Source organism: Psychroserpens sp., assembly GCF_034670085.1.
GTDB lineage: Bacteria > Bacteroidota > Bacteroidia > Flavobacteriales > Flavobacteriaceae > Psychroserpens.
Window position 1 is genome coordinate 1 of sequence record NZ_JAXMOD010000007.1, and the last position, 57,671, is coordinate 57,671.

A 57,671-nucleotide genomic window follows, 5' to 3' on the forward strand; every position below is an offset into this window, starting at 1 on the left:
CTCTTACCATTCCGAACAGAGAAGTTAAGCCCATTTGCGCCGATGGTACTGCATTTGTGGGAGAGTAGGTCGTCGCCTTTTTTAAAGCCCTTCATTTTTTAATGAAGGGCTTTTTTTATGTTTTTACTATTAAGTTAATCTTTTAGATAAAAAATAATATCGAAAATTTTCTAAAGTGATTAGTGTTTTTTATATTTAAAACAACTCAGAAATGAATTGAATGGATAGTAATGTTGAATTAGATTTAGCTTGGCGTTTTGTTAATAATACCAACAGAAATATATTTTTAACGGGTAAGGCAGGAACTGGTAAGACTACATTTTTGCATAACTTAAAAAGAAGTTCTTTAAAACGCATGATTGTGGTTGCGCCTACTGGTGTTGCAGCTATTAATGCAAAAGGAATTACAATTCATTCTTTTTTTCAACTGCCATTCCGACCAATTATACCTAACCAATTTCAAATAGGAAGTAACTTTAATAAAAAGTTCTCTAAAACTAAGATTAATATTATTAAATCGCTTGATTTATTAATTATTGATGAGATTAGTATGGTTAGAGCCGATTTGTTAGATGGAATAGATGAAGTTTTAAGACGTTATAGGAATAAAAATCTAGTTTTTGGAGGAGTACAGTTATTAATGATTGGTGATTTACAACAATTATCCCCAGTGATAAAACAAAGTGATTGGGTATTACTAAAACCATTTTATAATAATGCTTTTTTTTTTAGCAGTAAAGCTTACAATGTTTGTAATCCAATTTCTATTGAGTTGCAAAAAATTTATCGACAAGACAATCCAAGGTTTATAAATATTTTAAATGAGATTAGGTCAAATACTTTATCAAAATCTTCCATAGATGAATTGAATAACCGTTTTCTGCCTGATTTTGTGCCAGAATCTGATGAAGGTTATATTTCTTTAACCACACATAATATAAGAGCAGAGCGAGTTAATAGTTTAGAACTTGAGAAATTGGAAGGAACACCTCAAGTGTATTTGGCAAAAGTTGAGGGAAGATTTCCTGAGTATTCTTACCCCAATAAACAAGAGTTAGTTTTAAAAGTTGGAGCACAAGTTATGTTTGTTAAGAACGATACCTCTCTTGAAAAACGATACTTTAATGGAAAAATTGGTACCGTTGTTCTTTTAAATAAAGATGAAGTTGTGGTAAAATGTCCTGATGACGATTTTAGTATAGCAACTACTCCTGAATCTTGGGAGAATATAAATTATTCGGTTGATAGTACTACTAAAGCCATCTCTGAAAATAAAATAGGTTCATATTCCCAAATACCTCTCCGATTAGCTTGGTCAATTACAATTCATAAAAGTCAAGGCTTAACTTTTGAAAAGGCAATAATAGATTCCCAAGGTGCATTTGCTCATGGACAGACCTATGTAGCACTTAGTAGGTGTAAGAGTTTGGAAGGGTTAATACTCAAAAGTAAGATTGATTCTAGTCAAATTATTAGTGATTCAAACGTAAAGAATTTCACGAATAAAGCTGAAGATAGTCAACCAAATGAGGCTATCTTACAACAATCAAAAAATGATTTTCAACTGCATTTGATTTCTGAAATATTCGATTTTTACAAATTCTTATTTCCTATTAATCGTATTATAGATATCTTTTATAAAAATCGTAATGCTATAGAGGGTAATTTAGAAACACCTTTAATTATGATTAAAGATTCTATTACAAGTTTACTTAAAGTAGCCAATGGTTTTAATTATCAGATCAAAGAACTGTGCAATAATCAAATAGAACCTGAAAAAAACGAATTACTACAAAAGCGAATTATTAAAGCAATAGCCTATTTTAATTTACAAACAAAGACTTGTATTCTAGAGCCTTATAATACTTTCACATTTTCAACGGATAACAAGGCTTTAGAAAAGGACATTTGTAAACAGCTAGATGTTTTTGAAGAATTATTGTCAGCCAAACAACTTTTTTTTCAAGGACTGACCCAAGGATTCAACACAACAAATTATTTAGAATTAAGAGCGAAATCAGTCTTTTTAGCTAAAGAAAAACCAAAAAAACTAAGAAAGACAGTTATCAATGGTACTACTAATGTAGAACTTTTTGAATTGCTCCGCGAACTTAGAAATACGATAGCTCAAAGGGAAGACCTTGTTCATTATCAAATTTTTACTCAAAAAGCCTTGTATGCTATGTGTGAATCCCTTCCAACTAATAAAGTTGAATTAAAACAAATTCATGGTATGGGCAAAACTCGAATTGAAAAGTATGGTTCTGAAATTTTAGATGTTATAATTACATATTGTACAGATAATGAAATAGAAACATCTTCAAGTCCTGAAATTTTTGAAAACCCAAAACCTAATCGAAAAAAAGGAGATACGAAGAAAACGTCTTTAGCACTATTTCAATCTGGAAAATCTATTGATGATATTGCAATTGAACGCGAGTTAAACATCAATACCATTTTCGGACATTTGGCAAGTTTTATCGATTCAGGAGAAATTAAAATCACAGATATAATTTCAGAAGATACATATTCAGAATTGAAGAAAATCATTCCAACGAAAACCTTTGAAAATCTGTCAGACCTAAAACACCAATTGGATGAAAAGTATTCATTTGCTGAAATTAGGCTTGTACTAGACGAATTTTCAAAATAGAAAAGGCTTCAAAACTTAATTTTGAAGCCTTTTCCATAATGTATTATTCCAAATATCAACCTTTAATTACACCTCTAGAAATTACAATTTTTTGAATTTCCGAAGTACCTTCATAGATCTGAGTGATTTTCGCATCACGCATTAAACGTTCAACGTGATATTCTTTTACAAATCCGTTTCCTCCATGAATTTGAACCGCTTCAACCGTTTGTTCCATAGCCACCTTACTTGCATATAATTTTGCCATTGCACTAGACATGTCATAGTTGTTGCCTTGGTCTTTGTCCCAAGCAGCTTTCATTACTAACATACGAGCGGCTTCAATTTCAGTATACATATCAGCCAATTTAAAAGCTATAGCCTGATGATTACAAATTTCCGTACCAAATGCTTTGCGTTCTTTAGAATATTTCAAGGCTAATTCATAAGCTCCAGCAGCAATCCCTAAGGCTTGAGCTGCAATACCAATTCTTCCACCTGAAAGTGTTTTCATGGCAAATTTAAAACCAAATCCGTCTTCACCTATTCTATTTTCTTTAGGAACTTTAACATCATTAAATTGTAACGTATGTGTGTCACTTCCTCTAATTCCTAATTTATCTTCTTTCGGACCAATATCAAATCCTTCCTGTCCTTTTTCAACTATAAAAGCATTTATACCTCTATGGCCTTTTTCTCTGTCAGTTTGAGCAATTACTAAGTACACATCACTTCGTCCACCATTGGTAATCCAGTTTTTAGTTCCGTTTAATACATAGTGATCTCCTTTGTCAATTGCAGTTGTAGCTTGTGAAGTTGCATCACTTCCTGCCTCTGGCTCACTCAAACAAAACGCACCCAAATACTCACCAGTAGCTAATTTTGTTAAGTACTTTTGTTTTTGATCTTCACTACCATATGCCTCAAGACCATAACAAACTAGGGAATTATTTACCGATACCATAACTGAAGCAGAGGCATCAATTTTTGAAAGTTCTTCCATAATTAGAACGTACGAAATAGCGTCCATTCCGCTTCCACCATATTTTGGATCAACCATTATGCCCAAGAATCCAAGTTCACCCATTTTACGAACAAGTTCTTGAGGAAAAGTCTGTGCATTATCACGTTCTATAACGCCTGGAAGTAATTCGGTTTGAGCAAAATCGCGAGCTGCATCGCGAATCATAATATGTTCTTCGGTTAAACTAAAATCCATAGTAAAGTTTGATTATTGAATTGATAAAAAATGATGTCAAAGATAACTCTTTATTAGCATATTTTCAATGAGTATTGTTATTTTTACTTAATATGATAAAAACAAAGTATAATGTTATAGGTGTGATGTCTGGCACATCTCTCGATGGAATTGATCTGGCTCATGTCACTTTTGAATTAGATTCGATATGGACTTTTAAAATCCACAATGCTGAAACCATTTCATATACAGAAGATTGGAAGGAAATATTATCGAACCTTGTTAATTATAAATGGGAATCATTACAACATATTGATGACGATTATACCGTTTATTTATCTGGAGTTATTAACGATTTCATTCATAAATATCAACTAAATACTATTGATGCTATTTGTTCTCATGGCCACACTGCATTGCATCAGCCAGAGAATAATCTAACGTATCAAATTGGAAACCGAAAGCAAATTGCAGAATTAACCAAACAAAATGTAGTTTGTGATTTTAGAATTCAGGATGTTGAATTTGGCGGACAAGGAGCTCCATTGGTGCCAATAGGAGACCAGATTTTATTTGCAGAGTACGACTTTTGCCTTAACCTTGGAGGTTTTGCTAATATTTCATTTGAAAAAAATAACAATCGTATGGCTTTTGATATTTGTCCTGTAAATATTGTTTTAAATCATTACAGTAAAAAAATAGGATTAGAGTATGATGCTAATGGAGGTAGTGCTTCTGAAGGTGAAGTCAATCAATTACTTTTAAAGGCGTTAAATGAAATGGAGTTTTATCAATTAAAATTCCCTAAATCATTAGGTCTAGAATGGGTCAATTCAAATGTTATACCAATAATTGATGATTATAAATTGAAGGTTAAAGATGTTTTAAGAACGGTTGTTGAACATATTGCAATTCAAATTAATAACGTCCTAAAATTACAATCTAATGCTTCAGTTTTAGCCACAGGAGGTGGTGTTTACAATACCTTTTTAATGAATCGATTGAAAGATTTAAGTGAACATAAAATCGTACTACCTTCCGAAGATATTATTGAATATAAAGAAGCTCTTATTTTTGGACTACTGGGTGTGCTTAAATTGCGAAATGAAACAAATTGTTTGGCTAGTGTAACAGGTGCGATTCGCAATCATTCTTCAGGCATAATTCACACATTTTAACATTTTTACATGAAGTAATTAAGTACATTTGCGGACTTTGGCTTAAGTTTTGAGTAAGCAAGTTATGAATTATAAAATAGATTATAAATGAAACATTTAGTATTAGTATTGGCAGTTTTAGTATCTGGTTTGGGTTTTTCTCAAATTGATGACAATTGGGAAGATGTATCGGAAAAATTACCAGGTTACGTGATTACAAATAACGGCGAAAAAATTGAAGGATATTTGAAGCGATTCCTTAAAATTAAGAGTCAGCGTAAAGTGAAATTTTTCAATACTTTAGACGACAAGCCAATTGTATATGATCCAAAAGATTTAAAAGCATACAAAATCGAAAATGATTATTATGAAACGCATCCTTATGAAGGTTTAAATGGGAAAACAAAAGTTTTTTTACTTAGAACTGTTGAAGGAAAGATTAATCTTTTTGATTACTACATAAGGGTAGAAGATGATAAAGGAAGAGAATTAACACTGTCTAAAGAAGGGAATAAAGAAATTTCTTTAGATTTTGATGGCACAAAAATACAAACCGAAATTCTTGCAGTTAAAGACGGCAAAGAGTATTTAAAATTTACGTCTCCAAAATTAATGTTTAGCTTTAAAGGTGTAATGAGTAAATACGTTTCTGATTATCCTGAACTAGCCAAAAAAATTAAGAATAAAGAAAAAGGTTATAGAATTTTAGGGATCCTTAAAATTGTAAACGAGTATAACGAACACTTCATTCATTAATATGAAATCTACATTTTTAAGTCTATGTGCATTTGTGTTTGCAATAACGAGTCAAGCTCAAGAATTAGCAAATTTCGAATGGTCCGAATTAACAAATAGCACAGTTGTAGGATCACAAAATCCTAAGTTGATATTTCCTTCAGAAGTTGGTTTTACAGTGTATAGTGTAGAAGAAATTGGATCTCAATTCTATGCTCCGAAAATAATATACATTACTAAATTTGATGCATCTGGTAAATCATTATCTACTATAGAATTCAAATTACCAATACGTTCACAAAAGGATGCAACGCTTTTAAAGATTATTGAAGGCAATAATAAATTGTATGTTTTTTCTCATGTTGCCGTTAAAAAGGATGGGAAGAATACGTTGTATGCTCAAATTTATGATAACGAAACTCATAAGGTTTCAGATATCATTGAATTGTATACACTTCCTATTGAGAAAGTAAATAACTCGGGCTTTTTTGAAATTGCAATGTCTTCAAATAAAGAGACATTTGCTGTTCTCGTAAATAAACAATTTGTTAAGAAAACTACGGAAGCTATTGAAGTGCTTACTTTTGATGCATACTTAAAGAACCGTTCAGAGGCATCTCATACCTTATCATTTGATAGTGCTCGTGCTTATAACGAAACACTATTTGTTGAAAATGATGGGACTGTAAACATTATTAAGAAAACAGAAACTGGAAAAAAACATCCTATTACGACAATCATTACAGTTAACGGAAACGATATTAAAGAGCAGCAAGCCTCGGCCGAAGGGTTTTATATTTCCGACAATAAAGTGATTACATTAAATGATTCGCAATATTTAATTGGTTTTGCAACAGATAATGCTAAGCCGGTAGTTTCGATGGGTGGAGCAAAAGATAATAGTTTTTTTATCTATAATATTTCCGAAAGTAAACTTGTCAAAAATCAAGAATGGTCTAAAGAAACTATTAAACGTGTTTTGGGTAAAGGTTATATTGATTTAAAAGTCAAAGATATTTTAATCGATAACGAAACCATGTATCTAATAGGCGATTGTTATTCGAAAGATAGTAATGCCATTGAAGGTAAGAATTTCGAATACAATTATACGCATAATTTCGGACCAGGAATTGTAATTAAACTTGATATTAATGGAAATGTGACCTATGATGTGCCTCTTAATTATGGAGAAGATTATTTGAATAGAATGGAAGTTTTAGGTTCATTTTATCCGTTTCTAAGTAACGGTGAACTTTTTATTTTGGCAAACGAAAAGGAATCCATATTAAAGGATAAGAAAATCGTAATGGGTTATGACAAAATCAATGCAAAAGCCATAGTTTTAAAGTCTTTTGATGCTGAAGGTAATATTAAAACAACACCATTTTGGAATAGTAAAACAGGTGGTGAGAAAATGTATACAACCTTTGCTCCAACTCAAACTTTAATGCTTGCAGACAAGGTTTTTTATGTGTATGCTATTGGAAAAGAGATGCATAAATATGGAAAAATGATCTTAAAATAAAATTTGATAGTTTTTCTAATAATATAATGGCTTTACGTTTTAAAGCCATTTTTTGTTTTTTATATTTGTTGAAATTTAACTAACTATGCTCTTAATGAAAGATTTGCTTCAAGCTTACGAAGACAAAGAACCCGAAATCGTATTTAATTGGAAAGATCCTGAAACCGAAGCCGAAGGATGGACTGTTATAAACTCTCTAAGAGGTGGAGCAGCAGGTGGAGGAACTAGGATGAGAAAAGGCTTAGACATGAATGAAGTTTTGTCGCTTGCCAAAACTATGGAAGTTAAATTTACAGTATCAGGTCCTTCAATTGGAGGTGCAAAATCTGGTATTAATTTTGACCCTCTAGACTCAAGAAAAAAAGGCGTTTTAGAGCGTTGGTATAAAGCGGTTTCTCCATTGTTGAAGAGTTATTATGGAACAGGAGGAGATTTAAACGTTGACGAAATTCATGAAGTTATTCCTATAACAGAAGAAAGTGGTGTCTGGCATCCTCAAGAAGGTGTTTTTGAAGGCCATTTCAAACCAACACAAGCCGATAAAATTAATCGAATTGGTCAATTGCGTCATGGTGTGATTAAAGTTATAGAAAACCCAAAATATTCACCAAACCTATCTAGAAAATATACAGTTGCAGATATGATTACTGGTTATGGTGTTGCTGAAGCCGCTCGACATTTTTATGATATTCATAATGATTCTGTGGTTGGTAAACGCGCTATAGTTCAAGGATTTGGTAATGTTGGTGCAGCAGCAGCGTTTTACTTATCTCAAATGGGAGCAAAAGTTGTTGGAATTATTGATAGAGTTGGAGGTCTTATAAAAGAAGAAGGTTTCAGTTTTGAAGAAATTACCCAGTTGTATTCCAATAAAGATGGTAATACCTTAATTAGTGATCTTTTAATACCTTTTGATGAATTGAATGATAAAATCTGGTCTTTAGAAACAGAAATTTTTGCACCATGTGCTGCATCTAGATTAATAACTCAAAATCAAATCGATGCTATGATTGCAACAGGCTTGGAGGTTATTTCTTGTGGTGCAAATGTTCCTTTTGCCGATAAAGAAATATTTTTCGGTCCTATTATGGAACATACAGATAATAAAGTAACGCTTATACCAGATTTTATTTCAAACTGTGGTATGGCTAGAGTCTTTGCTTATTTTATGGAACGTAAAGTTCAGATGACAGATGAAGCTATTTTTAGTGATACATCAAACACAATTAAAAAAGCAATACAAAAAGTTTACGATAAAAATCAATCAAAAACAGGTGTGAGTGCTACAGCATTTGAAATCGCATTAACCCAACTTATTTAAAAGAAATCAATGGAAACAATTATTATTTTAGTTTTTGTATTAGGCTATTTAGCCATAACAGTTGAGCATAGTATTAAAATTGATAAGTTAATTCCGGCTTTAGTAATGATGGCAATTAGTTGGGCTCTTATTTCTTTGGGAATTGATTCCTTTTCTCAATGGTTTGATTCTGCTAATCATGGTTTAGTTGATGGATTCTCTTCTTTAGGTCATGAAAGTAAGATGCATATTATGGAAGAAACCTTATTGCATCATTTGGGTAAAACTGCTGAAATTTTAGTGTTTTTATTAGGCGCAATGACTATAGTTGAAATCATTGATTATTTTGATGGATTTTCAACTATTAAAAGTTTTATAAAAACTAAAAGTAAACGTAGAGTGTTATGGATATTTGCTATTCTAGCATTTATTTTATCTGCAATTATTGATAATCTAACGGCAACCATTGTTTTGATTTCTATCCTTCAAAAAATTGTTAAAGATAGAGATGTTAGAATTTGGTATGCTGGATTAATAATTATTGCTGCCAATGCTGGTGGTGCATGGTCTCCAATTGGAGACGTGACAACAACTATGTTATGGATTGGTAAAAAAGTAACAACAGGTCATTTGTTTGCATATCTATTTATTCCATCTTTATTATGTATGCTTGTTCCAACGTTTATAGCGTCTTTCTTGCCTGCTTTTAAGGGTGATTTAGAGAAAGTTGAAGAAGATTTAGATAAGCCAAAAAGTAAGTTTAGCTCTACAATGTTGTACCTTGGACTTGGTGGTATTGTATCAGTGCCAATTTTTAAAACAGTTACACATTTACCACCTTATGTTGGTATGATGCTAGCTTTAGGTATCGTAGCTATTTTTGCTGAAATATATAGTAATTCTAAATTTGCAATTTCGGGAATTTCATCAGATGAACACAGTGAACATGCAAATCATAGTCCTGTTCATCATTCGTTATCGAAGATTGAATTACCTAGTATTTTATTTTTCTTAGGAATTCTTATGGCTGTAGCAGCTTTAGAATCATTGGGAATATTATTTGGTTTTGCTGGTACATTACAAGATGTAATGCCCATGCTAGGAACAGAAATGCATGGTGAAGGTGTTTCTGATTTAGTCGTACTTCTTTTAGGAGTTGGTTCTGCTGTCATAGATAATGTGCCTTTAGTAGCGGCTAGTTTAGGAATGTTTACGGAGCCAATTGATAACGAATTGTGGCACTTTATTGCATATTCAGCTGGAACTGGTGGTAGTATGCTAATTATAGGTTCTGCTGCTGGTGTTGTTGCTATGGGAATGGAGAAAATTGACTTTTTCTGGTATATTAAAAAGATATCTTGGCTAGCTTTTGTTGGTTTTGTTGTAGGAGCAATTGCATTTATGTTTACAAGAACATTATTTTAGTTCATATACTTTTGAATCAAAATAGACGTTATTACACTAATAAATTAATTTCAATACTATAGTCATATGATATTACTAAGTAATATTCAAGATGGAGCTGAATTAGTTACTGATTCAGAATCTGCCGAAAAAACGTTATCCATTATAGAACTTATTAGTAGTGGTGGATTTGCAGGACAAGTTATAATTGCCATATTATTCGTTTTGTTGATAGCAGTAATTTATATTTATTTTGAACGATTATTCGCCATTAAAGCAGCTTCTAATGTCGATTCTAATTTTATGAATCAAATAAAAGATCATGTAAGCAATGGCAAAATTGATTCGGCTCAAATGCTTTGTGCTCAAGTTAATACTCCCGTTTCTAGACTCATAAATAAAGGAATTACGCGAATAGGAAAACCACTTGAAGATATTAATACAGCTATTGAAAATGCTGGTAGATTAGAACTTTATGGTTTAGAAAAAAATGTGAGTGTTTTAGCAACCATATCTAGTATTGCGCCAATGATTGGGTTTCTAGGAACTGTTATTGGAATGATTTTATCTATTTTCGAAATAGCCAATTCTGGTGGTCAAATTGATATCAAACAATTATCGGATGGATTATATACAGCCATGACAACCACAGTAGCTGGTTTAATAGTTGGTATTGTTGCTTATACGGCTTATAATCATTTAGTGGTTAGAACGGATAAAGTAGTATACCAAATGGAATCAAATTCATTAGAATTTTTAGATCATTTAAACGAGCCAATTTAATGAACATTAGAGGTAGAAATAAAGTTAAACCAGAATTCAATATGTCTTCTATGACAGATATTGTCTTCTTGTTATTGATATTTTTTATGCTCGCATCTACATTGGTAACCACCAATGCTATTGATATATTGTTACCTCAAGCTAGTGGAAAAACAGAAAACAAACAAACTGTTGCTGTAAGCATTACCAAAGATCTCAACTATTACATTGATCAAAAATTAGTTGGCGGAAGTGTTCTTGAAACAGAATTGATAGCAATGCTTTCAAGTCAAGACCAACCCACAATTGTCTTACGTGCAGAAAAATCAGTTCCAGTTGAGAATGTAGTTAAAGTAATGGATATCGCTAATCGAAATAAGTTTAAGGTTATACTGGCAGTTAAGCCAAATAATTAAATTTATTTTTTCGGAACGAAGATTGCATTTGCAATACTATGAAGTACCTAAAAACAAAACACGAACGTAATTCAGCAAAGATAACAGCTCTAATAGTTGTTATAATTGTATTGCTATTATTTGTGGTTGGACCTCCTTATATGGATCCTCCAGAAGAATATGGTGTTGCTGTTAATTTTGGTAATTCACCTGTTGGTTCTGGTAATATTCAACCTACAGAACCTATAAAATCTACACCTACCGAAGACCTTGTAAAAGAAGAAACGAAAACAGATAAGGCTCAGCCGGAGGAAACAACTGAAGCCAATAGCCCATCAGAAAATGTGTTAACAAATGAATCTGCAGAAGCTATAGCGATTAAAAAGGCTAAAGAAGCTGCGGCTAAAGCAAAGGCTGAAGCAGAACGAATTGAACAACAAAAAAGAGATGAAGCAATTCGTAAGGCTAAAGAAGAACAGGATAAAAAAGATAAACTCGATGCACTTATAGGAGGTGTTAAGAATTCTGATGGACCAACTAAAGATGGAGAAGGTCCTGGCGATGGTCCTGGAGATAAAGGTGAATTAGATGGAAGTCCGTATGCACCTTACAAAGGCACACCTGGTTCTGGTAATGGAGGCGTAGGTTATGGTTTAAATGGAAGAGGGTCGCCTAAATATACCCTTTTTGACGGTTGTGAAAATGAATATGGATTAATAGTAGTTGATATTGTTGTTAATCGAAGTGGACAAGTTATAGAGGCTACTCCTGGAGTTAGAGGAAGTAGTAATGCAACGTCTTGTCTAAAAGCTCAAGCAAAAAAAATAGCCTTGTCTTATAAATGGCCAGCAGATTCTAAAGCACCTGCTCGACAATATGGTAAAGTAAGTGTAAACTTTACACCTACAAATTGATGAACTATCAAGAGACTGTTAATTGGATGTTCAAGCAGTTGCCTATGTATCAAAATCAAGGTAAATCTGCTTACAAAGTTGACTTATCTAATACAATTCTTTTAGCTAAACATTTAAATCATCCAGAACAGCATTTTAAAAGTATTCATGTAGCTGGAACTAATGGTAAAGGTTCTACAAGTCATATGTTAGCTTCAGTACTTCAGGAAGCAGGATACAAGGTTGGATTATATACCTCACCGCATTTAAAAGATTTTAGAGAACGCATTAAAATTAATGGTAAAGAGGTTAGTAAAAAATTCGTTATTGGGTTTATAAAACGAAATCTTTCTTTTTTAGAAGAGAATCAACTATCCTTTTTTGAGATGACCGTTGGCATGGCTTTCCATTGTTTTAAAAAGCAAAATGTTGATATCGCTATAATTGAAGTTGGATTAGGTGGTCGATTAGATTCCACAAATATTATTACCCCTGAAATTTCAGTGATTACTAATATCGGTTTTGATCACATGCAATTTCTTGGCAGGACATATCAGGCAATAGCAAAAGAAAAAGCAGGTATAATTAAACAACAAGTACCTGTGGTTGTTGGAGAAACTCAAAAACAAACTAAAGATGTTTTTATAGAGATGGCGCAGAATAAAGGATCTGAAATTTATTTTGCTGACCAACTCGTATCACGAAATTTTGAAAGTGATTTAAAAGGAAATTATCAAAAGCATAATATTAAAACAGTTGTGCAAACAATTAATGTACTCAATAGCCAGAACAATTTTCACGTATCTGATCTCCAATTAAAAAAGGGACTTAATAATGTGGTTGATAATACAGGTTTAAAAGGTCGTTGGCAAATATTACAAGAAAATCCTAGAGTTATTTGTGATACAGCCCATAATAAAGAAGGCTTGGTTTATGTTATTGAGCAATTGAAAAATGAAAAGTACAATAAACTGCACATGGTTTTTGGGGTTGTGAATGATAAAGATTTAGATTCAATACTAACGCTATTGCCAAAGGATGCAACGTATTATTTTTGTAAACCTGATATTCCTAGAGGTATGGACGTGCATCAACTCAAAACTCAATTTTTATTAAATGGATGTTTTGGTGATAGTTATCACACAGTAAATGAAGCTTTTAATTCTGCCTTGCAAAAGGCAAATTCAGAAGATCTTATATATGTTGGAGGCAGTACATTTGTGGTTGCTGAAATAATTTAATTTTTTTTATAAAAAGCTTTTGCTAATTAAAAATCTAGACTATATTTGCAGTCCAATATTTAGGGCGCGTAGCTCAGTTGGTTCAGAGCACTTGGTTTACACCCAAGGGGTCAGGGGTTCGAATCCCTTCGCGCCCACAACTATTAAAAAGTTCGCATATAATGCGAACTTTTTTAGTTTTAATACTTGGGTCATTAACTCAGTTGGTTCAGAGTGTTACCTTGACAGGGTAGAAGTCACTGGTTCGAATCCAGTATGACCCACTTCAATTTGAAAATCTATATGTAAAGTATAGATTTTTTCATTTGTAAGGTGACTTTAGCAATAAGAGCTGTCTAATTTTGGTTGAAAGTTTATTGAGGTTGTTCGAAAGTATTATATTAAATCTAATACCCTTTCTAAAGCCATTCCTCTTGAACCTTTAATAAGGAAATATTTGTTTTTTAAAGGTGAGTTAACTAATTCGTTTTTTAAGTCATCAAAAGATTCAAAACGGGATATCTTATTTGACTTATTCACTGTTTTGAAAAAGTTTCTGCCTACTAAATAAATATGGTCAATATTGAGTTGTTGAGAATAATCTGAAATAGATTGATGCTCTATATCGGCTGTTTTTCCCAATTCAAACATGTCTCCTAGTATTGCTATTTTATCAAAACCTTTAATAGCTCCAAAATTATCTAAAGCAGCAATCATACTTGTTGGGTTGGCATTGTAAGCATCAAGAATGATTTTATTAGAATCTTTTTCAATAATCTGAGAACGATTATTTGATGGAATATAGTTAGCAATAGCTTCGGAAATTGAGTCGTCATCAACTTTGAAATATAACCCAATAGCTATAGCAACTGCAATATTATTGTAGTTGTAAGTACCAGTTAAATGCGTCTGAACTTCAGTGTTATTAAATTTAAGTTTAATGAAAGGTTGGGCACTTAGCATAGACATATTTGAACCGAAAACAATAGTCTTTTCATAGTCGCCAATTTGTTCAATTTGCGTTTTGTCATTTATGTTAACAAAAACAACTTTGTCATGAGACCTAAGATGATTGTATAATTCTGATTTTCCTTTTATAACACCTTCAATACTTCCAAAACCTTCTAAATGCGCTTTTCCAAAATTAGTAATCAATCCATAATCTGGTAATGCTATATTTGATAAAAATTCTATTTCTTTTTGATGATTTGCTCCCATTTCGACTATACCAATTTCTGTGTCATTTGTAAACTCAAGTAGTGTTAATGGAACTCCAATATGGTTATTTAAATTTCCCTTGGTGGCACTTGTGTTGTAAGTTTTAGATAAAACGGCATTAATTAATTCTTTGGTTGTTGTTTTACCATTACTTCCAGTTAAAGCAATTATAGGAATGTTTAAGGTTTTTCTGTGAAAGGTTGCTAAATTTTGTAAAGTTTCTAATACGTTATCAACTAAAATACAATGGTCATGTTTTGCATATTCTTTTTCATCTATAACAACATATTGTGCACCTTTTTTTAAGGCTTCTAAAGCAAATTTATTGCCATTAAAGTTATCGCCTTTAAGAGCAAAAAATAAGCAACCCGATTTAATTTTTCGGGTGTCAGTAGAAATGGTATTGCACTTTAAAAATATCTGGTAGAGTCTTTCTATTGTCATGAAATAAATTTAAATAAAAAAGTCCTAACGTTTATAGTTAGGACTTTTATTTTATTGAAAATAAATTCTAGTTTCTTTTTTTACCACCTTGAGATTTAGAACCTACTCTAGACATTGCACATCTGAAACCAATATAATCAGTTGCCATATCTTGTGGGAAATATCTACGTTGAGCTGGATCAATCCAATAAGCTCGATCTCTCCAAGAACCACCTTTGTAAACTCTTACTTCATCATTAATCATTGAAGTTCTTTGGTTTGAAGTATCATATTCTTTTAATACTTTACCAGTAGAGTCTCTTTCTATATTATGTTTAGGCGAGTTATACATTTTTCTGGTCATAGCTGCTTCAGCATCGTCACCTTCTTCTTCGTCAAAGTCAGTAGCATAACTTCTAGATGATCTTGTATCACCATCTCTAAAGTTTCTGTTATCACTTCTATCAAAGTTAGTTCTTAAATACGTTTCATCTTCATCAATTGCAACCTGTAATATTTCACCAGGTAAATTTCTTGCTACAACTTGACCATTACTTAATGTGTCATATACAATATCATCTGGAGTTACAACTTTAACAGTTCCATCTTCATTAATTGCATTTTTGGTATATACATTTCCTCTATAGTAGTTGAAGTCACTAAATTCGTCATCTACAATTGGACGATAAACATCAGCTACCCATTCGGCAACATTACCTGCCATATCATACAAACCATAATCATTAGGCTCATAACTCATAACTTGTGCAGTAATATCAGCTCCATCATCAGACCAACCTGCAATTCCACCGTAATCACCTTTTCCTTGTTTAAAGTTTGCTAGCTGATCACCTTTAGTTTTTCTTTTTCCAGAACGTGTGTATTGTCCGTCCCATGGATATTTCTTACGACCTCTATAAACATTAAAGCTTCTTAATTCACTCATTCCTAGAGCTGCATATTCCCATTCTGCTTCAGTTGGAAGTCTATAATCTGGAGAAATAATACCAGATTCTCTTCTTGCATAATTGTTAATGGTATCACCTGCAGCAGTAACTTGAACTCTTTTTCTTGATTTTGCTGGGTTTATAATACTATCGTTTCCACCATAGGTTAAGGTTGGAGCGTTGATATAAGTATCAGTGCTAAAATTACTATCGGCAGAAGATGTCAAATGTGAATCTCTTTCTAAGTAACCAGCATTTTGAAGATCCATTTCAGCAACTCTATCAGTTCTCCAATTTGCAAATTCTACAGCTTGAATCCAACTAACACCTACTACTGGATATTCTCCATAACCAGGATGACGTAAATAGTTTTCAGTCATCATTTCGGCATAACCTAATCGGTTTCTCCAAACTAAGGTGTCTGGTAAAGCGCCTTTGTAAATTAATCTGTAGTTTTCTTCTTCAGGTGGATATGTTCTTTTAATCCAATCAAGATATTCAGTATACATTTTGTTCGTAACTTCACTTTCATCCATATAAAATGACTGAATGTGTTGTTGATTAGGATTGTTATTCCAATCATGCATAACATCATCTTGAACTTTACCCATGGTAAATGTTCCACCTTCAACAAACACTAAACCAGGGCTTGTTTCTTGTTCTTGAAATTTGTCATTGTATTGGAAACCACCGTTTTTGTCGTTAATTTTCCATCCCGTGGCTCTAGAACTGTTCTTGTCTGAAGAGTTTCTGCTACAACCAACAATTGTTAAAGATATCATTAGGGCTAATAGTATCCTTAGGTTTAAGACGTTTTTCATATCCATACTTTTAAGTAAGCTAATTAAATTTTAGACACGCAATATAGCAATTAAAGGTAAATTAACAACATTTTTTGGCAAATAGATTGAAAAAAAAATGCATTTCATCCTGTTTTTCATGCAATATAACGGACTTTTACACAGTTAATCGGTGTATTTTGACTTTAATAACGGTTGCTTAAATCAAATATTGTTGTAATTTTGAATAAAAAATTGAAACGCTATAATAACATAACCTTATAGACGTTATTTGTACTATGAAAAAACTGTTATTCATATCTTTTATTATATGTACTGTTTTTGCTTTTGCTCAACAAAAGCAATTTACAATTCAATGGGATGGTACAACTATTTTAGAAACTTCAACATATCAAATTGAGTTACCATCATTTAATAAAGAAAATTTTAGCTATAGTGATTCAGAAGGTTTATACTTTATTTCTCAATGGGAAATAAATTCTTTATTGAATGAAAAATCACTTGTATTGTCTAATGTGTCTTATGCAGCTATTTCAAGTAGTGAACTTAAAGCATTGTCTAAGCGTTTAATCCCTAATGCTCCTAAAGTTGAATTGACAAATTCTATTGATAGAAATAAAAATTATGCCTTTTTGAAGATAAGTCCAATTATAAATGATAATGGAGTTTATAAAAAAATCACATCGTTTAGTATTAACTATTCCTCAGGTTCGTCTACGGCAAATAGAAATGGCCAGGATACTCAGGAGATTGTAAGCTCTGTTTTGAGCTCTGGGAGTTGGAGACGTTTTTATGTTGAAAATTCAGGAGTATTTAAAATTACCAAAAGTTTTTTAAATGATATAGGAGTAAATACTGACGTAGATCCTAGAACTATAAAAATATATGGTAATGGAGGAGCAATGCTTCCGATGCCTAATAATGAATTTTATCCAATTGACCTTACTGAGAATGCTATTGAATTTGTTGGAGAAAGTGATGGTGTATTTAATGATGGAGATTATATCTTATTTTACGCCGAAGGTCCTCACGGTAATGTAGAAGATGGAAATATAAATACCAATATTAATCCTTATACCAATATTTCTAATTACTATGTTAACTTCGGTGGATCTTTTGGTAAGCGCATTGAAACGGCAACCCAACCTGAAGGAAGTCCGGATTTAATTATAGACACTTTTCAAGATTATAAATTTCATGAATTAGATGAATTTAACATCGTTAAATTGGGAAGGCGTTGGTTTGGAGATCGTTTCGATATAGAAAATGAAAAGACATTTACGTTTAGTTTTCCAAATGTAGTACCAACAGAGCCAGCAAAGCTCAGAATTTATGGAGCAGCAATTTCTGAATCGGAAGGACAAACTTCGATGGCTATAAAAATTAATAGCGTTGATATTGGAAGTTTTGGTTTCGGCCAATTATCTGATGGTGTTTTAGCGACAGGAGGATTATATCAAGGTGATATTACCTTAAATTCGTCAGAGGTAAATGTTAATTTAGAGTATAATAACAACGGGATTCCTTCTTCTTTAGCGTATTTAGATTATGTGTCGATTGAAGCTACTAGAGAGTTAACGTACACAGGTGGTCAACTACCTTTTAAAAATGATATTGTTCAGACTTCAGATGGTATCGTTGAGTACTCAATATCTAATGCTACCAGTGTAAGAGAAGTTTGGGATATAACTGATAAATATAATGTAACCCGTATTCAGAATTCCGACCAAGATTCAAATTTCAGTTTTAAAGCAGTTTCTGGAAGTCAGAAAAATTACATAGCAATTAACAATCAAAATTTCTTTTCCCCTTCAAGGGATGGGAATTCATTTGTTAGTAATCAAAATATTAAAGGCACTATATTTAATAATGATCAAGGAGAATTTCAGGATATAGACTATATAATAGTAACTCCAAGTCAAATGTTGTCTCAGGCTGAACGGTTAGCTGAAATTAATAGACAACAGTACAACTTAAATGTTAAAGTAATAACTCTTGAACAAATCTATTTGGAATTTAGTTCAGGGAATCAAGACATTGGTGCTATAAGAAATATGGTTAGATATGTTTACCATAACGCTAGTTCACCTGAAAATAGATTAAAATACTTATGCATGTTTGGAGATGCTTCTTTTGATCCAAAAAACAGGATACCTAATAATACAAACATTGTACCTACTTGGTTTTCATATAATAGCTTTAGTCTTACAAGTTCTTTTGTGTCTGATGATTTTTATGCAATGATGGATGAGAATGAAGGCAATATGAGTGTTTCAAATAGAGCTGATATTGCAGTGGGAAGAATTTTAGCAAATACCCCTCAACAAGCAAAACAATTGGTTGATAAAATTGATGAGTATTATTCTGAATTGTCTTTTGGAAGTTGGAGAAATAATATTTTAATGATTTCTGATGATGTTGATGATGGAAATTTTGAAGGGGAATTGCAACAAACAACAGATGATATTGCGAATACAATTACACAAGAAAAACCTTTTTTAAACGCAATTAAGATCCATTCTGATGCATTTCTTCAAGAATCATCTTCCGCAGGTCAACGTTATCCTCAGGTCAATAAGGAAATTAGAGATGCTATAGATGTAGGTGCTCTTGTGGTTAATTATTTCGGACATGGAGGTGAAGATGGTTTGGCATCCGAACGTATTTTTGATAAGAATGATTCTCAAGAAGTCGCTAATGCTTGTAAGTACAACCTATTCATTACAGTTACTTGTGAGTATACTAAGTTTGATGACCCTTTAAGACAAACAGCTGGAGAGTTTACCTATTGGAATACTAGAGGAGGAGCAATTGGTTTAATTACAACAACAAGGCAGATTTTCGTTTCACTGGGAGAAGCCTTTAATTTAATTATTGAACCTTATTTATTTGCATTTGGCTCAAATGAATATCCATCGATGGCAGAAGCCTTACGCCAATCAAAAAATGATCCAGGAATTAGTGGTAATGCTCAAAAACCATTGGTTTGGTATATTGGTGATCCTGCTATGAAATTAGCTTTCGCTAAACCAGATGTGAGATTAACTAAAATTAATGACGTTCCAATTGGAGGAGAAACAGATATGTTACAAGCTTTAGGGAAGGTAAAACTTTCAGGTGAAGTTGTGAACGAATCTGGAAACCTATTATCAGATTATAATGGCGTATTAACTGCAACGGTATACGATAAGGAAATTGACAGACAAACACTTGATAATGACAATCAAAATGTTGTAATGGATTTTAAAACTTTAGGTGAGGTGATTTTTAAGGGTCAAGCAACGGTTGCAAACGGACAATTTGATTTTGAATTTGTAGTACCTAGAGATATAGGTATTCCTGTAGGTCCTGGTAAAGTCAGCTTCTATACTATGAGAACACTTCCTTTAGAAAATAGAGCAGGTTCGAGTTTTGATATTCAAGTTGGTGGTATTAATGAAAATGCTGCTGAAGATAATATAGGACCAGTTATAAACCTATTCATGAATGATGAAAACTTTGTTTCTGGTGGTATCACTAATGAGCAACCAACACTTGTAGCTAAGCTTCAAGATGAAAATGGAATAAATACGGCTAGTGGAATAGGACACGATATTGTCGCAATAATAGATGGAGATGAAACAAACCCCTTTGTGCTAAATGATTATTATCAAGCCGATATAGATGATTACCAAAATGGAAAAGTGAGTTATCCTTTTAGAGATTTAGATCCTGGTTTACATACGTTAACGCTTAAAGCTTGGGATGTTTACAATAATTCATCAACATCAGAAATACAATTTGTTGTATTTGATAAGGATCAAGAATTGGTGATTGATAATGTGTTAAATTATCCTAATCCGTTTATTGATTATACAGAATTTTGGTTCAATCACAATAGTCCTGATGCTTTAGACGTTTCAGTACAGATTTTCACAGTTTCTGGTAAACTGGTAAGAACTTTAAACGGACAAACCAATTCAGGAAGTAAAGTGACAAGCTCATTGTCAAAAGACATTGTATGGGACGGTAGAGATGACTTTGGTGATAAAATAGGTAAAGGTGTCTACATTTATAAACTAAAAGTAAGATCTAATCGTTTAAATAAACAAGTTGAAAAAATTGAAAAACTTGTAATACTATAATAAAGATTTATATTTGCCTAAGTATTAGGCGACTTAAAATTGCTTAAAAAGATAACAAATTACAGATGAAAAAATACATTTTAGCCCTAATTACAGTTTCATTATTTAATATGACTAATGCGCAAGAAACTGTTGTCATTCCAAATAGTGCAGATACTAGAGTAATTACAACAGGAGTTCCATTCTTGTTAATTGCTTCAGATGCTCGTGCAGCAGGAATGGGTGATGTTGGTGTGGCTACATCAGCAGATGCGAATTCTCAACAATGGAATCCAGCAAAGTACGCATTCTCCTTATCCAAATCTGGTATTGGTGTAAACTATACGCCATATTTAAGTAGATTGGTTAATGATATATTTCTGGGAAATTTCACGTATTTCAACAGGCTAAATGAACGTAGCGCATTTGGCGTTAGTTTTAAATACTTTAGTCTTGGAGAAATAGAAATTGTTCAAGACGAGTTTTCAGAAGCTTTAATCGAACAACCAAACGAACTTACATTTGATGCTTCATATTCACTGCGTTTAGCAGATCAATTCTCTATGGCTGTGGCCTTACGTTATTTACGTTCAGATTTAAGAATCCAAGCTGTTGATGCTAATGCTGCTGCTGCAAGTTCTATTGGTGTAGATATTGCAGGTTACTACCAAAGTGAAGAGGAAGCTTATGATAGTTTCAACGGACGTTGGAGAGGTGGATTTGCCATTCAAAATTTAGGACCTAAAATCAAATATGATGATGGAGGTAGAGAAAATTTCTTACCTACAACTTTAAGATTAGGTGGTGGTTTTGATTTTATCTTTGATGATTATAATAAACTAGCTGTAACTGCTGAAGTTACTAAACTTTTAGTTCCATCTCCTCCAGAATTAGGCACTCGTATAGAGTATAATGAAAGCGGAGAAACTCCAGGATTTCAAGAAGATGAAGATGAAGTTTTGACTGAAGAAGAAAATTATATTATTGCAGGACAAGATAACAATGTTGGTTTTGGAAAAGGAATATTTCAATCTTTTGGTGATGCACCAGGAGGTTTTAGTGAAGAGTTAAGAGAGTTTACCTGGTCTTTAGGAGCAGAATATACATACCAAGATTCATTTGCCTTTAGAGCAGGTTACTTTAATGAGAGTGAAGATAAAGGCGCACGTAAGTTTTTTGCTTTAGGAGCAGGATTTAAATACACCACAATAAATATAGATTTGTCATACTTATTTTCTGCATCGAAAGTGCAAAGTCCTTTAGAGAATACATTACGTTTTTCTCTGGTATTTAATTTTGGAGATAATGAATATGATGAATACTAAAACACAGTATTAATTTCAAATAAAAAAAACTATTGTTTCATTAAAGCAATAGTTTTTTTGTCTAATACAACATCAAATGAAGGATATTAAAATAGAGTCAACACTTACCGTTTACGAGAACTTTAGCGAGTTACCTTCAGATATTGCATCCTTAATGGAAAAAGCTATTGAAGCTCGTAAAAATGCATATGCACCTTATTCAAACTTTAGTGTAGGCGCTGCAATTTTATTAGATAACAACCAAATTGTAACTGGTAATAATCAAGAAAATGCGTCCTATCCTTCGGGTTTATGTGCAGAGCGAACAGCCATTTATTATGCAGGATCACAATATCCTGATTCTAAAATTGTAAAAATGGCTTTAACAGCTGGTTCAAGAATTAACCAAACAATTACACCTATTCCTCCATGTGGTGCATGTAGACAGGCTATTGCTGAGTACGAAGTAAAACAAGAAACTCCCATTGAAATCTATTTTATGGGCGAAACAGGGAAAGTTGTAAAATCTAATTCATTGGCAAATTTATTGCCACTTGGATTCGATAGGAGTTTTCTATAACGATTTCGTAAAAAAATTACGTTTTTCGGTTTTTTCATTACTATCTAATGTGTTACTTTTGTTATTCGCTTGTCCTATTTTTATATTAGGAATTCATAACGGAAGCTTGAGATAATTAATCTGAAGTATTAATTTTTATACCAATACAGAATTAAATGCAAAAAGTAACAAAAGAAGTTTACCTTAAATGGTATGAAGACATGTTGTTCTGGAGAAAGTTCGAAGATAAGCTAGCTGCTGTATATATTCAACAAAAAGTAAGAGGGTTTCTTCATTTATACAATGGTCAAGAAGCTGTTTTAGCTGGAGCACTTCACGCAATGGATCTTACAAAGGACAAAATGATTACTGCCTATAGAAATCATGTACAGCCAATTGGAATGGGAGTTGATCCTAAACGTGTCATGGCAGAATTATATGGAAAAGCAACTGGTACTTCTCAAGGTCTTGGTGGTTCAATGCATATCTTTTCAAAGGAACATCGCTTTTATGGTGGTCATGGTATTGTTGGAGGTCAGATTCCTTTAGGTGCTGGAATTGCATTTGGTGATAAATACCATGGAAGTGATGCTGTTACTTTGTGCTGTTTTGGTGATGGTGCTGCTCGTCAAGGTTCGCTTCATGAAACATTTAACTTAGCGATGCTATGGAAATTACCTGTTGTTTTCGTTTGTGAAAATAATGGTTATGCAATGGGTACCTCAGTAGAACGTACTGCAAATCATACAGATATTTGGAAGCTAGGTAGAGGCTATGAAATGCCTTCAGGACCAGTTGATGGGATGAATCCAATTAAAGTTGCTGAAGCTTTTGATGAAGCAATACAACGTGCACGACGTGGTGATGGACCAACTTTTCTTGAAGTGAAAACATATCGTTACAGAGGACACTCAATGAGTGATGCACAACACTATAGAACTAAAGATGAGGTAGAAGAGTATAAAAAACTTGATCCTATTACGCAAGTGAAAGATATTCTTTTAGATAAGAAATATGCGACCGAAAATGAGATTAAAGCAATAGATAAACGTGTTAAGGCTTTAGTTTCAGAATGTGAAAAATTTGCTGAAGAATCACCATATCCAGAATTGAATGTGATGTACGACGCAGTATACGAACAAGAAGATTATCCTTTTATACAACACAAAATATAAGCTATGGCAGAAGTAATTAACATGCCGCGATTAAGCGATACAATGGAAGAAGGTACTGTCGCTGCTTGGTTGAAAAAAGTAGGAGACAAAATTGAAGAAGGTGATATTCTAGCTGAAATAGAAACAGATAAGGCAACAATGGAGTTTGAATCCTTTAATGAAGGAACATTACTTCATATTGGTATTCAGGAAGGAGAAACTGCAAAAGTTGATACCTTATTAGCTATTATTGGAGATAAAGGCGAAGATATTTCAGGATTATTAAATGGAAATAGTAGCCTTGAAAAATCAGATACTATTCCTGAAAGTGAAGAAACAAACGTTGATATTTCAGATGTTGATTTCGAATCGGATGCAACAGAAGAATTACCAGAAGGTGTAATCGTAGTAACAATGCCTCGTTTAAGTGATACTATGGAGGAAGGAACTGTGGCAACATGGTTGAAAAATGTTGGTGATACGGTTGAAGAAGGTGATATTCTTGCAGAAATTGAAACCGATAAAGCGACAATGGAGTTTGAATCCTTCCAATCAGGTACGTTATTACATATTGGATTACAAGAAGGTGAATCTGCAAAAGTTGATGCGCTTCTTGCTATTATTGGTCCAAAAGGAACTGATGTGGCAGGTATTGCTAAAAACTTTAAAGCAACTAATTCAGTTTCCGAAGCAAAACAAGAAACAAAATCTGTTGAAGCACCTAAAAAAGAAGCAGCTGTCACTTCAAGCGCAGTCGAGAAGTCTCAACCTTCACCTATAAATTCAAGTGGAAGAGTATTTGTATCACCATTAGCTAAAAAAATGGCTGATGAAAAAGGAATTAACTTATCTCAAGTCAGTGGTTCTGGTGAAAATGGAAGAATTGTAAAACGTGATATCGAGAACTTTACACCTGCAGCTCAATCGGCATCAGTAGGAAAATTTGTGCCTACTGGTCAAGAAGATTTTGATGAAGTGCCAAATTCTAATATGCGTAAAGCTATTGCAAAAAACTTAGCTAAATCTAAGTTTACAGCACCACATTATTATTTGAATGTGGAGTTTGACATGGAAAATGCTATGGCTTTTAGAACACAATATAATTCGTTACCAGACACCAAAATTTCGTACAATGATATGATTGTTAAAGCATGTGCTTTAGCTTTAAAACAACATCCACAAGTAAATTCACAGTGGTTTGATGACAGAATGCGATTGAATAATCATGTTCACATTGGAGTTGCTGTGGCAGTACCTGACGGATTGTTAGTTCCTGTGGTACGTTTTGCAAATGAGCAAAGTTTACCTCAAATTGGAGCTGCTGTAAAGGAATATGCTGGTAAAGCAAGAAATAAAAAACTGTCTTTAGATGAAATGGAAGGGAGTACCTTTACCATCTCTAACTTAGGTATGTTTGGAATTGAAAGTTTTACGTCTATAATCAATCAGCCTAATTCTGCAATTTTATCAGTTGGTGCTATTGTTGCAAAACCAGTGGTTAAAGAAGGAAAAGTTGTAGCTGGAAATACTATGAAATTAACGTTGGCTTGTGATCACAGAACGGTAGATGGAGCAACTGGAGCTCAATTCCTTCAAACGTTAAAAGGTTATATAGAAAACCCTGTAACGATGTTGGTTTAAGTTTAAAAACGAAGTCATTCTGAATGCGGTTCAGAACCTATACTATTTAAAATCCTGTTTCATTTTTGAGATAGGATTTTTTGTTAGTAGTAATTTCTTTAAAATTGATGAAATATCAGATAAGAACTTCATTTTACTTAACTTTAGAATAATGAAAAAAACTCAACTATGGACGCATTTTTTTTAGAGGCGATAAAAGAGGCTGAACAAGGTTTAGCTGAAGGTGGAATTCCTATTGGATCCGTACTAGTTCATAACGACAAAATTATTGGTCGTGGTCATAATCGAAGAGTGCAAAACGGAAGCGTCATCCTTCATGGCGAAATGGATGCTCTTGAAAATGCTGGACGACAAAAGGCTTCTGTTTATCAGAATAGTGTGTTGTATACAACATTGTCACCTTGTTCTATGTGTTCTGGGACCATTTTGTTATATGGTATTCCTAAAGTGGTTATTGGTGAGAATGACACATTTTTAGGTGATGAAGAGTTACTCAAAGAAAGAGGTGTAGAGGTTGTTGTTTTAAATGACGATACATGCAAAGCACTTATGAAAGATTTTATTGAAAACAACCCTAAACTCTGGAATGAAGATATTGGTGTTTGATATTACATCTTTACATGATGTAACCAAACATAAAAGATGTGTTTCATTTTATTAAAGTTGTTTTATGATTATACTAATGTTTTGCAATTACACTTATATACAAAACATTGACACTTATCAATTAAAAAGCGAAATACGAATTCTATTTTTAGAATAGATTAACTAAAGATAAAATAATTCCTATTTTTAAAGAGAATTGTAATCAACTTAATATTATGAATAATGCCTTTGAAGTGCATTTTAGATTATTAAAAAGAAATACATTTCCCTTAGTGAAAATTTACACCTTCTTTTTTCTGTTAGTTTCAAATTTGTTTTACGGACAAAATGATTGTAATTGTGCTACTCATTTGGTCGATAATTCGCAAATAATTCATAATAAAACAGATTCAATAAGCCAATTTCAGGTCATTGATAAACTGAAAAACACAAAATTTGAAATTTGTCAATTTGAAGGCCTTAATCTTGAGTTTCATTATTACAACAACCAATTACAAATTGACAAAGCATTTAGCGTCTTAATCGAGCAAGAATCTCTATTAAACAAAATAGACTGTAAAAAGGATTTCGAATTTAAACTTATTTATAATAAAGCACGTTATTACCATGCTATAAATGACTTAGAAAAATTATCAGATTTTGCCTTTAAGGCTCTAACAGAAGCTGAACGTCTCAATGATGCTGAAAAAAAAATTAAATCCATAATAGAGTTAGTGTATGTTTTTACAAGGTTAAATGAAGACGAGAAAAATTGGAAATATATTAAGCAAGCCCAGCAATTAATTTTAGATTTAAAAGAGCCAGACCGATTTTCTTATTATTATAATTGGTTAGCTTATGAATATGAAAATAAATATACCATAACAAATCGAGCGACCTTATTAGATTCAGTATTGCTGTTTGTAAATAAAGCAAAAAAAGGAGCTTTTAAGTACCGGAAATTTGGCGAAATGTCTAGGTCCTATAGAGTAGAAGAAGCTATTGCATATCATAAAGGCGATTTAAAAAAAGCTTTAGTTAATATTGATTCTGCTATATACTTTGGAAAAAAAATAAAAGGCCATAAGAATTTATCTGGATTGTATTTATCCAAAGCTTGGGATCATTTGGATTTAGGCGAATTAGAAGCTGCAAATACTTGGATGGATACTTCACTATATTATAATATTGAGAGAAAATCGGCAGCCAGTATGATGCTGCATCGAGAAGCTTCAGAAATTTATGAAAACGCTAATAAATTAGATAAAGCTTTTACTAGTTATAAACGATATACTAAATTAAAAGATAGTATTTTAAATATCGAAAAACTTGAAAAAATTAATGAGCTTGAACAAAAATATAACAAAGCCAAAAACGAACAAAGAATAGTTTCCTTAGAAAAAAAGGAACAACTGTATATGTTTATAATCATAGGAGGATTACTCTTAGTTTTATCATTAATATTTTTTTTCCGTCAGCGCTCATTAAAAAACAAACAAAAAATTTTAGAAACAGAACAACGCTTAAATCGAGCACGAATTAATCCTCATTTTTTCTTTAACGCCATGGCATCATTGCAGAGATTGTCACAGCAAGAAAAAAGTATTCAAACCACGTTGTATACAGCTCGACTAGCTAAAATAATGCGACAATCTTTAGAAAACACCTACGAAGAAGTGGTTAGCATAGAAGATGAAATAGATTTTTTAACGCAATATCTGGAAATTCAAAAGTTACGTTTTCCAAATAAGTTTGAGTATCAATTTCATATTGACGAAGATATAGAAACAAATGAATTAAGGCTTCCAGGAATGCTTACGCAACCTTTCGTTGAGAATGCAATAGAGCATGGATTTTGTGACCTTAATTATGTTGGAAAAATTGATATTTATTTTAAAGCAGATGACCTAAATGTTTATATTTCTATTGAAGATAATGGTAAAGGAATAAAAGAACTTGAATCAAAAAAAGAGCACAAGTCAAGGGCTATGCAAATCGTGAAGGACAGACTTTATTTATTTAATATGCAACATAAATCTCATGCATTTTATAACATTGAAAATTTAAATAACGATGGTTTCAAAATAGTTATAACCTTACCTAAAATTTATTAAAATGAAGTTAGGCAATCAAATATTAGGACCAGCCGATTTTTCATTTGATTATTTTATTAATAACGGATTTATTGGTTGTTCTTGCTCTAAATGTGCTGAGAAACTAATAATAACTATTCAATTACATAATTCAGGAAAACCAGTGGATCAGATTATAGATGAATTTGATGAGACTATTTTAAACCAATTGATAGAACATAAAATTGTCAACCTAAACAGGGATGGAAAGCAAGGAGATTTAGGTTTTAGCAAATATATATTGTGGCACCTAGATGCTCTGTATTCCATAATAACATGTAAATCCTGTAGCTTTAATTTTTTGGCTATCTTCGGAATTGGAGAAATTCAACCTGGTAGAGACCAAGTGCAGTTTAAAGGTATTTGGGAATTAAAAGACTGATTAAAACCCATGAAAATACTCGTAGTAGATAATGAAATTAATATTCGTGAAGGCTTAGTAGAAATGATAACTAATTTTTGCGATGATGTTAGTGAGATACATGAAGCAAATGGAGTTCAATCTGGACTTGAAAAAATTGAAGATGTTTCTCCAGATGTAGTTTTTCTTGATGTAGAATTAGATGATGGCACTGGAATGGAATTATTATCCAAATTATCTGAAATTAATTTTCACCTCATTTTTATAACTGCGCATAATAAATATGCAATTGATGCTTTTAAATTTAGTGCCATTGATTTTTTGTTGAAACCAATTGCACCAGATGAGTTAATTATAGCCTTCGAAAAAGTTAAGCAACAGTATAAAAACAAACATTTAAGCAATCAATTACAAGTGATGCAAGACAGTTTAAATAAAATCACATTGCTTGATAAAAAAATAGTTTTAAAAGATAGCAATTCCATTTATTTTATAAATTTAAATGATATTGTTAGATGTGAATCATCTGGACAATACACCGAATTTTATATAGAAGATTCTAAGCGAATAGTTATTTCAAAATCTTTGAAAGAATATGAAGAATTATTAGAACCCTATGGTTTTATTCGTCCACATCATTCACACCTGATAAATATTAATAAAATTCTGCGTTTTGATAAAGTAAATGGCGGCAGTTTAATAATGGAAACCCTTGAAGAAATTCCTGTTTCTTTCAGAAAAAAAGCTCAAATACTTCAATTTTTAGACAATTTATAAGAATTTATCACTTTTATATAAATAGCTAACACTTATATAATTTGTTCTGCACACTTAATTAAATAGTCAGTTTTTACTGGTTTTTTTTATGATGTTTGGGTAATCAATTTAACCGATTAGCCATGAAAAAAATATGCCTTTTTCTGATCTTAACACTAAATCTACAAGTTATGAGCGCGCAAAATAGCAGAGCCAAAATTTTAATTAATGCATTCGAAAAGCAAATTGAAGTTGCCCATAAAGCTTTAGAAAAAAACTTCTATAAAACTGCAGAAGGTAAAATAGCATCACTAGAACGTTCTTTAGCCAGCATTAAAAAGAAAGATCCGTCGTTTAACACATCAAGGTTAGAGAAAAAATTAGACGATTTAAAAGAACGATGTGGTGATAATAAAACAGAAACTCTTACAAGTAGAAAAGAGAGTCGAGATAAATTTGATAAAAAAATAGAAGGGCAAAAAATAATGGGCGAGTTTATGTCAGCCCAAATTATAACTCAAGAGTTGGCAGATAAAGTTATTGCTGCCGATAAAAGTTTTAGTAGTTATAGTACAGACGTAAGTCAAATTATTAAAAGTACTGAAGTTGTCGACAGAAATTTGGCTCGCTTTAAAGTGAATTTTTCTGAAGGTTCAAATGATGAGACAATGGAAAATCAGTATAACGATTTTAAAAGTAGAAAATTATTTTGGCAAACATCGGCTACAATCTTACCAGAAGAAAGTTCTGTAATTTCTGCATCACAAAAATATAATGATTTCGCAAAAACAATAGGTTCGTTAGATGATATTAGAGCAAAATCTGCTGCATTTAATACTAGGAGGATTGCCAATAAAAGAATGCCGTCGGCTGCAATAAAGGATGTTAAAATAGAAAACCTTTTTAAAAAAGCATTTGATAATGAAAGTGCTGATACTAATTGGCAAAGAACAAGCCTAAAAATCAATTTAACAAATAGAGATTGGGTGATATCTAAAAACAACCTTACTGGTGCCATTTTGGGAAGAAAACGCTACGCAGCCATTGCCTTTAAAGATATAAAAACTGGTAAGTGCAAATTAATAAGTGATTTCACAATTTACCAACAATACAATGGTTCTGGTTATAATGAACATGCTCAAGGTACATCAATGGTGTCGACCGAAATTTTATGCGAAAACATAAACAAATAGTTAGATGAGTAATAAAGCTTTAAATCGAAAAGTATATATCATCTGTGGAAGTTTGCTCGCTATGTTACTAGTGCTTTTAGGAGTAATTGCAATTAATAAACTGAATTACAGAAAAACCTTATTAAGTGAAGGCATAAGAACTAACGCTAGTGTTTTAAATAAGTATCATGTAACAAGCAATACAGGAAAAATAAAAAGAAGCTATTTAGAACTTGCTGTTTTCGAAGATACCACTACAGTTGCTAAACAGAAAGTCAAAGAAATTAATAAAGAACCTAAAAGCATCAATGATAAAATTGATATTCTTTTTGAAAATTTCGGTACAAGTAAAACACCAACTACTGAATATAAAAGTCTTACGTACTTGGTGTCTTTAGAACAATATGGATCCATTAAAATAGGCGAATCTAAAACTTTTGTGTATCTAAAAGGAGAAGTTGAAAATGGTGTTCTGTTGGACGCTTTAGAATAAAAAAATTAAATTTTAAAACCCAAATATTATGAAAAACTTTACAAAAATTAATGAGCACTTAACCAATTATAATGGAGTAATTAAAAAACTATTATTTATTGTGGCACTATGTTCTGTTTTAAGTCTGAATGCCCAATTTAGATTGGTGAAAGATATACGTCCTGGAACTGCTAGTTCTCTTGTTGGTGAAATGTATGAATCTAATGGTCGGCTCTTTTTTTCCGCATTTACCAATTCAGCTCATCCTTTGGCTCAACGATCAATTTATGCTTCAGACGGCACAGACGCAGGAACGGTCAATATAACGGTTGATTATATATCGCCATTATTGAATGATTTAGCACATAACCCAGACGATAATATTGTATTCTTTACTGTTGATTCAGACTTGTATTTTGAAGTCAAAAATATTAGCACAAATGAGCGAACATTACAAAAGCTATCAATTGGTTCAATCATGAGTTCTACTGAATATTCAATATCTTATGCAACAGCGATTAATAATTTTGATGCCAGATTTACACAACCAATTTATGTAAATGATAAAATTATTTTTAATCCATTAGATGCAACGAGCAGTGTTGGTGTTGAGCCACATGTGTTCGATATTTTAAATCCTGCCAACAGTGGTCTTTTCTTAGATATTTATTCCGGACCACCTTCGTCAACACCAAGTGGTTTTACATTATTTAATGGCGAATATTATTTTGGTGCAACAGATGGTGTAAGTCATGGTCGTGAAATATGGAAAACGGATGGAACTGCAGCAGGAACAGTATTTTATTTAGATGTAATTTCGGGAGTAGGTTTTGGTAATCCAGATCAATTAAATGTTGTTGGCTCAAACTTAACATTTGTGTCAGATCATGATACTGTTGGTAGAGAATTATTTAAAACTAATGGTTCTGGAAATTTAGGGTTAATTAGAAATATTCATCCAACAGGAGATAGTAATCCCTTAAATGTTACAAAAATCGCTAATACATTATATTTTAGTGTAGACAATGGTTCAGTAGGAAGAGAATTATGGAAATCAAATGGGAATACAAGTTTAGGAACTGTCTTATTGAAAGACATTAATCCTTCAGGAGATAGTAATCCTTCAAAGTTCATACAAGTAGGATCTAATATTTTCTTTATCGCTGATGATGGAGTAAATGGCATAGAATTATGGAAAACTGATGGTTCATCGGCAGGAACGGTATTGGTAAAAGATATAAACTTATCAGGAAGTAGTTTGCCAGATTATTTTACAGAGTACAACGGGAGATTGTATTTCACAGCAAATGATGGTATTAATGGCACAGAGCTTTGGGTTTCAGATGGCACATCAGCAGGTACTAGCATGATTGAACTAAACCCCAATGGAGATGCATCAGTCTCAAATGTAATCCTGTTTAATAATGAATTATATTTTACAGCAGACGATAGTGTTAGTGCCAAAGGAAATGAATTATGGGCTTACCAAGACCCATCTTTACAGGTAGAAGATTTAAATTTATTAGGTACATCAATCGCATTATTTCCAAATCCAATAAACGCTTATTTTGAAATAGAATCAAAAGATCCTTTAGAAAAAGTAGAAATCTATTCACTTCAAGGACAGTCTATAAAAAGTTTTACACCTCAAAGCCAATATGATATTTCAGAACTGTCAAGTGGTGTTTACTTTGTGAAAATTCAAGCCAATAATAACGAGGTTACTAAACGAATTATTAAGCAATAGTTAATGGAAGAATTTTTACATAAAAAGAAATTGGAAATATTCTTATTGATAATGTATACATTCATAATACTTCTTATATATCTGATGTTTTTTTACTAGTTGGTTAATTGATTGTTAGGATAAAATCCTGTTTCAGCATGTTTGAAACAGGATTTTTTTATCTTTAAATTCTAAATTAAAAACTATCTATGAAAAATCTTCTCCCTTTATGTTTTTTACTGCTGATTCTAAGTTGTAAATCGGAAACAAAACCTGAATCTGATATTATAACTAGTGAAGAATTGAAAGAAACTGTAAGCTATTTGGCATCAGATGATTTAAAAGGACGACATGTTGGAAGTGAAGGTATTGATAATGCAGCTTCTTTCATTGAAAATCAGTTTAAGTCGTATGGAGTTGAGCCGTATTTTGAAGCCTATCGAGATGACTTTAAAATTGATAGTTTGAATGCTTTTAATGTTGTAGGTTTCCTTGAAGGTACTGATGAAAAGCTCAAAGATGAGGTCATTATTTTAGGAGCACATTATGATCATATTGGTTTTGGAGATGACGCCAGAAAAAAAAGTAGAAAAGGTAGTATGACGGCAACTGATACTATCGCAAATGGAGCTAATGATAATGCTTCAGGAACTAGCGCTGTTATTGCCATGGCAAAATATTTTTCAGCTAAGAAAAACAATAAACGAAGTATTATGTTTGTTCTTTTTTCTGCTGAGGAATTGGGATTATTCGGTTCTAAGCATTTGGCTAAACGTTTAAAATCTGAAAACTTGAACCTTTATACTTTACTAACCTTTGAAATGGTAGGTGTTCCGTTAATCGAAAAAGACTATGAGGCGTTTTTGTCTGGATATGAATTATCAAATATGGCAACGAAAATAAACGATTATGCAGGTCATAACTTTTTAGGATTTTCTGAAGTATCAAAAAGGAATAACTTATTTAAACGTTCTGATAATTTTCCGTTTTATGAACAGTTTAATTCACCATGTCAAACCATCTCATCTTGCGATTTGTCTAATTATGATTATTATCATCACGCAGATGACGAAACGAATGAATTAGACTATGAGTTTATGGCTAAACTTATAAATAAAACCATTAAAGCAGTTGAAGAAATGAGTAATACACCAACCCAAGAAATTGTAATGTATGAGTCAGAGTAAAAATATTATCATCACAGGAACGAGTCGAGGTATCGGTTTTGAATTAGTACATTTATTTGCTAATCAAGGTCATAATGTGTTAGCATTGTCTAGAAATGCACAACCTGTAAACAACCTTCATTTTGATAATATTACATCCTTCTCATTCGATTTATGTAATCAAGATGATTATCAAAAGGTAACTCAATTTGTTCAAAACGAATGGAAACATGTCGATATTCTAATCAATAATGCTGGATTATTACTCAATAAACCATTTGCAGAAACGTCCTTTAAAGATTTTTCTAGAATTTATGAAACCAATGTATTTGGAGTTTCTGAAATGACTCGCGTTGTCTTACCATTTATGAAAAAGAATAGTCATGTGGTAACCATTAGCTCAATGGGAGGAATTCAAGGAAGTATGAAGTTTCCTGGTTTAGCAGCATATAGTTCGAGTAAAGGTGCCGTGATTACACTTACAGAGTTATTAGCCGAAGAATATAAAGAACATGGGCCGCAATTTAACGTGCTTGCGTTAGGAGCTGTGCAAACTGAAATGCTCAAAGAAGCTTTTCCTGATTATCAAGCACCAACTTCAGCAAAAGAAATGGCAGAGTATATACAAGAGTTTTCACTTAACGGAAACAAATTTTATAACGGTAAAGTATTGCAAGTTTCTAATTCTACACCGTAACATGTCTAAATACAAGTGTATTATTTTTGATTGCGATGGTGTTTTAGTTGACAGTGAACCTATAGGAAATCAAGTGTTGGTTGATATGGCAAACGAATTAGGAGCAAATATCGATTTAGAGTATGCCTATAAACATTTTAAAGGTGGAAAAATGCAATCTTGTGTCGATAAGATTTCAGTACTTATTAATCAGCCCATTCCTGAAGATTTTACAACTAGGTATCGTCAATACAGTTTTGAGGCTTTTAAAACAAAAATACAACCCATTCAAGGTGTGATTGATTTAATTCAAAGTCTAAAAATTCCGTATTGCGTTGCGTCAAGCGGACCAGAAAACAAAATCCGACTCAATTTAGAACTTACAGGATTGTTACCATATTTTGAACACAAAATATTTAGTTGTTATACAATTCAAAAGTGGAAACCCAGTCCAGACGTTTTTAATTGGGCTGCTGAAACCTTAGGTTTTAATCCTCACGAATGTCTTGTTATTGAAGATAGCCTAACTGGAGTTCGAGCTGCCAAAAATGGAGGATTTGATGTTATTGGATATACTGCACACGATTATAATAACGAGTTAAAGAATGAAGCTACATTCGCATTAAGTAGTATGGAAGCAATTAAAAAAATGCTTATGGATTCTTAGGCTTTCTTTTTGTCTTAATTGTTACCTAATTATTATCTTTATAAAAAATTGTTCCGTTGAAATTACCATTACATTTTCATAAATATTACTGCGTTTTGGTAGTATGCTTTTTGTGTTGTACTCAATCGCTATTAGCTCAAATTTTTGATAGAGTCGAAGTCTTTTCAGGTTTCGGCGACTTGGAGAATAATAATGGTGTGGCAGTAGTCGATTATGATGCAGATTTAGATCTTGATATTTTTGTTGTTGCCATTAAAAAGGATGTTGATGGTGAAAATACTACACACAGCAAACTCTTTAGAAATAATAATAATGGAAGTTTTACAGATGTTACCTTAGAATCGGGACTTACAAATTTGTACCCTCCAAATGAGGCTGAATCATTCTATGGCTTAGATGGTTTTAAGCATGGCGTTTCATTTGGAGATTACGACAATGATGGTTATCCAGATGTGTTTTTCACCCATTCGTTTAAAGTTCAATTATTTCATAACGAAGGTGATGGCACGTTTTTAGAAGTTACTCAAACAGCTGGTTTCAACAACTTTAATGATTGTAGAAATACCAGTGCAACATGGTTTGACTATAATAATGACGGATTATTAGATATTTATGTTAGTGATTGGGATGAATGTGATAGTAATTCACTCTACGTTAATAATGGCGATGGTACGTTTTCAGATGTCACTATACAAACTAATATTCAAGCTACAGAACAACTGGCAAGCTATACAGCAATTCCTTTTGATATTAATAATGATGGTTGGATGGATTTATTTGTAGCTAATGATTTTAATGATCCCAATAGCTTATTCATCAATCAAAATGGAACCTCATTTACCGATGAAGCTCCAGCCTATGGCCTGGATAATATGTTGGATGATATGGGAATTACCTTTGGTGATTTCAATCTCGATGGTGCTTTTGACATTTTTATCACTGGAATAGATGACAATGCATTGCTTCAAAATAATGGATCGAATAATTTTACTGAAGTGTCGGATGCGAATAATATTCCTGAAACTGGATGGTCTTGGGGAACGCGATTTGCAGATTTTGATCTTGATGGTGATGAAGACTTAATTATTGTTAATGGCTATGAATTTGAAGATCGTTCAACAGAGCATAATGTCTACTATAAAAACTTAGCTATTGAAGGTCAAACCGGTTTTGAAGATTATTCAGCTCAAGTGAATTTTAACGATCTAACCGTGAGTGTAGAAGCTGTTGATTTTGACTATGATAATGATGGTGATTTAGATATTTTTGTAACCAACTCGGATCAGGCTTCGTTTTTTTATGAAAATAAACTTTTAAATTTTGATGAACCAATAACACAAAATTGGTTTAAAGTATTACTTCAGGGAACAGTATCAAATCGTGATGCCATTGGTACAACATTAACGATTTCAACAAATCTCGGACAATTTAAACGCTATTATACAGGTGTTGGATTTTTATCACAAAGCCTGCAAGCAGTTCATTTTGGACTAGGAAATGAAAATGTAATTAATGAGTTGGAAATAAAATGGCCTTCAGGTTTAGTAGAAACCTATCAAGATTTAGATGCAAATACTACGGTAAGAGCTATTGAAAGTCAAGGAATTACGCCTTTAGATATTGAGCCAAGTCAAAAAATAATTGGATGTACAGATCCCAATTCATGTACTTATAATCCTGATGCAACCTTAGATGATGGAACTTGTACGTATTTACCATCCAATCAAATTTCTGGGAATGTGTCATCTGGTTTTTTAGCTACAGAAACGTATACATATCCTATTGCTCCTGGTTCAACTTCAGTATGGCAAGTGTCAGGAGGAGAAATTGTTGAAGGTCAAGGCACAAGTGCAGTTTCTATAAAATGGGGATTAAATGAAATGGGAAGTTTAACGGTAAGAGAAACAAATGGATTGTGCTTTAGTCTTGGAGAAACTATTTCAGTCCCCTTGCATATCAACGAAATTCCAGAAGATGTGTCAATCGCTCGAATATGGAATGAAGTCTTACTCCAAGCCATTAGAAATGATTTTGCAAGACCAACAGTGCATGCTAGAAATTTATTTCATTCTAGTGTTGCTATGTACGATGCTTGGGCTATTTATGATGATGAAGCCAGACCTTATCTTATTGGCAATTCGTTTAATAATTTTACTAGCACACTTGAAGACTTTATCCCCATTGAGAGCACAGAAGCTTCAAGAGAAAAAGCAATTAGCTATGCAATGTATCGCTTGCTGAGTTATCGTTTTCAAAACTCTCCTAAAGTTGAAGAATCACAGCGCTTATTCGATATTATAATGGAACAATTGGGTTTTGATACCGAAACAACAACGTCTACGTTGTACGAGTTTGGAAATGCTGCTGCTCTTGGAAATTATATTGCCGAAACAATCATAGCTTATGGGAACGTTGACGGCTCAAGAGAGCTCTCCCAATTTGATAATGCGTATTATCAACCTGCGAATTCAGAATTAGCACCTGCTATTCCAACTGAAGTAGAAATGGAGGATCCTAACCGTTGGCAACCTCTAAGTTTGGATACGTATATAGATCAAAGCGGTAATCTTATTACTGGTACCTCAATTGATTTTTTAAGTCCAGAATGGGGAAGTGTTTTGCCTTTTGCTATGACGGAAGATGATAGTGCAATTTATGATAGAGATGGCGATAGTTACAAAGTTTATAACGATCCTGGATCACCTCCATTTTTAAGCTCAACTGAAAATAATACGTCTAGTGATGCGTATAAATTAGGTTTTTCGATGGTGTCAATTTGGGGATCGCATCTTGATCCAAGTGATGGCGTACTTTGGGATATTTCTCCTGGAGCTATTGGTAATACAGCTATTGATGAGTTTCCTACTGAGTATGAAGCGTATCCTAATTACTATAATATTTTTGATGGAGGCGATATAGGTACTGGACATTCTCAAAATCCAATTACTGGTCAATCTTACGAATCTAATGTAGTTCCCAGAGGAGATTATGCTAGAGTTTTGGCAGAATTTTGGGCCGATGGTCCAGATTCTGAAACACCACCAGGACATTGGTTTACGATTTTAAATTATGTAAATGAACATCCACTTTTAGAAAAGAGATTTCAAGGAGAAGGTGAGATTTTAAACGATTTGGAATGGGACGTTAAATCGTATTTTATTTTAGGAGGAACAATGCATGATGCTGCAATTTCTGCATGGAGTATTAAAGGTTGGTACGATTATGTGAGACCAATTTCAGCTATTCGACATATGGCACTTTTAGGTCAAAGTACCGATGAAACTTTAGATAATTATAATATTGCTGGCATACCGTTATTACTGGGTTACGTTGAGGTTGTTGAAACTGGAGATCCACTTGTTGGAAATGAAAATCAGCATTTAGGAAAAATAAAATTATATACCTGGAGAGGTCCAGATTATATCGATAATGAAGATACAGATGACGCTGGAGTCGGTTGGATTTTAGCCGAGAATTGGTGGCCATATCAAAGACCTACTTTTGTTACACCTCCTTTTGCAGGTTTTGTTTCTGGGCATTCTACATATTCACGAGCTGCAGCAGAGGTGCTTACCAAGATTACTGGAAGTGAGTTTTTTCCTGGCGGAATTGGTGAGTTTATAGCAAAACAAAATGAATTTTTGGTGTTCGAAGAAGGACCTTCTGTAGATGTTAAATTACAATGGGCAACGTATAGAGATGCGTCAGATCAAACAAGTTTATCTAGAATTTGGGGTGGAATCCATCCACCAGCTGATGATATTCCTGGAAGAATTATTGGTGAAAAAGTTGGACTAGATGCTTTCAATTTTGCAGTGCCTTACTTTAGTGGTGAAGTAAATAGTTTTCAAGATGAAAGTCAACTCATATTTCCAAATCCCGTCATAAATTTTGAAATTTTCATTACCAGTACAAATGCCCTAGATAATTTTAGCTTATTTGATATTAGAGGTCGACAAATTACAATTCTTGATTCAGATTTTAATGAATTTAGTAAAAGGACAAGACTTAAGTTTCCACAGGATACATCAGAAGGTTTATATATTTTGAAGGTTAATGATAACTCAACAATGTTACTTTTCAAAAACTAATTCGAGTTTATTACTTTTACGTCATGCAAGACATCCTTCAAGATTATATTCCTCATAAAGCAATTCCAAAGGTTATAGAATTACTAAATCATGATCATCTTGTTGTAAAAGTGAAACAAGAACGCAAAACTCGACATGGTGATTATAAACGGTTGCCTAACGGTAAACACCAAATCACAGTGAATTCAAATTTGAATTGCTACAGATTTCTTATTACGTTAATACATGAAATCGCTCATTTTGAAGCTTATAAGAAATACAACAGGCAAATTAAACCTCATGGAGCTGAATGGAAAAGAACGTTTCAGCATTTGATGCTTCCGTTTTTAAATCCCGATATATTTCCTAGTGATATTTTGCCATTATTAGCCAACCATTTTAAAAATCCAAAAGCATCAAGTGATACTGATATAAAACTCGCATATGCATTAAAGCAATTCGACGCACCAAACGATAAAACCTTTATATTTGAATTACCTTTGCATAGCACATTTAAATTGTATAATAATCGTGTATTTACAAAGGGAGAAAAACGTAGAACAAGATTTGAATGTATTGAGGTAAATTCAGGTCGTTTGTATTTGTTTAATCCCAATGCTGAGGTAGAATTATTAGATTAACAATGATGTCACCTTGAGCGTGGAGAAAGATCTTTTAGAAATATTCTTCACTCGTTCATAATGATAAAAAAAATATTTTAATGAATAAAAATTATTACGCCATACTAATGGCAGGAGGAGTAGGATCAAGGTTTTGGCCAGTAAGTACACAAGGTTTTCCAAAGCAATTTCACGATATGCTTGGAACGGGAGATACTTTAATTCAGAAGACGTTTAATCGACTTGCGAATTTAATTCCGAAAGAAAACATTTTCATTTTAACTAATGAACGTTATAATGATTTGGTATTTGAACAATTGCCAGAAGTGACCAAACGTCAAGTGGTTCTGGAACCAGCAATGCGTAATACTGCACCTTGTATTTTATATGCTGCATTAAAAATCCAAAAAGAAAATGAAGATGCTGTTATGATTGTTGCTCCGAGTGATCATTGGATTGAGGATGAAGCCGCTTTTACAGGGAATGTTCAGCAAGCTTTTGATTTTTGTTCTAAAAATGATGCGCTTATGACTTTAGGAATACAACCAACGTTTCCAAATACGGGCTATGGTTATATCGAGTATGATGCATCTTCAAATGATGCTATTAAGTCAGTAAATCAATTTCGTGAAAAACCAGATTATGAAACTGCAAAACAATTTATTGCTCAAGGCAATTTTTTGTGGAATGCAGGTATTTTTATGTGGAGTGTGTCAAGTGTAGTGAATGCTTATAAGAAGAATCAACCTAATTTATATCAACGTTTTGAAAAAGGAATTGAGGTGTATAATACAGATTTTGAAGACGATTTTATAAGAGAAAATTATGGTAAATCTGAAAATATTTCAGTGGATTATGCTATTATGGAATCCTCTACAAATGTTTTCGTACTTCCTGCTACTTTTGATTGGAATGATTTAGGAACTTGGGGAAGTCTTTACGATAAACTAGATAAAGATGAAAACAATAACGCTGTTGTAAATGCGAGAACATTAACTGAAGATGCTTCTGGCAATATGATTCGTACTAAGGCTGATAAAATTGTAGTAGTCGATGGTTTACAAGATTATATTATTGTAGATAAAGACGAAGTTTTACTTATCTTTCCAAAGACTAAAGAGCAAGATATTAAAAAAGTACTCCAAAATGTGAAGTTGACCTTTGGAGAACAATACGGATAATTATGAGTGAAGAAAGTAAGTTTAATTTCTCTGAAGACGAAGCTCAAGCTAATAAAGATAAAGCTGTAGAGGTGAAAAAAGAAGCTGTCCGGCAAGATGCTCAAGGCTTGTTTGTGAGTATTAAGACGTTCTTAAGTGAACTACTCGATTTTAGAGAAGACACAGATCGAGATGCAACAATCACTGCAATAAAGGCTGATATTCCATTTAAAGGTGCAACCGCTTGGATTTTAGTGTGTTCTATTTTTGTAGCTTCGGTTGGATTAAATGCAAATTCAACAGCCGTTGTCATAGGAGCCATGTTAATTTCACCATTAATGGGTCCAATTCTAGGAGTTGGGATGTCAATTGCTATTAATGATATTGATACATTAAAAAAATCGCTAATCAACTTAGCGACCATGATAGTTTTAAGTTTATTAACTGCTTTTTTATTCTTTTGGTTATTTCCACTAAGTGAAGATACCTCAGAGTTACTCGGACGTACACGACCAGATATTCGAGATGTGCTTATTGCCTTTTTTGGTGGTTTGGCATTAATTATTGCACGTACCAAAAAGGGAACTATAGCTTCCGTTATTTTTGGTGTAGCAATTGCCACAGCTTTAATGCCTCCTTTATGTACAGCAGGCTATGGACTTGCTATCGGAAACTGGGAGTATTTTGGAGGTGCAATGTATTTATTTACCATTAACACCATTTTTATTGCTTTAGCGACGTTTTTAGTTTTAAAGTTACTGCGTTTTCCAATGTTGAAATATGCGAATTCTGCAAAACGTAAGCGCATTTCTAGATTTGCTATGCTACTGGCTATAATAGTTATGATTCCTGCAATGTGGACGTTTTTAACGGTGTTGCAAGAAAGTAAATATAAAAGGGATTTTGAGAATTTTGTTAAGAATGACATTGAAAACAATCCAAATCTTTGGTTACAGAGAAAGGATGATGATTTAAATCCAGATACGAAAACAATCAGTTTGCATTTTAATGGTGATGTTAGTGACGAGATGATTTCTGCCCTGCAGAATAATAAGAAAGGTTATGAAAGTATTAAGGACTTTGAATTGGTGATAAATGCAAATAAAACAAGAAGTGCCGATCGCTTAATGCAATCTCTTGATAGAGCTTATGCAGATCTAGATCGTAAGGATAACATCATTGATGGACTGCAAAAACAAATTTCAGAATTAGAGATTAATATTACAAGCTTAAATAAACTTATAGAATCTAAAAACACAAATCACAACGCTGTTTCCTTTAGTTCGTTATCTCGAGACGCAAAAGTAAGATTTAGCGATTTGGAATTTTTCGGATATGCTAAAATGCTAGAGTCCAAAGATTTTATCAATATAGATACGGTAACTGTAGCAAACGTGAGGTGGAAGGTGTCATTAGCTGACAGCATTGTCTTGACAAGAGAACGAGCACTTCAAAAATGGTTGAAAGAGGAGTTAAAAGTCGATACTGTTTTTATTAGAAGAAACTAATTATTCATTTTCTTCTATATACATCTTACGCACTTTTTTAAATAATTCGGAAGAATAGACAAAGTCTGTTACCACTGCATTATCTGTTTTAAAAATGGTTTCTTTTGAACCTTCCCAAGCTTTATAGCCATCTTTTAAGAAGACAATTTTTTCTCCAATTTCCATTACAGAATTCATGTCATGTGAGTTAATTACAGTTGTAATATTGTATTCGTCTGTAATTTCTTGTATGAGGTTGTCAATAACAATTGCTGTTTTTGGATCTAAACCAGAATTTGGTTCATCGCAAAAAAGATACTTTGGTTTATTTACAATTGCTCTAGCAATTGCAACCCGTTTTTGCATGCCTCCAGAAGCTTCGCTTGGCATTTTATGATGTGCATCCGGAAGATTTACTCTTTTTAGAACAAAATTTACCCGATCTTCCATTTCGCTTTTGGTTTGTTTCGTAAACATGCGAAGTGGAAACATCACATTTTCTGCAATGGTCATGGAATCAAAAAGAGCACTGCCTTGAAATACCATTCCCATTTTGGCTCTTAAATTTCGTTTTTCATCATCACTTAATTGTGCATAAATTTTACCATCATAAGAAATAGTTCCCGATTCAGGAGTAAATAAGCCTAATAAACATTTTAAAAAGACTGTTTTTCCAGACCCACTTTGTCCAATGACCAGGCTAGTTTTTCCTTTCTCAAAAGTTGTACTAATCCCTTTAAGAATATGAGCATCTCCAAATGATTTTTCTACATTTTTTACTTCTATCATTAGCTTAAAAGCATTTGGGTTAATATATAGTTTAATAAAATAATCATGACACTTGTCCAAACAAACGATGTTGTACTGGCTTTACCAACTTCTAATGCGCCACCTTTCATGTAAAAACCATAGAATGACGGAATCGTAGCCAATAAAAAAGCAAATACAATCGTTTTAATAAATGCATAAACGATATGAAACGGGATAAAATCAGTTTGAACTCCAATTATATAATCTTCCAAAGAGCTAAATCCACCATAAACGCAAGCAGCCATTCCACCTATAACTCCTAAAAACATGGCAATTGAAATCACAAAAGGATACAACATCAAAGCTATAAATTTGGGAAAAACCAAGTAATTCAAGGCATTAATACCCATCACTTCTAAGGCATCAATTTGTTCTGTAACTCGCATTGTGCCAATACTAGATGTAATAAAAGACCCAACTTTTCCTGCCATAATTATCGAAATGAAGGTAGGCGCAAATTCTAGGACTACAGATTGTCGTGTTGCAAATCCAACTAAATATTTAGGAATTAAAGGATTGTTAATATTTAAAGCTGTTTGGATTGTTACAACTCCACCAACAAAAAATGAAATAAAGGCAACAATACCTAAAGAGCCAATGATAAGGTCGTCAATATCTTTCAGGATAAGTGTTCGCATGACAGACCATTTGGTAGGTTTGCGAAACATCTCAGCAATCATTAAAAAATAGGTACCAATATTATGAAGGTATTGCATAGTGAAATTTGATTATGCTAAAGTAAAAAAACTAATCTTATTTAACCTTGATTTTAAAGTTCGATGTTTTAAAATCTGTATTTTTGATACACCAAACACGCAATTATGTTAAAGTATATTTTTTTACTTCTAGGTCTTATTCTTGTTAGCACGACTTCACAGGCTCAAAATGAGAACCCAAAATTGGTTGTTGGTATCGTTGTAGATCAAATGCGTTATGATTATCTCACTAGATTTTATGACAAATACGGAGAAGGCGGTTTTAAGCGTATGATAAATGAAGGGTTTAATTGTAAAAATAATCATTACAATTATATACCTACTAAAACTGGTCCTGGTCATGCTTCTATTTTTACAGGAACAACTCCTAAATATCATGGTATAATTGGTAACGACTGGTACGATAAAGAATTATTGCGGAATGTGAATTGTGTTGAAGATAACACCGTTGAACCTTTAGGAACAGATAGCAATGACGGTAAGAAATCTCCAGCTTATATGTTGGTATCTACCTTTGCTGATGAAAATCGAATTTTTACTCAAATGAAAGGCAAAACAATTGGTATTTCTGTAAAGCATAGAGGAGCAATTTTTGCAGCAGGACATTCGGCAAATGCTGCGTATTGGTGGGATTATGATCATGATGGAAAAGGAAACTGGATTTCTAGTTCATTTTATATGGAGTCACTACCAGAATGGGTAAATGAGTTTAATACATCAGGAATTGCTCAAGGTTATTTTAAAACTTGGAATCCTTTATATGATATTAATTCTTATGAAGAAAGTGGTACAGACGCAAATCGATACGAACGCGTTTTAAAAGGTGAACATCAATCGGTTTTTCCACATAAATTAGAGGAGTTAAAAATAGAAAATGGTGGATTTCATATGGTTGCAAATTCGCCGTTTGGCAATAGTCTCACTACAGATTTCACGTTGAAAGCCATAGAAGCAGAACAATTAGGAAAAGATAGTATTACAGATGTTTTAACAGTTAGTTATTCAAGTACAGATAAAGTTGGTCATGATTATGGACCAAATTCTATTGAAGTTGAAGACACTTATTTGCGTTTAGATCTTGAGCTTGAACGTTTGTTTAATGCTTTAGATGATAAGGTAGGAAAAGGAGAATATACAGTCTTTTTAACTTCAGATCATGGAGCACCACATGTGCCATCTTATCTTGAAGACAACAAAATCCCGTCAGGTTTGTTTGATTTAAATGCTATGTTGGAGGATCTCAACGCCTTTTTATTTGAAACTTACAAGGTTTCAGATTTGGCTTTAAGTCGAATAAATAACCAGATTTATTTAGATCATAAAAAAATTGAAGAGCATAATTTTGATCTACAAGCCATGAAGAATGTTGTTTCAAGGAAATTATTATCCTATAAACTTATAAGTAATGTGTACATAACTTCTGCGATAAATCAATTTCCTGAATCAACAGGATATCAGGAAGCTATGCTATTTAAAGGTCATAATCAAAAGCGATCTGGTGATGTTTTATTTATTTTTAACACTGAAGTCTTTAAAGATTCCTCTTGGAACAGAACAGGGACAGATCATCATTCAGGCTATAATTACGATACTCATGTTCCTCTGTTATTTTTCGGAAAAGGAATTAAGCACGGACAAACTTTAAAGCGGACAAATATTACTGATATCGCTCCAACGATGTCTGCGCTTTTAGGAATTAGTTTTCCAAATGCCTCAATTGGTGATCCTTTAGATTTTGTAATCGATTAATTGTGAAGAAGCGAACTTTATATTCTCTAATAGCCATATTAATAATTGTTGGTATTTATGGTTATGAAAATTTTTTAGCAGAAGAAGCAACTTCAGAGATTATAGAAGAAGGAGCAACCGTTAAAACGAATACCAACGAATATTTTTTACCATCAAGTACAACGGGTGAAATTGTACATCATGAGAACTATTCTTTATCCTATAACGAAGCTCATGAACAGGCGGAATGGGTTGCATACGAATTAAAAAAATCACATTTATCAAATACTAATTTTAAACGACCATACTTTGAAATTGATTTGGCTGTCAAAACAGGAGCTGCAGATTGGAGAAATTATAAAAATTCTGGTTATGATAGAGGTCATTTGTGTCCTGCAGGAGATAGACGATTTAGTAAAGAAGCACATGATGAAACCTTTTTAACAAGTAATATTAGTCCGCAAGAACATCAATTTAATGCTGGTATTTGGAATACCTTGGAACAAAAAGTGCGCTATTGGGCAAGAAAATATGATGGTGTTTTTGTAGTTACTGGCGGAATATTAAAAGGCAATATGAAAACAATCGGAGATGAAGATGTAAGTGTTCCTAATCAGTTTTATAAAGTATTAATAGATAACAATTCGGGTCAAACCAAAATGATTGCTTTTTTAATGCCTCATGAAGATTCACAACAACCTTTATATAAGTTTGTGGTTTCCGTTGATAAGATTGAAGAACTAACAGGAATAGATTTTTTTGCAGAACTTGAGGATCGTTTAGAAAACAAATTGGAAGCCTCAAGTAGTTATAAAGGTTGGAGTTTTTAGTTGATATTATTGTCATTCAGAGCAAAGCGAAGAATCTCCTTATAAAACAATAAAAGATTCTTCAATCGTTAACTCCTTCTGAATGACATCGAAGAATCTAAAGTTTTAACTTTTTAAAAATCCCATTCCATCTTAGGTTTCTAATAAATTTGCCTTCATCTATAGTAACGAGATATTCTATTTTAGATTTTTTAGCTTTAAAATAACCTTTTAAGTAGTTAGTAAAAACAGTGAAATTTCGTTTTTTAATTGCCATTTTTAAAGCTGTGATAAACGAGAGAATAAATCCATAACGCATTTTGTATAATGCCTGGCCTTGTAAGTATTTTGAGTTTTTATTATAACTCAATCCTGTAGCTTTTAAATGTTTTACATGTAAGTTCTGGTCAACAACCACTTTCCAATTATTATACTTAGCGAGTAAAGTGTCGACAGTGTCCCAACCAATTGATTGTCTTAATCCACCAATGTCTTTAAAACAAGCTTTTCTGTAAGCTTTAAAAGGTCCTCTAACATGATTTTTATTGGCAATATTTTCATAAACCCAAGAATCATTTTTTTCAATATATGCTAATCCACCAGCAATGCCAACCATATCGTCAGTTTCAAAAAGGTGTTTTAGCTTTTCTAAATAATGTATTGGTAAAATGATATCTGCATCAAATTTGCAGATGATATCGTAATGTTCATCAAAACTATTATAGCCTTTGTAGAATGCATTAATTACCTTAGAACCAGGAATGTGTTCATCGGATGTTGTAATATTTATTAAATTCAACCAGCCATATTGCTTGGCATACTTCTCAACTATGGATTTTGTATTATCAGTAGAATTATCATTTACAACAACAACTTTCTTTGGTAAAACAGTTTGTTGTACTAAAGATTCTAAAGTTAATGCAATAGTAGCTTCTTCGTTATGGGCTGGAATGATAATGTAAAAATTCAATTTTTAGTAATTTGAATTCAAAGTTACACTTTAGAAATAGAAGTTTACGGATTGGAGTTTTTAATTCTTTCAGCATAAACGATATAGTATCTATTGGTAAACCACCGTAAGATAGGTCTAATTCCAATTTTTCTGGTTGGATTGGTCCATTTTTGTCTATCTATTATTTTCCATCCCGATTTTTCTAATAACCAATCAAATTGCCAATCTTCAAATTCATGGTAATGCTGATCTCTTATATCTGTTTTACTGCGGTAAGCAGAAGCAAACCAGAGTCTTAAAGGTATGCTTGCAACAAGTTTATCGGCTTTAATCGATTGTAAAACAGTAAATGGTGAAAGAAGGTGTTCAAAGATTTCAAAAGCAGTAACGACATCAGCAGTTGAGTTTTCTATTTCAGAGGTATCTACATCCAAATCTAAACCTGAAGTGTTTTCAACTATAAATCCATTTTGATTCATAATTTCTGTAAATGGATTTTGAACCCCTAAATCTAATATAGTTTTCGAATTATCTATGTGTTTGTTCAGGAACTCTAAAGTATGCTTGTATCTCTTATGTGGAAATTTTCCTTCGTACATCAATCTGAAATATTATTGTAAGACGTTTTAATTCCTTTTATCAATGCTGAACTAAATCCTTGATGCTCCATTTCGTTTAAACCAGCAATCGTACAGCCTTTAGGGGTCGTAACTTTATCAATTTCAGCTTCTGGGTGATTCCCTTTTTGAAGTAGCAATTCACTAGCTCCTTTAACGGTTTGGGTAGCAATTAGAGTAGCTGTCTTGGCATCAAACCCAATTTCAATTCCACCTTGAATCATACCTCTAATAAAACGGAGTACATAAGCAATTCCGCAAGCACCTAAAACTGTTGCAGCATCCATAAGTTGTTCTTCAATACGTATTGTTTCTCCTAAAGCATTAAAAATAGAAGTGACTGTTTTAGTGTCTTCTTCTTTAGCGTTAAGTGATGCAATGCAAGTCATAGATTCATTAACAGAAGACGCCGTATTTGGCATGGCCCTAAATACTACAGGTGATGTTTGTAAAATTGTATTAATAGAATCTATGGTGTAATCACTTACTACAGAAATCACTAAATGTTCGTTAGAAATATGAGGTGACACCTCTTTTAATACAGCTTCAATCTTATAAGGTTTAACGGCAATAATTATAATTTGTGACGCTTTTATAGCATCGATATTGTTGGAAGTAATATGAACACCTTGAGCCTTAAATGCAGATAACAAATCGGTTTTGTGCCGAGTAATCGTAAGGTTCGAAGCTTTAAAATTTTCAGATATTAAACCAGAAGCAATGGCTTGACCTAAGTTTCCACCACCAATAATTGCAATTTGTTTGTTCATGTTAATATTTGTAAACAATAGCATTAATGTGCATTCCGGCACCAACACTTGCGAAAATAATCACATCGCCTTTATTTATGGAATGGTTTCCTAATTGATTATTTCGAATAAGATCAAAAAGCGTAGGAACAGTAGCCACTGAACTATTTCCTAAGGTGTGAATGCTCATTGGCATAATATCTTTAGGTTCCTCTTTTTGGTAAAGTTTATAAAAACGTTTAATGATAGCTTCATCCATCTTTTCATTAGCTTGATGAATCAATATTTTTTTGACATCATCAATATGAATTCCGCTATTATCTAAACAAGTTTTCATTGCTAAGGGAACATTAGTTAATGCAAATTCATAAATTTTTCGACCATGCATTTTGATGTAACGTGTGTCTTTGCATAAGTCTTGGTTGTTTGATTTTCCAAAAAACAGATAATACGCTTCATCATATGTAAATGATGCTGTTTCATGAGCCAAAATACCACCTTCTTCATCTGTTTCTTCAATTATAGTTGCTCCAGCACCATCAGAATATATCATTGAATCTCTATCGTGTTTATCAACAACACGAGATAAGGTTTCAGAACCTATAACAAGACAGCGTTTTGCCATGCCTGATTGAATAAAAGCTTTCGCTTGAATGACACCTTCAATCCAACCAGGACACCCAAATAAAATGTCATATGCAACACATTTTGGGTTTTTAATGCGCAATCTATGTTTCACTCTAGACGCTAAGCATGGTAATACATCACTCTGAATCGTATTGGCTTTTACATCGCCAAAATTATGAGCGCAAATGATATAATCGATTTCTTCGGCATCAATACCAGCATCTTCAATTGCTTTTTGAGCTGCTAAAAAGCCTAAATCAGACGACGTTAATTGATTGTCAGCATAACGTCTTTCAGCAATACCAGTAATTGCTTTAAATTTGTCTACTATAATTTCATTAGAATGATTAATAGAAGAACCATCAATATTTAAAAAATCATGTTGATAAAAATCTTCATTTTTCTCTACCATTTTCGGAATATAGCTTCCTGTTCCTGTGATCTTAATACTCATAAATTATTATATCTGATTTATTCTCATAAATGTTAAAAGGCAATATACTAACATTTAATCAAATGCTAATAAATTGCCTTTCGTTTTTACGATGTTCAAACGCCAGAATTAAGCTTCCATATACGCTTCAATTGGTGCGCAAGTACAAATTAAATTTCGGTCGCCATACGCATCATCTACACGACGAACACTTGGCCAAAATTTGTTATCTCTTACATAGTCTAATGGGAAAGCAGCTTGCTGACGAGTGTAGGGAAGGTTCCATTCATCATCTGTAATCATATTCATGGTATGAGGAGCGTTTTTCAAAATGTTATTATCATCGTCTTTTGATACGCTATTAATTTCATGTCTAATAGAAATCATAGCATCGCAAAAACGATCCATTTCTTGTTTACTTTCGCTTTCTGTAGGTTCAATCATCATAGTTCCAGCAACTGGAAATGATACTGTAGGAGCATGAAAACCATAATCCATTAAACGTTTTGCAATGTCTACAACTTCAATGCCATTTGTTTTAAATGGTCTGCAGTCGATAATCATTTCATGTGCTGCACGTCCAAGTTCTCCTGAATACAAGGTTTCATAAGCGCCTTTTAGTCTTTTTTTGATATAGTTAGCATTTAAAATAGCAACTTCTGTAGAACGTTTTAATCCTGAAGCACCTAACATTTTTATATAACCATAAGAAATTAAACACGCTAAAGAGGAGCCAAAAGGAGCAGCAGAAATTGCTGTTATTGCCTGATCTCCTCCTGTTTTAATTAAAGGATTTCCCGGAAGAAAAGGAACCAATTGTTTTGCAACACATATTGGTCCAACTCCTGGTCCACCACCTCCATGAGGAATGGCAAATGTTTTGTGTAAATTAAGATGACAAACGTCCGCTCCAATGTTTCCAGGATTTGTTAATCCTACTTGAGCATTCATATTTGCACCATCCATATACACCTGACCTCCATTATCATGAATAATTTTGGTGATGTCCTTAATTGATGCTTCATAAACACCATGTGTTGAAGGATAAGTAACCATTAGTGCTGAAAGATTGTCTTTATGTAACTCAGCTTTTTCTCTTAAATCATCAACATCAATATTTCCTTGATTTGTAGATTTGGTAACAATCACTTTCATTCCTGCCATTACAGCACTCGCTGGATTTGTTCCATGAGCTGATGATGGGATAATACAGATGTTTCTGTGATGATCACCTCTAGATTCATGATATGCTCTTATAACCATTAATCCTGCAAACTCACCTTGAGCACCAGAATTTGGCTGTAAAGAAGTGCCAGCGAAACCTGTTATTTCCGTTAACTGATCTTCTAATTCTTTTAAAACTGTTTGGTAACCTTTGGCTTGTTCAATTGGAACAAAAGGATGAATTTTTCCCCATTTGAACCAACTTAAAGGTAACATTTCAGAAGCTGCATTAAGTTTCATTGTACAGGAACCTAATGAAATCATGGAATGGTTTAAAGCTAAATCTTTACGTTCTAAATACTTGATATAACGCATTAATTCTGTTTCCGAATGATGAGAGTTAAATACAGGTTCTTGTAAAAATGTTGACTGACGTCTTAAGACATTATCTATAGAATTTTCTTCTGAAATATGAGTTAACTCAATTGTATCTTTAGCTGCTATTTTAGCAAAAATTGCTATTATTTTATTCAGTTCTCCTAGAGTTGTAGGTTCGTTTATTGATATCACTACTTCTGAATCACTAGGATAATAGAAATTTGTTTTTTTAAGTTCAGCTTCTGTTTTTATGGCTTTTGCATCTGCTTTAATATGTAGTGTGTCAAAAAACGATTTATTAGTTTGTTCAAATCCTAGTTTTTTAAGTACATTCGATAACGTTGCCGCTTTATTATGGATGTTATTTGCAATGAATTCTAACCCTTTTGGACCATGATATACGGTATACATGCCAGCCATAACTGCTAATAAAACCTGAGCAGTACAAATATTGGATGTGGCCTTGTCACGTTTGATATGTTGTTCACGAGTTTGCAATGCCATACGTAAGGCTCTATTTCCGTTTGCGTCTTTGGTAACACCAATAATACGACCAGGTATGTCCCTTTTGTAGGCTTCTTTTGTCGCAAAATATGCAGCATGAGGTCCTCCATAGCCCATAGGTATTCCAAAACGTTGTGTAGTTCCAACAACAACATCTGCACCAAATTTACCAGGAGCTTCAAGTTTAATAAGGCTCATTATATCTGCAGCAACAGCCACTTTAATTTGTGATGCATTAGCCTTTTCAATGAACGTTTTAATATCAGTTACTTGACCGTGTTTTCCTGGATATTGAAGAATTGCAGCAAAGAAATCTTCAGAAAAATCAAAATCTTCTTCTTTTCCGATAACCAATTCAATTCCAATTGGAGTAGCTCTAGTTTGTAATAACGACAGGGTTTGAGGAAGAATATGTTCAGAAACAAAGAATTTATTAATACCAGCTTTTTTCTGGTCTCTTTCGCGAACTGCAAATAATAAACTCATGGCTTCTGCCGCAGCTGTACTTTCGTCTAAAAGCGAAGCATTAGCAATCTCCATTCCTGTAAGGTCTGTAACCATGGTTTGAAAATTCAATAAGGCTTCTAATCGACCTTGTGCAATTTCAGCTTGATATGGCGTATAAGCTGTATACCAACCTGGATTCTCCAAGATATTTCGTTGAATTACAGCTGGCATAATGGTTGGATGGTAACCTAAACCAATATAAGTTTTGAAAACTCTATTCTTCTTTGAAAGATTATAAATGTGAAGCAAATATTCTTGTTCACTCATTGGCTCATCAAGATCTAAATCTGATTGTAAACGAATGCCATCTGGAATTGTTTCATGGATTAATTGTTCCATTGAATCTACACCAATTGTTTGTAACATTTGTTTTTGATCGGCTTCTCTCGGACCAATATGACGAAGTGAAAAATCTGCTGTATTCATTAAATATTGAATTGAATTTTATTTTCGCAAAATTAAGGAATTATTGACCTTTTATTGTTAACGAAAATGAAACTTTTCAACCATTTGAATCGGTTATTAACAGTTTGATTATTTTTGTGTCATGCGAGCTTTAAAAACGATTTTTGATTTTTATATCAATAGTAGTATTCATGTGGCTTTGGCTATTGTAGCTATGACTTGTATAACGTATTTAGAGTTTGAAGTTTCCTTTGATTTAAATGTGTTGAGTTTTGTTGGTTTTGCGTCTATAACAGGTTATAATTTTGTGAAGTACTTTGGATTGGCAAAATTTCACCACAGAAGCTTGTCAAATAAACTAAAAATTATTCAAGTATTTTCTCTAGCATGCTTTTTAGTGATGTGTTTTTTTGCATTACAATTAAATAAAGCATCTTTAATTGCTATTTTAATTTTTGGAGCTATAACTTTCTTATATGCTATTCCCTTATTGCCAAATCGGTTTTTTCTGGACAAAAAGAAACAGTTAAGAAGTATAAGTGGACTCAAAATTTATATTATAGCAATCGTGTGGTGTGGAGTTACAGTAATTCTACCTATGATTAATAAAGAACTTGAACTACAGCATGATATTATAGTTAGTGCTATTCAGCGTTTTATTTTTGTAATAGTTTTAATGTTTCCATTTGAGATTAGGGATGTAAACTATGACAGTTTGAAATTATCTACAATTCCGCAGCGAATAGGAGTAAAACAAACTAAAGTAATAGGGGTAATTTTATTGATATTGATTATGTGCTTAGAGTTTTTTAAACACGACATCCATATTGGTCATGTCATATCTCTAACAATTACCGTTTTAGCGACCTTAATGTTTTTGAAATATGCAACGATACAACAAGGAACGTATTATAGTGCCTTTTGGGTGGAGAGTCTGCCCATTTTGTGGCTAATCTTGTTATTGATGCTTAGCTAATTCTTGTTCGAATGCAGATGTTAAACTTTCTTTAGCTACAGCATCCATTTGCACAGTGTCCTTAGCTACTAATTTGGTTAATTGCGTATTTCTCTTTGTGTATTTTCTACACGCATTACAATAAATTAAATGAATATTTAATTTTATTTTTTCCCATAGCGAAGCTTCCTTGTATTGTGTTTTATCACAAACATGATTCGCTTCATCACACGGAATTATAATTTTAGTACCCATTATTTAAACCAACTTTTTTCGAGACAACTAGCCATGGCAACCCTTGCTCTATGTATAATTACCCATAGATTAGACGCAGTAATATTTAATTCATTACATATGGCTTCGGTTTCATAATTTAATATTGTTTTCATTTCGAAAACTTGAGCCTGCTTTTCTGGTAATTTCTCAAGACAGTTTTCAATTGCAATACCTAATTCGGTATTTTCAATAGTATCTTCGGCAGTTTTGTCAAAGGGATCGGCTACGCGTTCTTCTAACCAATCTCCTTCGCTTTCATCTGTGTTGTAGGTTATTCTTACTTCAGCTTTACCTTTATTAGAATTAATCTTTCTGTAGTGATCAATTACTTTGCGCTTTAAAATTGAAATGAGCCAAGTACGTTCACTTGCTTCTCCTTTAAAATTTTTCATAGATTTCAGACCAGCAACAAAAGTGTCTTGCACTAAATCTTTAGCAATTTCCTTGTCATTTACACGTGTGATGGTGTAATTGAAAAGATAATCGGAATAACGATTTATCCACTGGTTAGGATCTATGACGTGTTTTGGCATTTCTTTTTCTGAAATTTTTATTTCAAAAATAAACTAAAATTGCGACATAATTTAATACTGAGTAAATTCTATAATTTTAGAATTTACTCAGTTTGTAATTATTTGGTTGCTGTTATAATATAGTAACCAAAACTCTTCATATGTAATCCTGAAAGTAAGGCATAAAAAGATCCCTTAAGGTTGTGAAGACTTTCTCTTTTTAGAGATTTGGTTTGCCATAATTTTTTTAGCATAAATCCAACTATTGCAAATGGCACATGAAATACAGAAGGAGCAACTCTAAGCGATATGTCTTCAATTTTCACGTCAGTAAAGCCAACTTGTTTTAGTTTCAACTCATAGTTTTGGATCTGTTCTATTTTTTCTAAATTGAAATGATTGCACAACTTTTTATAGGCGAAATGACTGCCAAGGGTTAGTTGAGGTACTTCTTTTTTTAAAAATGCATCAACAATTATTAATCGTCCTCCAGATTTTAAAACTCTAAAGGCTTCCATAATAGTTTTTTTATCATGTCCAGAATGGCAGAAACTTTCAATAGCAACTGCACTATCAAAGGAGTTAGATTGAAAAGAGGTCTTGTTATAATTTTCCTTTAAAATGACACCATTTTTTCCTTCTAGTAATTCATTGCCTTTTTTTTGCTGAAAATCGGATATGGTCACACCATAAGCTATTAGGTTTTTAAATTGACTTAAAGCACGTCTCATTGTTGCTCCCATTCCACAACCTAAATCAACTAATCGATGTTTTTGTGTATTGATTTGCAAACGTTTTAAGACCTGATCATTCATTTCATTGAGCATCGAGTCTCTTTTGAGAATATTGGTTTTTAACGGTCTAAAGTACCCAAAGTGCATATTAAAGTCATGACTCCAAAATTCATAATCTTCAGTAGCTTGATTATAGAAATCTATCAATTCTATGTTGCTCTTGTCTTCTAGTTCAGAATGCGCTATGCTAATCGATTTCATAAGACTTTATTTTAAAGTTTATTGTTCATTCTGAACATTGTAAATGGGTGTTTTTGTAGTAATTCTATTGCTTTGTCTAGATTTGCGTCGTCCTCTAAAGAAGAAGTACAGATTGATAAACAACATAATGCCTAAATATATAGAGAATCCTCCAATTTTTTTACTTAAAATCTCTATGAGTGTTTGCGTATCCATCCCAAATTTGCTGTAGTATGTTATTTTCAGGATGAGTAAAGCCCAGCCAATATTGATGAGATAGAAGCCAATTTCAAAAAGTTTGTTGGTAGCTAAAGCGATGTCTTCTTTTCCTTTAAAAATGTCTAACATAAAGTATTTTCCGTTTTTAAAAAGCATTTTAGAAACGTAAATGGTTAAGATGATAACGATTGGCAAGTAGATGAGGTAACCGATGATGATTTTAGAATTTTCCATAATTTATTGATTTAAAGTTTTTGATTTTACGAGATAGTTAAGAACTAACACATTATTATAATGTAATACTGCTAAACCTATAATGATAATGCCTAAATGCTCTGCTAATGTATTGAGCATTTGTAATGCAGATTCAATAGTTTCCCAATAGGCTAAGGTGATTACAGCATAACCTAAATTGACTAGATAATATGCTATAAGTAAAATGTTGTTAATGCTTTTTACTAGTGATGTGTTTTGCTGAAAAAGATACATTAAGAACACTTCTCCATTAGTATAAAACATCCATCCAACTTTTATCATGATCATAGCAATGATTGGAAGAAAAATGCAATATGTCAGGATGTTATAGTTCATTTTAATTTGTTTTAAACTTTCAGAAAAAATTGAAAGTATGTTTTAAATTTTTTTATTTGATGAGTTTGATTAAAGATTTAGTAATCCAGTTTTGTTTTTGGTTTACTAGTTTATTGATCATAGTATCTGCATTCAAGGTTAAATCATGTAAGGCTTTTGTTTGTTTGATTAATTCTTTAGTTTTTTCTGTACCATCATCTTTTATAGAAGACAGTTCATGCAATACTTTTATGACAGGTTGAATTTCTCTCCGACTTCGTTCTTTAGCAATAATCCTAGTGAGTTCTTGTACATCTTTTTCAGATGTAAAATACTCTTTGCGTTCTCCTGGAATTAATTCTTTAGTCACAATTCCCCAATCCATTAACTGACGCAAATTCATGCTCGTATTACCACGTGAGATTTGTAGTTCTGCCATAATATCTTCCATAGATAAAGCTTGTGTTGAAATAAAAAGTAAAGCTTGAATTTGAGCCATAGCTTTATTTATTCCCCAAAGTGGACCTAGACTTCCCCAAGTACTGATAAATTTTATTTTGGCTTCTTCGTAATTCATTAGTGTTATGTATGGTACAAATATATAAAATATTTTAAACTTTCAATAATTATTGAAAGTTTATTTTATGAGAATAAAAGGTTTTTAGGTTAAAGAATGTCTACATCTGAAGTTTAATTGGCTATTAATCCTGCTCTTCTCAATAAGGCTTCAGGTTGAGGTTCTTTTCCTCTGAAACGTTTATAAAGCGTCATGGGATCTTCAATGCCTCCTTGAGATAAGATATTGTCTTTAAATTTTTTAGCAACATCTTTGTTAAAAATGCCTTCTTCTAAAAAGTATTCAAAGGCATCGGCATCTAAAACTTCAGCCCATTTATAACTGTAATAACCAGAACTGTATCCACCTTGAAAAATATGTGAAAAAGCAGTACTCATGCAATTCTCAACAACATCTGGATACAATTTTGTGTTTTCAAAGACTTTTGATTCATGAGCTTTTACATTAGTTATAGAATTCGGGTATTGACCATGCCAAGACATGTCTAACAATCCGAAACTAATTTGCCTAAGCGTTTGCATACCTTCATGAAAGGTTGCAGATGCTTTTATTTTTTCAATCAAATCCATTGGAATGACTTCACCAGTTTCATAATGCGTAGCAAATAGTTCTAATGCTTCTTTCTCATAACACCAGTTTTCAAATACCTGACTTGGCAATTCTACAAAATCCCAGAATACGTTTGTTCCTGATAAACTAGGATAGGTTGTATTGGCTAAAATGCCATGAAGTGCATGGCCAAACTCATGAAATAAAGTGGTGACTTCAT

The 57,671-nt window shown here is 32.7% G+C and carries 49 protein-coding genes, 2 tRNA genes and 1 rRNA gene (1 of these 52 running past the window's edge); 35 read left to right on the forward strand and 17 right to left on the reverse strand.

Translation table 11 applies throughout. The annotated features are described in order from the left end of the window. Together rrf and VOI25_RS11910 are read left to right on the forward strand one after the other, a co-directional pair. Positions 1-81, forward strand: a 5S ribosomal RNA gene (gene rrf, locus VOI25_RS11905); the annotation flags it as partial. Between the two features lie 139 nt (positions 82-220). Continuing rightward, positions 221-2,653, forward strand: coding sequence for a helix-turn-helix domain-containing protein (locus VOI25_RS11910; RefSeq protein WP_323789306.1), 2,433 nt, complete (start codon positions 221-223; stop codon positions 2,651-2,653). Between the two features lie 55 nt (positions 2,654-2,708). Here VOI25_RS11910 and VOI25_RS11915 read toward each other — a convergent pair whose 3' ends face one another. Beyond that, complete coding sequence (locus VOI25_RS11915) at positions 2,709-3,851, reverse strand: acyl-CoA dehydrogenase (RefSeq protein ID WP_323789307.1); 1,143 nt, start codon at positions 3,849-3,851, stop codon at positions 2,709-2,711. A gap of 92 nt (positions 3,852-3,943) precedes the next feature. Between VOI25_RS11915 and VOI25_RS11920 the strand changes: the two genes are divergently transcribed. The 11 genes from VOI25_RS11920 (at position 3,944) to VOI25_RS11970 (ending at position 13,505) form a co-directional block, all read left to right on the forward strand. After that, positions 3,944-5,008 carry an anhydro-N-acetylmuramic acid kinase gene (locus VOI25_RS11920; protein WP_323789308.1) on the forward strand — a complete coding sequence of 355 codons (1,065 nt, stop codon included), beginning with the start codon at positions 3,944-3,946 and terminating at the stop codon, positions 5,006-5,008. Between the two features lie 87 nt (positions 5,009-5,095). Beyond that, positions 5,096-5,743 (forward strand): hypothetical protein, encoded by a 648-nt coding sequence (locus VOI25_RS11925; protein ID WP_323789309.1) that lies wholly within the window; start codon positions 5,096-5,098, stop codon positions 5,741-5,743. A gap of 1 nt (position 5,744) precedes the next feature. Further along, the gene (locus tag VOI25_RS11930) at positions 5,745-7,247 is read left to right on the forward strand and encodes a hypothetical protein (RefSeq protein WP_323789310.1); all 1,503 of its coding nucleotides are present in this window, start codon (positions 5,745-5,747) and stop codon (positions 7,245-7,247) included. Positions 7,248-7,341: 94 nt separating this feature from the next. Beyond that, positions 7,342-8,568, forward strand: a complete 1,227-nt coding sequence (locus VOI25_RS11935; RefSeq protein WP_323789311.1) for a Glu/Leu/Phe/Val dehydrogenase dimerization domain-containing protein — start codon at positions 7,342-7,344, stop codon at positions 8,566-8,568. A gap of 9 nt (positions 8,569-8,577) precedes the next feature. Then, complete coding sequence (gene nhaD, locus VOI25_RS11940) at positions 8,578-9,972, forward strand: sodium:proton antiporter NhaD (RefSeq protein WP_323789312.1); 1,395 nt, start codon at positions 8,578-8,580, stop codon at positions 9,970-9,972. Positions 9,973-10,038: 66 nt separating this feature from the next. Next, complete coding sequence (locus VOI25_RS11945; RefSeq protein ID WP_323789313.1) at positions 10,039-10,734, forward strand: MotA/TolQ/ExbB proton channel family protein; 696 nt, start codon at positions 10,039-10,041, stop codon at positions 10,732-10,734. After that, positions 10,734-11,129: a biopolymer transporter ExbD gene (locus tag VOI25_RS11950; RefSeq protein ID WP_323789314.1), complete on the forward strand. Its 396-nt coding sequence runs from the start codon at positions 10,734-10,736 to the stop codon at positions 11,127-11,129. Before VOI25_RS11945 ends, VOI25_RS11950 begins: the two co-directional genes overlap by 1 nt. Before the next feature lie 38 nt (positions 11,130-11,167). Beyond that, positions 11,168-12,022: an energy transducer TonB gene (locus VOI25_RS11955; RefSeq protein ID WP_323789315.1), complete on the forward strand. Its 855-nt coding sequence runs from the start codon at positions 11,168-11,170 to the stop codon at positions 12,020-12,022. Next, a complete protein-coding gene (locus VOI25_RS11960) occupies positions 12,022-13,242 on the forward strand; it encodes a folylpolyglutamate synthase/dihydrofolate synthase family protein (RefSeq protein WP_323789316.1) in 1,221 nt (406 codons plus the stop codon). Before VOI25_RS11955 ends, VOI25_RS11960 begins: the two co-directional genes overlap by 1 nt. Before the next feature lie 62 nt (positions 13,243-13,304). Then, a tRNA-Val gene (locus VOI25_RS11965) sits at positions 13,305-13,379 on the forward strand. A gap of 51 nt (positions 13,380-13,430) precedes the next feature. Beyond that, positions 13,431-13,505 (forward strand) — tRNA-Val (locus VOI25_RS11970). A gap of 112 nt (positions 13,506-13,617) precedes the next feature. Here the strand turns inward: VOI25_RS11970 and VOI25_RS11975 are convergent. Together VOI25_RS11975 and gldJ are read right to left on the reverse strand one after the other, a co-directional pair. Then, on the reverse strand, positions 13,618-14,883 hold the full coding sequence (locus VOI25_RS11975) for a UDP-N-acetylmuramoyl-tripeptide--D-alanyl-D-alanine ligase (protein WP_323789317.1): 1,266 nt from the start codon (positions 14,881-14,883) through the stop codon (positions 13,618-13,620). A gap of 67 nt (positions 14,884-14,950) precedes the next feature. Next, entirely contained in the window at positions 14,951-16,636 is a 1,686-nt protein-coding gene (gldJ, locus tag VOI25_RS11980; RefSeq protein WP_323789318.1) for a gliding motility lipoprotein GldJ, read from the reverse strand. A gap of 251 nt (positions 16,637-16,887) precedes the next feature. On the opposite strand from gldJ, the gene porU reads away from it, so the two are divergent. The 19 genes from porU (at position 16,888) to VOI25_RS12075 (ending at position 42,441) form a co-directional block, all read left to right on the forward strand. Further along, the gene (porU, locus tag VOI25_RS11985) at positions 16,888-20,733 is read left to right on the forward strand and encodes a type IX secretion system sortase PorU (RefSeq protein WP_323789319.1); all 3,846 of its coding nucleotides are present in this window, start codon (positions 16,888-16,890) and stop codon (positions 20,731-20,733) included. A 65-nt stretch (positions 20,734-20,798) separates the two neighbouring features. Beyond that, a complete protein-coding gene (porV, locus tag VOI25_RS11990; protein WP_323789320.1) occupies positions 20,799-22,037 on the forward strand; it encodes a type IX secretion system outer membrane channel protein PorV in 1,239 nt (412 codons plus the stop codon). 76 nt (positions 22,038-22,113) lie between these two features. Next, positions 22,114-22,596, forward strand: a complete 483-nt coding sequence (cdd, locus tag VOI25_RS11995) for a cytidine deaminase (protein WP_323789321.1) — start codon at positions 22,114-22,116, stop codon at positions 22,594-22,596. Positions 22,597-22,751: 155 nt separating this feature from the next. Further along, on the forward strand, positions 22,752-23,750 hold the full coding sequence (gene pdhA, locus VOI25_RS12000) for a pyruvate dehydrogenase (acetyl-transferring) E1 component subunit alpha (RefSeq protein WP_323789322.1): 999 nt from the start codon (positions 22,752-22,754) through the stop codon (positions 23,748-23,750). Between the two features lie 3 nt (positions 23,751-23,753). Next, positions 23,754-25,370 (forward strand): pyruvate dehydrogenase complex dihydrolipoamide acetyltransferase, encoded by a 1,617-nt coding sequence (locus VOI25_RS12005; protein ID WP_323789323.1) that lies wholly within the window; start codon positions 23,754-23,756, stop codon positions 25,368-25,370. A gap of 168 nt (positions 25,371-25,538) precedes the next feature. Continuing rightward, positions 25,539-25,976 carry a nucleoside deaminase gene (locus VOI25_RS12010; RefSeq protein ID WP_323789324.1) on the forward strand — a complete coding sequence of 146 codons (438 nt, stop codon included), beginning with the start codon at positions 25,539-25,541 and terminating at the stop codon, positions 25,974-25,976. 215 nt (positions 25,977-26,191) lie between these two features. Next, positions 26,192-28,069 (forward strand): sensor histidine kinase, encoded by a 1,878-nt coding sequence (locus VOI25_RS12015; protein WP_323789325.1) that lies wholly within the window; start codon positions 26,192-26,194, stop codon positions 28,067-28,069. A 1-nt stretch (position 28,070) separates the two neighbouring features. Then, positions 28,071-28,469: a hypothetical protein gene (locus VOI25_RS12020; protein ID WP_323789326.1), complete on the forward strand. Its 399-nt coding sequence runs from the start codon at positions 28,071-28,073 to the stop codon at positions 28,467-28,469. 9 nt (positions 28,470-28,478) lie between these two features. Further along, the gene (locus tag VOI25_RS12025) at positions 28,479-29,225 is read left to right on the forward strand and encodes a LytTR family DNA-binding domain-containing protein (protein WP_323789327.1); all 747 of its coding nucleotides are present in this window, start codon (positions 28,479-28,481) and stop codon (positions 29,223-29,225) included. Positions 29,226-29,395: 170 nt separating this feature from the next. Next, positions 29,396-30,397: a hypothetical protein gene (locus VOI25_RS12030; RefSeq protein ID WP_323789328.1), complete on the forward strand. Its 1,002-nt coding sequence runs from the start codon at positions 29,396-29,398 to the stop codon at positions 30,395-30,397. A gap of 4 nt (positions 30,398-30,401) precedes the next feature. Then, on the forward strand, positions 30,402-30,869 hold the full coding sequence (locus VOI25_RS12035) for a hypothetical protein (protein ID WP_323789329.1): 468 nt from the start codon (positions 30,402-30,404) through the stop codon (positions 30,867-30,869). A gap of 28 nt (positions 30,870-30,897) precedes the next feature. Further along, positions 30,898-32,595, forward strand: a complete 1,698-nt coding sequence (locus VOI25_RS12040; protein ID WP_323789330.1) for an ELWxxDGT repeat protein — start codon at positions 30,898-30,900, stop codon at positions 32,593-32,595. A gap of 188 nt (positions 32,596-32,783) precedes the next feature. Then, positions 32,784-33,761: a M28 family peptidase gene (locus VOI25_RS12045; protein WP_323789331.1), complete on the forward strand. Its 978-nt coding sequence runs from the start codon at positions 32,784-32,786 to the stop codon at positions 33,759-33,761. Further along, positions 33,748-34,437, forward strand: coding sequence for an SDR family oxidoreductase (locus VOI25_RS12050; RefSeq protein ID WP_323789332.1), 690 nt, complete (start codon positions 33,748-33,750; stop codon positions 34,435-34,437). Before VOI25_RS12045 ends, VOI25_RS12050 begins: the two co-directional genes overlap by 14 nt. Position 34,438: 1 nt before the next feature. Continuing rightward, a complete protein-coding gene (locus VOI25_RS12055) occupies positions 34,439-35,083 on the forward strand; it encodes an HAD family hydrolase (protein ID WP_323789333.1) in 645 nt (214 codons plus the stop codon). Between the two features lie 56 nt (positions 35,084-35,139). Beyond that, positions 35,140-39,174, forward strand: a complete 4,035-nt coding sequence (locus VOI25_RS12060; protein WP_323789334.1) for an FG-GAP-like repeat-containing protein — start codon at positions 35,140-35,142, stop codon at positions 39,172-39,174. Between the two features lie 23 nt (positions 39,175-39,197). Further along, positions 39,198-39,794: a SprT-like domain-containing protein gene (locus VOI25_RS12065; RefSeq protein ID WP_323789335.1), complete on the forward strand. Its 597-nt coding sequence runs from the start codon at positions 39,198-39,200 to the stop codon at positions 39,792-39,794. A gap of 80 nt (positions 39,795-39,874) precedes the next feature. Further along, on the forward strand, positions 39,875-40,954 hold the full coding sequence (locus tag VOI25_RS12070; RefSeq protein WP_323789336.1) for a mannose-1-phosphate guanylyltransferase: 1,080 nt from the start codon (positions 39,875-39,877) through the stop codon (positions 40,952-40,954). A 2-nt stretch (positions 40,955-40,956) separates the two neighbouring features. After that, entirely contained in the window at positions 40,957-42,441 is a 1,485-nt protein-coding gene (locus VOI25_RS12075; protein ID WP_323789337.1) for a DUF389 domain-containing protein, read from the forward strand. Here VOI25_RS12075 and VOI25_RS12080 read toward each other — a convergent pair whose 3' ends face one another. Continuing rightward, complete coding sequence (locus VOI25_RS12080) at positions 42,442-43,209, reverse strand: ABC transporter ATP-binding protein (protein WP_323789338.1); 768 nt, start codon at positions 43,207-43,209, stop codon at positions 42,442-42,444. Next, positions 43,209-43,946, reverse strand: coding sequence for an ABC transporter permease (locus VOI25_RS12085; protein ID WP_323789339.1), 738 nt, complete (start codon positions 43,944-43,946; stop codon positions 43,209-43,211). Before VOI25_RS12085 ends, VOI25_RS12080 begins: the two co-directional genes overlap by 1 nt. 105 nt (positions 43,947-44,051) lie before the next feature. On the opposite strand from VOI25_RS12085, the gene pafA reads away from it, so the two are divergent. Both pafA and VOI25_RS12095 read left to right on the forward strand, forming a co-directional pair. Continuing rightward, positions 44,052-45,695, forward strand: coding sequence for an alkaline phosphatase PafA (pafA, locus tag VOI25_RS12090; protein ID WP_323789340.1), 1,644 nt, complete (start codon positions 44,052-44,054; stop codon positions 45,693-45,695). Between the two features lie 2 nt (positions 45,696-45,697). Continuing rightward, on the forward strand, positions 45,698-46,504 hold the full coding sequence (locus VOI25_RS12095; RefSeq protein ID WP_323789341.1) for a DNA/RNA non-specific endonuclease: 807 nt from the start codon (positions 45,698-45,700) through the stop codon (positions 46,502-46,504). A gap of 97 nt (positions 46,505-46,601) precedes the next feature. Here VOI25_RS12095 and VOI25_RS12100 read toward each other — a convergent pair whose 3' ends face one another. The 5 genes from VOI25_RS12100 to gcvP form a co-directional block, all read right to left on the reverse strand. After that, a complete protein-coding gene (locus tag VOI25_RS12100; RefSeq protein WP_323789342.1) occupies positions 46,602-47,453 on the reverse strand; it encodes a glycosyltransferase family 2 protein in 852 nt (283 codons plus the stop codon). 44 nt (positions 47,454-47,497) lie between these two features. Continuing rightward, entirely contained in the window at positions 47,498-48,034 is a 537-nt protein-coding gene (locus VOI25_RS12105; RefSeq protein WP_323789343.1) for a methyltransferase, read from the reverse strand. Next, entirely contained in the window at positions 48,034-48,822 is a 789-nt protein-coding gene (gene proC, locus VOI25_RS12110; protein WP_323789344.1) for a pyrroline-5-carboxylate reductase, read from the reverse strand. The genes VOI25_RS12105 and proC overlap by 1 nt, the downstream gene beginning before the upstream one ends. A 1-nt stretch (position 48,823) precedes the next feature. Next, positions 48,824-49,882 (reverse strand): ketoacyl-ACP synthase III, encoded by a 1,059-nt coding sequence (locus VOI25_RS12115; RefSeq protein WP_323789345.1) that lies wholly within the window; start codon positions 49,880-49,882, stop codon positions 48,824-48,826. A gap of 108 nt (positions 49,883-49,990) precedes the next feature. Next, the gene (gene gcvP / locus VOI25_RS12120; protein ID WP_323789346.1) at positions 49,991-52,840 is read right to left on the reverse strand and encodes an aminomethyl-transferring glycine dehydrogenase; all 2,850 of its coding nucleotides are present in this window, start codon (positions 52,838-52,840) and stop codon (positions 49,991-49,993) included. Between the two features lie 121 nt (positions 52,841-52,961). On the opposite strand from gcvP, the gene VOI25_RS12125 reads away from it, so the two are divergent. After that, positions 52,962-53,795, forward strand: a complete 834-nt coding sequence (locus VOI25_RS12125; protein ID WP_323789347.1) for a hypothetical protein — start codon at positions 52,962-52,964, stop codon at positions 53,793-53,795. On the opposite strand, the gene VOI25_RS12130 is transcribed toward VOI25_RS12125, so the two are convergent. The 7 genes from VOI25_RS12130 to VOI25_RS12160 form a co-directional block, all read right to left on the reverse strand. Next, positions 53,778-54,029 (reverse strand): hypothetical protein, encoded by a 252-nt coding sequence (locus VOI25_RS12130; protein WP_323789348.1) that lies wholly within the window; start codon positions 54,027-54,029, stop codon positions 53,778-53,780. The genes VOI25_RS12125 and VOI25_RS12130 overlap by 18 nt on opposite strands. Beyond that, entirely contained in the window at positions 54,029-54,583 is a 555-nt protein-coding gene (locus VOI25_RS12135) for a sigma-70 family RNA polymerase sigma factor (RefSeq protein WP_323789349.1), read from the reverse strand. Before VOI25_RS12135 ends, VOI25_RS12130 begins: the two co-directional genes overlap by 1 nt. 98 nt (positions 54,584-54,681) lie before the next feature. Then, entirely contained in the window at positions 54,682-55,557 is an 876-nt protein-coding gene (locus VOI25_RS12140) for a methyltransferase domain-containing protein (RefSeq protein WP_323789350.1), read from the reverse strand. A gap of 18 nt (positions 55,558-55,575) precedes the next feature. Further along, positions 55,576-55,989, reverse strand: a complete 414-nt coding sequence (locus tag VOI25_RS12145; RefSeq protein WP_323789351.1) for a hypothetical protein — start codon at positions 55,987-55,989, stop codon at positions 55,576-55,578. 3 nt (positions 55,990-55,992) lie between these two features. After that, complete coding sequence (locus tag VOI25_RS12150; RefSeq protein ID WP_323789352.1) at positions 55,993-56,346, reverse strand: hypothetical protein; 354 nt, start codon at positions 56,344-56,346, stop codon at positions 55,993-55,995. Positions 56,347-56,398: 52 nt separating this feature from the next. Continuing rightward, positions 56,399-56,902: a GbsR/MarR family transcriptional regulator gene (locus VOI25_RS12155; protein WP_323789353.1), complete on the reverse strand. Its 504-nt coding sequence runs from the start codon at positions 56,900-56,902 to the stop codon at positions 56,399-56,401. 113 nt (positions 56,903-57,015) lie between these two features. After that, positions 57,016-57,671 carry the end of a M3 family metallopeptidase gene (locus VOI25_RS12160; RefSeq protein ID WP_323789354.1) on the reverse strand. It continues 1,378 nt past the right edge of the window, so 656 of the gene's 2,034 nt are visible here — the last part of the coding sequence; its start codon lies beyond the right edge, outside the window; the stop codon is at positions 57,016-57,018.

What these genes read in the sequence shown, in the direction of transcription:
- VOI25_RS11910 (WP_323789306.1), top strand. Translation starts at nt 221, where the DNA reads ATGGATAGTAATGTTGAATTAGATTTAGCTTGGCGTTTTGTTAATAAT.
- VOI25_RS11915 (WP_323789307.1), bottom strand. Translation starts at nt 3,851, where the DNA reads ATGGATTTTAGTTTAACCGAAGAACATATTATGATTCGCGATGCAGCT.
- VOI25_RS11920 (WP_323789308.1), top strand. Translation starts at nt 3,944, where the DNA reads ATGATAAAAACAAAGTATAATGTTATAGGTGTGATGTCTGGCACATCT.
- VOI25_RS11925 (WP_323789309.1), top strand. Translation starts at nt 5,096, where the DNA reads ATGAAACATTTAGTATTAGTATTGGCAGTTTTAGTATCTGGTTTGGGT.
- VOI25_RS11930 (WP_323789310.1), top strand. Translation starts at nt 5,745, where the DNA reads ATGAAATCTACATTTTTAAGTCTATGTGCATTTGTGTTTGCAATAACG.
- VOI25_RS11935 (WP_323789311.1), top strand. Translation starts at nt 7,342, where the DNA reads ATGAAAGATTTGCTTCAAGCTTACGAAGACAAAGAACCCGAAATCGTA.
- nhaD (WP_323789312.1), top strand. Translation starts at nt 8,578, where the DNA reads ATGGAAACAATTATTATTTTAGTTTTTGTATTAGGCTATTTAGCCATA.
- VOI25_RS11945 (WP_323789313.1), top strand. Translation starts at nt 10,039, where the DNA reads ATGATATTACTAAGTAATATTCAAGATGGAGCTGAATTAGTTACTGAT.
- VOI25_RS11950 (WP_323789314.1), top strand. Translation starts at nt 10,734, where the DNA reads ATGAACATTAGAGGTAGAAATAAAGTTAAACCAGAATTCAATATGTCT.
- VOI25_RS11955 (WP_323789315.1), top strand. Translation starts at nt 11,168, where the DNA reads ATGAAGTACCTAAAAACAAAACACGAACGTAATTCAGCAAAGATAACA.
- VOI25_RS11960 (WP_323789316.1), top strand. Translation starts at nt 12,022, where the DNA reads ATGAACTATCAAGAGACTGTTAATTGGATGTTCAAGCAGTTGCCTATG.
- VOI25_RS11975 (WP_323789317.1), bottom strand. Translation starts at nt 14,883, where the DNA reads ATGACAATAGAAAGACTCTACCAGATATTTTTAAAGTGCAATACCATT.
- gldJ (WP_323789318.1), bottom strand. Translation starts at nt 16,636, where the DNA reads ATGGATATGAAAAACGTCTTAAACCTAAGGATACTATTAGCCCTAATG.
- porU (WP_323789319.1), top strand. Translation starts at nt 16,888, where the DNA reads ATGAAAAAACTGTTATTCATATCTTTTATTATATGTACTGTTTTTGCT.
- porV (WP_323789320.1), top strand. Translation starts at nt 20,799, where the DNA reads ATGAAAAAATACATTTTAGCCCTAATTACAGTTTCATTATTTAATATG.
- cdd (WP_323789321.1), top strand. Translation starts at nt 22,114, where the DNA reads ATGAAGGATATTAAAATAGAGTCAACACTTACCGTTTACGAGAACTTT.
- pdhA (WP_323789322.1), top strand. Translation starts at nt 22,752, where the DNA reads ATGCAAAAAGTAACAAAAGAAGTTTACCTTAAATGGTATGAAGACATG.
- VOI25_RS12005 (WP_323789323.1), top strand. Translation starts at nt 23,754, where the DNA reads ATGGCAGAAGTAATTAACATGCCGCGATTAAGCGATACAATGGAAGAA.
- VOI25_RS12010 (WP_323789324.1), top strand. Translation starts at nt 25,539, where the DNA reads ATGGACGCATTTTTTTTAGAGGCGATAAAAGAGGCTGAACAAGGTTTA.
- VOI25_RS12015 (WP_323789325.1), top strand. Translation starts at nt 26,192, where the DNA reads ATGAATAATGCCTTTGAAGTGCATTTTAGATTATTAAAAAGAAATACA.
- VOI25_RS12020 (WP_323789326.1), top strand. Translation starts at nt 28,071, where the DNA reads ATGAAGTTAGGCAATCAAATATTAGGACCAGCCGATTTTTCATTTGAT.
- VOI25_RS12025 (WP_323789327.1), top strand. Translation starts at nt 28,479, where the DNA reads ATGAAAATACTCGTAGTAGATAATGAAATTAATATTCGTGAAGGCTTA.
- VOI25_RS12030 (WP_323789328.1), top strand. Translation starts at nt 29,396, where the DNA reads ATGAGCGCGCAAAATAGCAGAGCCAAAATTTTAATTAATGCATTCGAA.
- VOI25_RS12035 (WP_323789329.1), top strand. Translation starts at nt 30,402, where the DNA reads ATGAGTAATAAAGCTTTAAATCGAAAAGTATATATCATCTGTGGAAGT.
- VOI25_RS12040 (WP_323789330.1), top strand. Translation starts at nt 30,898, where the DNA reads ATGAAAAACTTTACAAAAATTAATGAGCACTTAACCAATTATAATGGA.
- VOI25_RS12045 (WP_323789331.1), top strand. Translation starts at nt 32,784, where the DNA reads ATGAAAAATCTTCTCCCTTTATGTTTTTTACTGCTGATTCTAAGTTGT.
- VOI25_RS12050 (WP_323789332.1), top strand. Translation starts at nt 33,748, where the DNA reads ATGAGTCAGAGTAAAAATATTATCATCACAGGAACGAGTCGAGGTATC.
- VOI25_RS12055 (WP_323789333.1), top strand. Translation starts at nt 34,439, where the DNA reads ATGTCTAAATACAAGTGTATTATTTTTGATTGCGATGGTGTTTTAGTT.
- VOI25_RS12065 (WP_323789335.1), top strand. Translation starts at nt 39,198, where the DNA reads ATGCAAGACATCCTTCAAGATTATATTCCTCATAAAGCAATTCCAAAG.
- VOI25_RS12070 (WP_323789336.1), top strand. Translation starts at nt 39,875, where the DNA reads ATGAATAAAAATTATTACGCCATACTAATGGCAGGAGGAGTAGGATCA.
- VOI25_RS12075 (WP_323789337.1), top strand. Translation starts at nt 40,957, where the DNA reads ATGAGTGAAGAAAGTAAGTTTAATTTCTCTGAAGACGAAGCTCAAGCT.
- VOI25_RS12080 (WP_323789338.1), bottom strand. Translation starts at nt 43,209, where the DNA reads ATGATAGAAGTAAAAAATGTAGAAAAATCATTTGGAGATGCTCATATT.
- VOI25_RS12085 (WP_323789339.1), bottom strand. Translation starts at nt 43,946, where the DNA reads ATGCAATACCTTCATAATATTGGTACCTATTTTTTAATGATTGCTGAG.
- pafA (WP_323789340.1), top strand. Translation starts at nt 44,052, where the DNA reads ATGTTAAAGTATATTTTTTTACTTCTAGGTCTTATTCTTGTTAGCACG.
- VOI25_RS12105 (WP_323789343.1), bottom strand. Translation starts at nt 48,034, where the DNA reads ATGTACGAAGGAAAATTTCCACATAAGAGATACAAGCATACTTTAGAG.
- proC (WP_323789344.1), bottom strand. Translation starts at nt 48,822, where the DNA reads ATGAACAAACAAATTGCAATTATTGGTGGTGGAAACTTAGGTCAAGCC.
- VOI25_RS12115 (WP_323789345.1), bottom strand. Translation starts at nt 49,882, where the DNA reads ATGAGTATTAAGATCACAGGAACAGGAAGCTATATTCCGAAAATGGTA.
- gcvP (WP_323789346.1), bottom strand. Translation starts at nt 52,840, where the DNA reads ATGAATACAGCAGATTTTTCACTTCGTCATATTGGTCCGAGAGAAGCC.
- VOI25_RS12125 (WP_323789347.1), top strand. Translation starts at nt 52,962, where the DNA reads ATGCGAGCTTTAAAAACGATTTTTGATTTTTATATCAATAGTAGTATT.
- VOI25_RS12130 (WP_323789348.1), bottom strand. Translation starts at nt 54,029, where the DNA reads ATGGGTACTAAAATTATAATTCCGTGTGATGAAGCGAATCATGTTTGT.
- VOI25_RS12135 (WP_323789349.1), bottom strand. Translation starts at nt 54,583, where the DNA reads ATGCCAAAACACGTCATAGATCCTAACCAGTGGATAAATCGTTATTCC.
- VOI25_RS12140 (WP_323789350.1), bottom strand. Translation starts at nt 55,557, where the DNA reads ATGAAATCGATTAGCATAGCGCATTCTGAACTAGAAGACAAGAGCAAC.
- VOI25_RS12145 (WP_323789351.1), bottom strand. Translation starts at nt 55,989, where the DNA reads ATGGAAAATTCTAAAATCATCATCGGTTACCTCATCTACTTGCCAATC.
- VOI25_RS12150 (WP_323789352.1), bottom strand. Translation starts at nt 56,346, where the DNA reads ATGAACTATAACATCCTGACATATTGCATTTTTCTTCCAATCATTGCT.
- VOI25_RS12155 (WP_323789353.1), bottom strand. Translation starts at nt 56,902, where the DNA reads ATGAATTACGAAGAAGCCAAAATAAAATTTATCAGTACTTGGGGAAGT.